The 57,671-nt window shown below is 50.6% G+C and carries 51 protein-coding genes, 1 tRNA gene, 2 rRNA genes and 1 pseudogene (2 of these 55 running past the window's edge); 27 read left to right on the top strand and 28 right to left on the bottom strand.

Going from position 1 to position 57,671, the window contains the following annotated elements; genetic code table 11:
* Together mnmE and SK39_RS11685 are read left to right on the top strand one after the other, a co-directional pair.
* A protein-coding gene (mnmE, locus tag SK39_RS11690) for a tRNA uridine-5-carboxymethylaminomethyl(34) synthesis GTPase MnmE (RefSeq protein ID WP_003844431.1) crosses the window boundary here: on the top strand, positions 1–1,221 show its 3' portion. The gene continues 144 nt to the left of window position 1, outside the view; the window shows 1,221 of its 1,365 coding nt (coding positions 145–1,365); the start codon falls outside the window, past its left edge; the stop codon is at positions 1,219–1,221.
* A 320-nt stretch (positions 1,222–1,541) separates the two neighbouring features.
* The gene (locus SK39_RS11685; protein ID WP_071701124.1) at positions 1,542–2,762 is read left to right on the top strand and encodes a tyrosine-type recombinase/integrase; all 1,221 of its coding nucleotides are present in this window, start codon (positions 1,542–1,544) and stop codon (positions 2,760–2,762) included.
* Positions 2,763–2,785: 23 nt separating this feature from the next.
* Here the strand turns inward: SK39_RS11685 and SK39_RS11680 are convergent, their stop codons facing one another.
* Positions 2,786–3,676 (bottom strand): WYL domain-containing protein, encoded by an 891-nt coding sequence (locus SK39_RS11680; RefSeq protein ID WP_048217028.1) that lies wholly within the window; start codon positions 3,674–3,676, stop codon positions 2,786–2,788.
* 494 nt (positions 3,677–4,170) lie between these two features.
* On the opposite strand from SK39_RS11680, the gene SK39_RS27845 reads away from it, so the two are divergent.
* The 9 genes from SK39_RS27845 to SK39_RS11645 all read left to right on the top strand — a co-directional run bounded on the left by SK39_RS27845 (position 4,171) and on the right by SK39_RS11645 (position 11,494).
* On the top strand, positions 4,171–4,434 hold the full coding sequence (locus SK39_RS27845) for a DUF1883 domain-containing protein (protein WP_071701123.1): 264 nt from the start codon (positions 4,171–4,173) through the stop codon (positions 4,432–4,434).
* Positions 4,435–4,473: 39 nt separating this feature from the next.
* A complete protein-coding gene (locus tag SK39_RS11675; protein ID WP_048217027.1) occupies positions 4,474–5,130 on the top strand; it encodes a hypothetical protein in 657 nt (218 codons plus the stop codon).
* Positions 5,131–5,765: 635 nt separating this feature from the next.
* Positions 5,766–6,284 (top strand): hypothetical protein, encoded by a 519-nt coding sequence (locus tag SK39_RS11670; protein WP_048217026.1) that lies wholly within the window; start codon positions 5,766–5,768, stop codon positions 6,282–6,284.
* 307 nt (positions 6,285–6,591) lie between these two features.
* The gene (locus SK39_RS27840; protein WP_001664763.1) at positions 6,592–6,720 is read left to right on the top strand and encodes a hypothetical protein; all 129 of its coding nucleotides are present in this window, start codon (positions 6,592–6,594) and stop codon (positions 6,718–6,720) included.
* Between the two features lie 397 nt (positions 6,721–7,117).
* Positions 7,118–7,993, top strand: a complete 876-nt coding sequence (locus SK39_RS11665; protein WP_048217025.1) for an integrase domain-containing protein — start codon at positions 7,118–7,120, stop codon at positions 7,991–7,993.
* A gap of 134 nt (positions 7,994–8,127) precedes the next feature.
* Positions 8,128–8,973, top strand: a complete 846-nt coding sequence (locus tag SK39_RS11660) for a toprim domain-containing protein (RefSeq protein WP_231592894.1) — start codon at positions 8,128–8,130, stop codon at positions 8,971–8,973.
* Between the two features lie 2 nt (positions 8,974–8,975).
* Positions 8,976–10,028 (top strand): helicase RepA family protein, encoded by a 1,053-nt coding sequence (locus SK39_RS11655; protein ID WP_048217023.1) that lies wholly within the window; start codon positions 8,976–8,978, stop codon positions 10,026–10,028.
* Positions 10,029–10,515: 487 nt separating this feature from the next.
* Complete coding sequence (locus SK39_RS11650) at positions 10,516–10,902, top strand: hypothetical protein (RefSeq protein ID WP_048217022.1); 387 nt, start codon at positions 10,516–10,518, stop codon at positions 10,900–10,902.
* A 4-nt stretch (positions 10,903–10,906) separates the two neighbouring features.
* Complete coding sequence (locus SK39_RS11645) at positions 10,907–11,494, top strand: hypothetical protein (RefSeq protein WP_048217021.1); 588 nt, start codon at positions 10,907–10,909, stop codon at positions 11,492–11,494.
* A 55-nt stretch (positions 11,495–11,549) separates the two neighbouring features.
* Here the strand turns inward: SK39_RS11645 and SK39_RS11640 are convergent, their stop codons facing one another.
* Both SK39_RS11640 and SK39_RS27835 read right to left on the bottom strand, forming a co-directional pair.
* Positions 11,550–11,753 (bottom strand): hypothetical protein, encoded by a 204-nt coding sequence (locus SK39_RS11640; RefSeq protein WP_047065768.1) that lies wholly within the window; start codon positions 11,751–11,753, stop codon positions 11,550–11,552.
* Positions 11,754–11,836: 83 nt separating this feature from the next.
* Positions 11,837–11,956, bottom strand: a pseudogene (locus SK39_RS27835) (ash family protein); the annotation flags it as partial.
* A 578-nt stretch (positions 11,957–12,534) separates the two neighbouring features.
* Here SK39_RS27835 and SK39_RS11630 point away from each other — a divergent pair.
* The 4 genes from SK39_RS11630 to SK39_RS11615 all read left to right on the top strand — a co-directional run bounded on the left by SK39_RS11630 (position 12,535) and on the right by SK39_RS11615 (position 16,154).
* The gene (locus tag SK39_RS11630; RefSeq protein ID WP_048217019.1) at positions 12,535–13,704 is read left to right on the top strand and encodes an MFS transporter; all 1,170 of its coding nucleotides are present in this window, start codon (positions 12,535–12,537) and stop codon (positions 13,702–13,704) included.
* Entirely contained in the window at positions 13,685–14,644 is a 960-nt protein-coding gene (yidZ, locus tag SK39_RS11625) for an HTH-type transcriptional regulator YidZ (RefSeq protein WP_048217018.1), read from the top strand. The genes SK39_RS11630 and yidZ overlap by 20 nt, the downstream gene beginning before the upstream one ends.
* A 166-nt stretch (positions 14,645–14,810) precedes the next feature.
* Positions 14,811–15,557: a 4'-phosphopantetheinyl transferase family protein gene (locus tag SK39_RS11620; protein ID WP_048217017.1), complete on the top strand. Its 747-nt coding sequence runs from the start codon at positions 14,811–14,813 to the stop codon at positions 15,555–15,557.
* 30 nt (positions 15,558–15,587) lie between these two features.
* Entirely contained in the window at positions 15,588–16,154 is a 567-nt protein-coding gene (locus SK39_RS11615) for an NADPH-dependent FMN reductase (protein ID WP_003023832.1), read from the top strand.
* Positions 16,155–16,208: 54 nt separating this feature from the next.
* On the opposite strand, the gene adeP is transcribed toward SK39_RS11615, so the two are convergent.
* Positions 16,209–17,546: an adenine permease AdeP gene (adeP, locus tag SK39_RS11610; protein ID WP_003840586.1), complete on the bottom strand. Its 1,338-nt coding sequence runs from the start codon at positions 17,544–17,546 to the stop codon at positions 16,209–16,211.
* 167 nt (positions 17,547–17,713) lie between these two features.
* Between adeP and yieH the strand changes: the two genes are divergently transcribed.
* On the top strand, positions 17,714–18,379 hold the full coding sequence (gene yieH, locus SK39_RS11605; RefSeq protein ID WP_016151219.1) for a 6-phosphogluconate phosphatase: 666 nt from the start codon (positions 17,714–17,716) through the stop codon (positions 18,377–18,379).
* Between the two features lie 84 nt (positions 18,380–18,463).
* Here yieH and phoU read toward each other — a convergent pair whose 3' ends face one another.
* The 20 genes from phoU to asnC form a co-directional block, all read right to left on the bottom strand.
* Positions 18,464–19,189 carry a phosphate signaling complex protein PhoU gene (gene phoU, locus SK39_RS11600; RefSeq protein ID WP_003023824.1) on the bottom strand — a complete coding sequence of 242 codons (726 nt, stop codon included), beginning with the start codon at positions 19,187–19,189 and terminating at the stop codon, positions 18,464–18,466.
* 14 nt (positions 19,190–19,203) lie between these two features.
* Positions 19,204–19,977, bottom strand: coding sequence for a phosphate ABC transporter ATP-binding protein PstB (gene pstB / locus SK39_RS11595; RefSeq protein ID WP_003023821.1), 774 nt, complete (start codon positions 19,975–19,977; stop codon positions 19,204–19,206).
* Between the two features lie 46 nt (positions 19,978–20,023).
* A complete protein-coding gene (gene pstA / locus SK39_RS11590) occupies positions 20,024–20,914 on the bottom strand; it encodes a phosphate ABC transporter permease PstA (protein WP_003023819.1) in 891 nt (296 codons plus the stop codon).
* Positions 20,914–21,873 carry a phosphate ABC transporter permease PstC gene (pstC, locus tag SK39_RS11585; protein WP_003023817.1) on the bottom strand — a complete coding sequence of 320 codons (960 nt, stop codon included), beginning with the start codon at positions 21,871–21,873 and terminating at the stop codon, positions 20,914–20,916. The genes pstA and pstC overlap by 1 nt, the downstream gene beginning before the upstream one ends.
* A gap of 144 nt (positions 21,874–22,017) precedes the next feature.
* Positions 22,018–23,058, bottom strand: a complete 1,041-nt coding sequence (gene pstS, locus SK39_RS11580) for a phosphate ABC transporter substrate-binding protein PstS (RefSeq protein ID WP_003023814.1) — start codon at positions 23,056–23,058, stop codon at positions 22,018–22,020.
* Between the two features lie 334 nt (positions 23,059–23,392).
* Positions 23,393–25,222, bottom strand: a complete 1,830-nt coding sequence (gene glmS / locus SK39_RS11575) for a glutamine--fructose-6-phosphate transaminase (isomerizing) (protein ID WP_003023813.1) — start codon at positions 25,220–25,222, stop codon at positions 23,393–23,395.
* Positions 25,223–25,446: 224 nt separating this feature from the next.
* Positions 25,447–26,817 (bottom strand): bifunctional UDP-N-acetylglucosamine diphosphorylase/glucosamine-1-phosphate N-acetyltransferase GlmU, encoded by a 1,371-nt coding sequence (gene glmU, locus SK39_RS11570; RefSeq protein WP_048217016.1) that lies wholly within the window; start codon positions 26,815–26,817, stop codon positions 25,447–25,449.
* A 648-nt stretch (positions 26,818–27,465) separates the two neighbouring features.
* On the bottom strand, positions 27,466–27,885 hold the full coding sequence (locus tag SK39_RS11565; RefSeq protein ID WP_003023809.1) for a F0F1 ATP synthase subunit epsilon: 420 nt from the start codon (positions 27,883–27,885) through the stop codon (positions 27,466–27,468).
* A 20-nt stretch (positions 27,886–27,905) separates the two neighbouring features.
* Complete coding sequence (atpD, locus tag SK39_RS11560) at positions 27,906–29,288, bottom strand: F0F1 ATP synthase subunit beta (protein WP_003023806.1); 1,383 nt, start codon at positions 29,286–29,288, stop codon at positions 27,906–27,908.
* 26 nt (positions 29,289–29,314) lie between these two features.
* Complete coding sequence (atpG, locus tag SK39_RS11555) at positions 29,315–30,178, bottom strand: F0F1 ATP synthase subunit gamma (protein WP_003023804.1); 864 nt, start codon at positions 30,176–30,178, stop codon at positions 29,315–29,317.
* 50 nt (positions 30,179–30,228) lie between these two features.
* Complete coding sequence (gene atpA, locus SK39_RS11550; protein WP_003023802.1) at positions 30,229–31,770, bottom strand: F0F1 ATP synthase subunit alpha; 1,542 nt, start codon at positions 31,768–31,770, stop codon at positions 30,229–30,231.
* A 12-nt stretch (positions 31,771–31,782) separates the two neighbouring features.
* Positions 31,783–32,316: a F0F1 ATP synthase subunit delta gene (atpH, locus tag SK39_RS11545; protein WP_003023799.1), complete on the bottom strand. Its 534-nt coding sequence runs from the start codon at positions 32,314–32,316 to the stop codon at positions 31,783–31,785.
* A 14-nt stretch (positions 32,317–32,330) separates the two neighbouring features.
* On the bottom strand, positions 32,331–32,801 hold the full coding sequence (atpF, locus tag SK39_RS11540) for a F0F1 ATP synthase subunit B (RefSeq protein ID WP_003023796.1): 471 nt from the start codon (positions 32,799–32,801) through the stop codon (positions 32,331–32,333).
* A 59-nt stretch (positions 32,802–32,860) separates the two neighbouring features.
* The gene (gene atpE / locus SK39_RS11535) at positions 32,861–33,100 is read right to left on the bottom strand and encodes a F0F1 ATP synthase subunit C (protein ID WP_003023794.1); all 240 of its coding nucleotides are present in this window, start codon (positions 33,098–33,100) and stop codon (positions 32,861–32,863) included.
* Positions 33,101–33,146: 46 nt separating this feature from the next.
* The gene (gene atpB / locus SK39_RS11530) at positions 33,147–33,962 is read right to left on the bottom strand and encodes a F0F1 ATP synthase subunit A (RefSeq protein ID WP_003023792.1); all 816 of its coding nucleotides are present in this window, start codon (positions 33,960–33,962) and stop codon (positions 33,147–33,149) included.
* Positions 33,963–33,969: 7 nt separating this feature from the next.
* Positions 33,970–34,350: a F0F1 ATP synthase subunit I gene (atpI, locus tag SK39_RS11525; RefSeq protein ID WP_003023790.1), complete on the bottom strand. Its 381-nt coding sequence runs from the start codon at positions 34,348–34,350 to the stop codon at positions 33,970–33,972.
* Between the two features lie 614 nt (positions 34,351–34,964).
* Positions 34,965–35,588, bottom strand: coding sequence for a 16S rRNA (guanine(527)-N(7))-methyltransferase RsmG (rsmG, locus tag SK39_RS11520; protein WP_003023788.1), 624 nt, complete (start codon positions 35,586–35,588; stop codon positions 34,965–34,967).
* 101 nt (positions 35,589–35,689) lie between these two features.
* The gene (gene mnmG / locus SK39_RS11515; protein WP_003023784.1) at positions 35,690–37,579 is read right to left on the bottom strand and encodes a tRNA uridine-5-carboxymethylaminomethyl(34) synthesis enzyme MnmG; all 1,890 of its coding nucleotides are present in this window, start codon (positions 37,577–37,579) and stop codon (positions 35,690–35,692) included.
* Positions 37,580–37,951: 372 nt separating this feature from the next.
* Positions 37,952–38,401 (bottom strand): FMN-binding protein MioC, encoded by a 450-nt coding sequence (gene mioC, locus SK39_RS11510; RefSeq protein ID WP_032937104.1) that lies wholly within the window; start codon positions 38,399–38,401, stop codon positions 37,952–37,954.
* An 88-nt stretch (positions 38,402–38,489) separates the two neighbouring features.
* Complete coding sequence (asnC, locus tag SK39_RS11505) at positions 38,490–38,948, bottom strand: transcriptional regulator AsnC (RefSeq protein WP_003023780.1); 459 nt, start codon at positions 38,946–38,948, stop codon at positions 38,490–38,492.
* Between the two features lie 151 nt (positions 38,949–39,099).
* Here asnC and asnA point away from each other — a divergent pair, with 151 nt between their 5' ends.
* Positions 39,100–40,092 carry an aspartate--ammonia ligase gene (asnA, locus tag SK39_RS11500; protein WP_003827009.1) on the top strand — a complete coding sequence of 331 codons (993 nt, stop codon included), beginning with the start codon at positions 39,100–39,102 and terminating at the stop codon, positions 40,090–40,092.
* A 3-nt stretch (positions 40,093–40,095) separates the two neighbouring features.
* On the opposite strand, the gene viaA is transcribed toward asnA, so the two are convergent.
* Positions 40,096–41,547: an ATPase RavA stimulator ViaA gene (gene viaA / locus SK39_RS11495; RefSeq protein ID WP_003023773.1), complete on the bottom strand. Its 1,452-nt coding sequence runs from the start codon at positions 41,545–41,547 to the stop codon at positions 40,096–40,098.
* On the bottom strand, positions 41,541–43,037 hold the full coding sequence (gene ravA / locus SK39_RS11490; RefSeq protein WP_048217015.1) for an ATPase RavA: 1,497 nt from the start codon (positions 43,035–43,037) through the stop codon (positions 41,541–41,543). Before ravA ends, viaA begins: the two co-directional genes overlap by 7 nt.
* Before the next feature lie 329 nt (positions 43,038–43,366).
* Between ravA and kup the strand changes: the two genes are divergently transcribed.
* From kup to rbsR, 7 genes are all read left to right on the top strand, one after another.
* Positions 43,367–45,235 carry a low affinity potassium transporter Kup gene (gene kup / locus SK39_RS11485; RefSeq protein ID WP_003023768.1) on the top strand — a complete coding sequence of 623 codons (1,869 nt, stop codon included), beginning with the start codon at positions 43,367–43,369 and terminating at the stop codon, positions 45,233–45,235.
* Between the two features lie 192 nt (positions 45,236–45,427).
* Positions 45,428–45,847, top strand: a complete 420-nt coding sequence (rbsD, locus tag SK39_RS11480; RefSeq protein ID WP_003023766.1) for a D-ribose pyranase — start codon at positions 45,428–45,430, stop codon at positions 45,845–45,847.
* 7 nt (positions 45,848–45,854) lie between these two features.
* A complete protein-coding gene (rbsA, locus tag SK39_RS11475) occupies positions 45,855–47,360 on the top strand; it encodes a ribose ABC transporter ATP-binding protein RbsA (RefSeq protein WP_003023764.1) in 1,506 nt (501 codons plus the stop codon).
* Positions 47,361–47,365: 5 nt separating this feature from the next.
* Positions 47,366–48,331, top strand: a complete 966-nt coding sequence (rbsC, locus tag SK39_RS11470) for a ribose ABC transporter permease (RefSeq protein ID WP_003023762.1) — start codon at positions 47,366–47,368, stop codon at positions 48,329–48,331.
* 24 nt (positions 48,332–48,355) lie between these two features.
* Positions 48,356–49,246: a ribose ABC transporter substrate-binding protein RbsB gene (rbsB, locus tag SK39_RS11465; RefSeq protein WP_003023760.1), complete on the top strand. Its 891-nt coding sequence runs from the start codon at positions 48,356–48,358 to the stop codon at positions 49,244–49,246.
* Between the two features lie 141 nt (positions 49,247–49,387).
* Positions 49,388–50,317: a ribokinase gene (gene rbsK, locus SK39_RS11460; protein ID WP_003023758.1), complete on the top strand. Its 930-nt coding sequence runs from the start codon at positions 49,388–49,390 to the stop codon at positions 50,315–50,317.
* 3 nt (positions 50,318–50,320) lie between these two features.
* Complete coding sequence (rbsR, locus tag SK39_RS11455; RefSeq protein WP_003023757.1) at positions 50,321–51,313, top strand: ribose operon transcriptional repressor RbsR; 993 nt, start codon at positions 50,321–50,323, stop codon at positions 51,311–51,313.
* Here rbsR and mdtD read toward each other — a convergent pair.
* Positions 51,279–52,706 (bottom strand): multidrug transporter subunit MdtD, encoded by a 1,428-nt coding sequence (gene mdtD, locus SK39_RS11450; RefSeq protein ID WP_044700499.1) that lies wholly within the window; start codon positions 52,704–52,706, stop codon positions 51,279–51,281. The two genes, rbsR and mdtD, sit on opposite strands and share 35 nt — an antisense overlap.
* A gap of 1 nt (position 52,707) precedes the next feature.
* On the bottom strand, positions 52,708–53,412 hold the full coding sequence (locus tag SK39_RS11445) for a FadR/GntR family transcriptional regulator (RefSeq protein WP_003023753.1): 705 nt from the start codon (positions 53,410–53,412) through the stop codon (positions 52,708–52,710).
* Between the two features lie 478 nt (positions 53,413–53,890).
* On the opposite strand from SK39_RS11445, the gene SK39_RS11435 reads away from it, so the two are divergent.
* The 3 genes from SK39_RS11435 to SK39_RS11425 all read left to right on the top strand — a co-directional run.
* Positions 53,891–55,432 (top strand): 16S ribosomal RNA (locus tag SK39_RS11435).
* An 85-nt stretch (positions 55,433–55,517) separates the two neighbouring features.
* Positions 55,518–55,593: transfer RNA gene (locus SK39_RS11430), tRNA-Glu, on the top strand.
* Between the two features lie 212 nt (positions 55,594–55,805).
* Positions 55,806–57,671, top strand: a 23S ribosomal RNA gene (locus SK39_RS11425); it runs 1,041 nt beyond the window's last position.
* Together the 16S and 23S rRNA genes with 1 tRNA gene alongside form the textbook arrangement of a ribosomal RNA operon.

The following is a 57,671-nucleotide window of genomic DNA, read 5'->3' as shown; positions in this document are numbered from 1 at the left end:
CTGCCGTTTAAAGACGCGGATGGCAGCACGCTGGATCAGGGGATTGCCCTGTGGTTCCCCGGCCCGAACTCCTTTACCGGCGAAGACGTTTTAGAGCTTCAGGGTCACGGAGGTCCGGTGATTCTTGACCTGCTGCTCAAACGTATTCTGACCATTCCCGGGCTGCGCATTGCCAGACCGGGTGAATTCTCCGAGCGCGCGTTTCTCAATGATAAGCTCGATTTAGCCCAGGCAGAGGCGATTGCCGACCTGATCGATGCCAGCTCGGAGCAAGCCGCTCGCTCGGCGCTGAACTCGTTGCAGGGTGCATTTTCCGCACGGGTAAATCATCTTGTGGAAGCACTCACTCACCTGCGCATCTATGTCGAAGCGGCGATCGACTTCCCGGATGAAGAAATCGACTTCCTGTCTGACGGCAAGATTGAAGCGCAGCTCAATAGCGTTATCAGCGATCTTGATGCCGTACGTGCCGAAGCGCGTCAGGGTAGCCTGCTGCGCGAAGGGATGAAGGTAGTCATTGCCGGTCGCCCTAACGCCGGGAAATCGAGCCTGCTGAACGCGCTGGCAGGCCGTGAGGCGGCTATTGTGACCGACATTGCGGGGACGACTCGCGACGTACTGCGTGAGCATATTCATATCGACGGTATGCCGCTGCACATCATCGATACTGCCGGTTTGCGCGATGCCAGTGATGAAGTTGAACGCATCGGTATCGAACGTGCCTGGCAGGAAATCGAACAAGCCGACCGTGTGCTGTTTATGGTGGATGGCACCACCACCGACGCCGTGGACCCAGCTGACATCTGGCCAGACTTTATTGCCCGTCTGCCAGCCAAACTGCCGATTACCGTGGTGCGTAACAAAGCGGATATTACCGGTGAGACGCTGGGCCTTAGCGAAGTAAATGGCCACTCACTGGTTCGTCTCTCCGCACGTACCGGTGAAGGTGTTGACGTACTGCGTAACCATCTCAAACAGAGCATGGGCTTTGAAACCAATATGGAAGGTGGCTTCCTGGCGCGTCGTCGTCACCTGCAGGCACTGGCAGAAGCGGCGGAGCATCTTGAGCAGGGTAAAGCCCAACTTCTCGGCGCATGGGCCGGAGAATTGCTGGCAGAGGAGCTACGTCTGGCGCAGCAGAACCTCAGTGAGATCACCGGGGAATTTACCTCCGACGATCTGCTGGGACGAATTTTCTCCAGTTTCTGTATCGGTAAGTAAGTTTTAGTCCATCCTCGTCCGTGAACATTCACTAACCCGCATTAACTGCCTGTTAATGCGGGTTTTTACTTTCCGTACTCGTCCATAGTCGTGCGGGTTCATCCGCGATTTTTGTGTCCTGAATTGTGCCCATCTTTAAATTCCCCGTGTGTCATTGTTTATTTTTTGAGCTAAAAATCACATCAAATGGACACAAAAAACGGTATAAAAAACGCTCAAATCTGCCTTCTCATGGACACTGTGAAAAAGAAGGCGTTAATAATCCAATATTAAACAATCTATTAGAAAGGATGCTCATGGACACACTGTAGAGGTGAGATATGGCACTTTCAGATACCAAACTACGCACACTTACTCCCAGAAACCGCCCCTGGCAACTTGCCGATCATGACGGGCTGGTGATTGAAGTTCTTCCCACCGGACGAAAAATCTGGCGTTTCCGCTACCGCTTTGACAACAAATCGCAAAAGATCACGCTGGGCGAATACCCGGCTTTCTCACTTGCAGAAGCGCGTCTTTGGCGTGAAAAGTGTCGCTCAATGGTGGCTCATGGCATCAATCCGGCTCAGAAAAAGCAGGAAGAAAAGCTTAAACAGAAAGACCCAACGACAGTCAAAACATTCGCCAAACGCTGGCTGACCGATATCGTTGAAAAAAGTAACCGCGATCCGCGCAACATTACTCGCATTATCGAGAAGGACATCATTCCCATCATCGGGAAGCTGGAACTCGAAGAACTCACAACTGCCCACATTCAGGTCGTGCTCGACCGCATCAAACAACGAGGTTCGGATCACGTCGCGCTACTGACGCGAAACGTGCTTAAACGCATGCTGGCCTATGCGATTTCCAGGGGAATCATATTCAACAACCCGGCAGCCGCTATCGAGGCCCGTTATATCGCACAAGCAACAAGCCGTGACGTGGCGCTAACCGCAGAAGAGATCGGCATCCTGCTACGGGGGATCTACACCTCTAACATGAACCGACGCCACAAGCTGGCTTTGCACCTGCTGATCATCTGCATGGTGCGTAAATCGGAGATGATTGAAGCGACATGGAGTGAAGTTAACTTCAACGCGCTGGAATGGCGTATACCCGGCGAAAGAATGAAGATGGATAACCCGCATATTGTTCCGCTGTCAAAACAGGCGCTGGCGATGTTCGAAGAGTTAAAATTTCTGGCCGGAGATTCTCCATACGTCTTCCCCAGCCGAAACGACCACCGACGCCCAATCTCCAAAACAACACTTAACTGTGCGGTGCGTACACTGGATCTGAACGTCAGGGATTTTGTTATTCATGACTTCCGGCGTACTGCCAGCACATTGCTCCATGAGCAAGGCTACAACTCAGACTGGGTGGAGAAATGCCTGGCGCATAAGATCGGCGGCGTTCGCGGTGTCTACAACCGTGCAGAGTACCTGAACCAGCGCCGGGAGATGCTTCAGTCCTGGGCTGATTTTGTTGATGCGCAGATTGAGGAGGGGCGGAAGGTGGTTATCGGGAAGTTTGGGAAGGCTTATGAAACAAATAATTAAGCCCGCGTCACGGGCTTAATTATTTAAATCGCTCCGATTTGTTTTAGCATATCGTGATTTTTTAATTTAAAAACATAGCCTTCTTCTAAATCTCCATTACCTTTATAATTAAACCCAAGCTGATTTAATATAATCCAAACAAAAGCAGCTCTGACACTCATTAATATTTTATTGTCCGCAGTTATTATGCCATAATCTCTTTTTATTTTATTTTTTATCTCAGGAGATAGATCATTATTGATCTCCAACTCCACTGGCACTACTTTATTCCATAGATCATCAAAATCCAATCCAAAGACTCTATCATAACCATCTTCAGTTTCTTTAACGGATATGATTCTCGAGAAGTTAAAATTCTTATACTTTATTACCCCGCCTGTATTTTCGTGATAAGCCCTGAATATCCAATTTATCCCATCAAATAAGAGGCTTAGAGGTATCAATATCCTCTTATCATAATCATCACTCGTAGCTGAATTGTATTCGCATATTATTTTTTTCTTTTGGTACATTGCTCTTGTTACTTTAGATACCACATCAACTGAAATCGGTGATGAATTAACACCTACATTTTCACTGATTAAAAAACCACAGTCTTTTATTATTTTATTTTTATCAAAACCTGAGCTAAGCATGTCTAAGGCATCTTCCGCCCTAAAATTGAAGAAGTGTGAGAAAGAATCCTTATTTAAAATAAAGAGTTTTGACTTATTATCATAAGTCATATTTTCAGGCATGGTATCTTTATAATCAGATATTATTCTAGTTGCTGTTATTTCAGAAACCTTAAATTCATCAATAATATCCTTTCGCGAAAGAGATCCAGTAAAAAAAATCTTAAAATCAATAAATGCCATTCTTACGGCACGCTCTTGACTTTCCCCAAGAATAAAAGGGAATTTAACTTTATCCATACCAACCTCACTTCATAAACTAATTGTTTATAAATTCTAGCATGAAGACCGCATAGTCGCTACCAAAATGATAACTACCATTTTGATAGCCATTGCTTAGCATAATGCTATGCGAAAGTTGACATGTTAGATTTTATTGGTTATGTTTGACTCAAGTACACGGATGGTTCCTGTACTTAACACTAAATGGAGGCCCTATGGCTACTAATCCCCCAAAAGATAACAGTCGTATCGGTATGGTTCGACAACGCTCTCAAACCTTTAACCCAGTAACTCAGACATGGGTTAAGCGAGACGCGAAAACCGGACTTTTTATGGATGTAAAATCGGATGGGACTCCGTGGAAGGGAGTTCGGAAAGAAAAATAAGGCAGCACTGAAAATTTCAGTGCTGCCTTATCTGTCTGAGTACACTACACTTTTCGCCGAGCTTGGTGCACTCAAATTGAAATAGAGGGGGTCATTGACCCCCTACAGTTGGAGTATACAACTATTATGCAATTTACACACTATGATTTACGCCAACTAAAGAGCGGGCAAGTTGTAGAAGTAAACCTAGCGGGGAATGCCGCTAATGTAATGCTGATGGATAACAATAATTTTTTAAAGTATCGGAGCGGTAGAGCTTCCAACTATTATGGTGGACATGTTACGTCATCAGTCACAAGATTGAGAGTTCCATCCAGTGGTCACTGGCACATAGCGATAGATTTAGGCGGTTATGCTGGGACAGTTAGATCTAGCGTAAATGTATATTAACGAAGGACGGAGCTTAGTTTTGCTGAGCTCCTTTTTAATATGAAAGCACTTGTTATTTTTGGTAGTAAAGCTCGCCATGATAGCGAACCAGACTCAGATGTCGATTTGCTCGGCGTTTATGATGGTGACTCCGTCATACCAAAAGCGATTGATAATGTTCATTTATTTTTATATCCAGAAAAACATATATCTCACTTAATGAAATCGGGTGATCTCTTTGCACTTCACTTAGTTAAGGAATCAGTGACCATATATGGAAATGATATAATTGATAATTTATTCTCTCAATTCACATATAAAAATAATTATGTTGATGAAATTTGCACTGCAAGAGAGTTAGCTATGAGTATAATTAACTCTTACCAGGATATTAAGGATACAAAAATAGCTAATAAGAAATTATCATGGTGTGTCAGAACATCAATTATTGCTTTATCCGCCAATAACAGAGAACCAGTTTTCTCCAAAAAGAGAATGTCTGAATATATCGTAATTAATGGGATTACAAGTAAGGATATAGAGATTATGATTAACTTTAAAAAATTCTCATCTAAATTATCATCTAATTATATTTTAAAGGTTATTGAATTTTTTTCTTTCTTTAATCATTACACTGGCAATGTCAATAAAGATTTTATTTTTTCAAACATGAAAAAAATCAATACAGGTAATTCTGAAACTCTTTATACAAAGTAATCAAATTCATCTGATAGCATTAAAGAGTTTATTTTTATAATATGCACTCTGTTGTATGAAAAATATCGTCTATTTTTTCATTAACTTCTACGCCCTTCCCTCAGAAAATCAAGCGTTGAGATATGATCTAGATGGGTCAGAACAATCTGTCAGCCCTCCGACTAATTAGCATAATCTTGAGGCTCTGATGATGACTTTTTCACCACTTTTACCTGTGCATTTAAACATCACTTTAACATTGGCATCTTCTGATAGAGTTGATATTGATTTGAACTACCCGGCGGGTAATTTCCTTGAAAATCAAGCCTGAAAGATCAGTAAAAAAGCTATGTGCGCTCTTTAGGAATAGGGTAGAATAGGTAGTTCTGATGATCGTGAGGTTGTCAGAAAAAACGAGGCAGCTATCAGATCTTCGGCCTAGGAAACTTAGGATTCTGATAGCTGCCGGTGACTCAGTTCGCGAAAACTGAATCTTACCTGATCAACAAACGCCCAATTTGGGCGTTTGTCAAGTGGTGCTGCATTATGTAGTAACTTGGTACCAACTTGCCAGGTATTTTTCATAGTTTTTTGATGAGCGAAAGCTCATGCGGACATGTCACCTGTAACTAATCCTTTATAAACAGGTGTTATTTATGCAAAAAGTGACCGATTTGTATCCTCCCGAAATTGCTCGCCATAAACTTGAAAATCACTTTACCGACAATATTGTTATTCTGGATTTAATCCAGAAAATGAACAAAACCAGCCTATGCACTTTTGCTGCGCTTTGTGAAGGTAACGTAGTGACGACCTCTGGTTATAACATTATGGCCGATCTGTGCGTAAATCGTGCATCAGCCGTTGCACATTCCCTTAAACAAAAGTGTCTGCCAATATCTGCTAAGACCATTTTGACTAAAGCAGATGTGGGTGGTGCAGTAAAACAGGCTGCTTTTTTCATTGATAGTGTCGATCTTGAAAAACTTAAATCAGAGCCGGAAAAGGTGATTAAAGAGTGCGAGCGAAATCTGAATAGCCAGAAACGTACCAATGCTCAGAAGGAAATGAGCAGATTGTACAAAGAATTTGGCGAAGCAGGTGTTTTAACGCTCCTACGTAATGTTGTCGGTGCAAACGATATACCACCTTCTGAAGAACAACAGGCTAGTTAGTGCCAATACTCTAATAGTTTAATTATATAGCCCTCTCAAAGGGGGCTATATCACGTATTTTTCAAACCATACTGCATTCCCCTTACTTTCTGAGTATTGCTTATGCCCCCTAACGCATACCGTTATTATATTGATATTTGAATTATTTTTTTGGATACCATTTTATATTAATGAGTAATTTTTCAAATTCCAAAAACAGTTTCCCGCAGCTTTCCCCCCTCCCCCAGATCTACCCTATCCCCAACTCATAGCAGTACCCCTAAAAGCTTCCTGTTCTAAGACGAACTGCGACCTGTAAGAAGCGCCTTTGGCGGTCAGCCCCCCGGTCAACCAGGGAACGAAGCGTGGTCTGAAACTGACCTCCTGTCTCGATACAGGTGACCACACCCTTTATCGCTACCCTGTTGCAAGCGTAGCGACAGACAGAACGCTGTAGAGAAGTCGGACGGCATTGCCGAAGGCTTTGCGTCCGTACTTCCTGCTGAATGTGCAAAACGCGGCGTCACTTTTAAGAGCGTAAGCGAGTGAAAGTGACGCCAGCGCGCAGATCAGCTTCAACCCAGCTACTGCCTGCAAATCCACTGCAACAAACAGGCTGACACTCAAACAGATGTCAGAAATTCACTTACCAGGAGGAGAAACCAGCACTACCGAACCGATACCGGAGGACAGGTCATTTTACCTGTGGGGATATACCTGCCTGAGCAGGCGGCTGCATTCGTGCATCACCGTACCCCGTCATACCTCATCCGCGCATTCTCCGGCGCACCGGTATCGTTCAGCACAGCACGCTGTGCCCAACCGCGCGTCGGAGAATTGAGTGGAGAATAGCTATGTCGAAACTTACAAAACGCATGGAAAAACTCGCCCTGCTGGCTGGCGGCAGTTTTAAAACAGTCCATGATCGCCTCCGCATCGCCGGGCGTTTAAGCCAGCATCTGCACAAGCTGAATATCCAGATTCAGGATCTCCAGCATCTGAAATCGTCACATATAGAAAGCTACGTGATGGCGCGACGGGAAGCAGGCATTACACCACGCACGCTACAAAACGAGATGGCTGCCCTGCGCACCATCCTTGCTCAGTCTGGACGTCAAAAATTTGCCCAATCGGAGCGCATCAGCAATAAAGCGCTCGGGCTGGGTAACGCCAGCCGGGCAGGAACGCATCTGCCATTAACCTCAGAACGCTGGTTGTCGGCGCTGTCTGCTTTTCATGAAAAGGATGAAGGGCTGGCTCTGACGCTGGAGCTTGCCAGAGCAATGGGTTTGCGTTCACAGGAAGCGGTGCAGTGTTGTCAGTCTCTGAAGACATGGGCCGCTGCGTTAGAGCGTGGAGAAAATCGATTGCAGGTGGTTTTTGGCACCAAAGGATCACGTTCCCGTCAGACGGTGGTGCTCGAACCTGAAAGGCTACGCAGCATCCTGAACCAGGCTATCCCCCTGATGACACAACGCGGAGGACGTTTGCTCAATAAACCCGATCTGCGCGCCGCAATGAATTACTGGCGTGCCAGCGCAGTTCGCGCAGGGCTGACTGGCCCCTATGCACCACACAGTCTGCGCTATTCATGGGCGCAGGAGGCGATGGCGCACTACCTGGGACTGGGGCTGAGTATAAAGGAAGCCAGGGCGATGGTTGCGATGGATCTTGGTCATGGCGATGGTCGAGGGCGCTACATCCAGCAGGTGTATGGGAGGCAATCATGAGCTATTACGTTTCTGCCGTCTCCGATCGGGCACGCAATAACTGGCCGAAAATATTTGAACAACTTGGCATTTTCATTCCACCAAATCATCGGCATGGCCCGTGTCCCTGTTGTGGGGGTAAGGATCGCTTCAGGATGGATGATCTGGAGGGGCGCGGCACATGGTTCTGCAATCAGTGCGGCGCAGGTGACGGACTGGATCTGGTTTCCCGCTTCTTCGGTTGCGCACTGGTTGCGGCCGCCGGAATGGTGCAGGACATGGATCCTGTACCGCTGGTTCCGCCAGCCAGGGAAAAATCACAGGCTTTGAATATGGAATCGCGTATTAAGACGCTGCTTCGTCATTGCGAATCCGGAGAAGCGCCGTATCTGACAACGCGAGGCTGGCGACGAGCCCAGTGGCTTCTGACTGAGCGTAGTAGCCGGACAATCTGCGGCGTGCATTTCGGGGCGGGTACGCTGGTATTGCCAATTCGAAATACAGGCGCGCAGCTGACAGGTGCACAGTTCATTCATCCTGGAGGGAAAAAGTACCTGCTGCCCGGTAGCCATCTGAAGGATTGTTTTTGCCCGGTACATCAGGCGAGCCGCAACGGTAGACCGGAACCCTGGGTACCGGGCAGCAAACCACCGGAAGGCATCATCATTACCGAAGGATATGCAACCGCACTTGCGGTCTCATGCCTTCATCATTTTCCGGTCGTTGCTGCCCTGTCGGCGCACAACCTGAAAAATGTGGCCATCGCTTTCCGGGCGCAGTGGCCTGAATGCCACCTTATCCTGGCTGGCGATAATGATTGCAGTCAGGAAAAAAATACCGGGTTGCTGAATGCAACCGCCGCTGCCGAAGTAGTGAAGGGCTGTGTGGTTCTCCCTGCAGACACCACATTGAGCGACTGGGATGAATTTTACCGTCACTACGGTGAATCCATTTCCCGGATTGTGTTTAACCAGCAGCTTCCTGCAAATCTCAGGTCGTAGTCATGACAGCATCAGACCGTACTCTTACCACCTCCCTTCCGCTGCGCCGGGGCTCGGAAGGGTTTAACACCAGTCAGGATTATCTGGTTAAAGGACTTATTCCCACCGGGGCGCTGTGCAGTATTTACGGCCCCGGAGGCTCTTTTAAATCCTTTCTGGCGGTATCGCTGGCGTGCCATATTGCCAGCGGTACGTCATGGGGCGGAAGGCGAGTCAATCAAGGGGCTGTGCTGTTTATCGCCGGAGAAGGAGGAACCGGTGTATCGCGGCGGATCCGCGCCTGGGAACTCAGCGTTAATGACGAGATGGCGCTCGATAACCTGTTTCGCGTCGACTGCCCGATCTTTCCAGCCGCTCCGGGAAGCATCGAACAGGTGATCCTGGCGACGCAGGACATTAAGAACATGACCGGAATGCCGGTACGGCTGATCATCCTCGATACGCTGGCCCGCTGTTTTGGTAACTCCGATGAAAACACCGCGCGGGATATGGGCGCATTCATCCAGGGTTGCGACGCCATTCGGTATCATACGCGCGCAGCAATTATGATCGTTCATCACTCGGGTAAGGATCAAGAACGGGGCGCACGCGGTTCAAGTGCTTTTCAGGCCGCGCTGGATGCCGAGTTTAATGTCAGGCGCGAGGGACGTCGCAACGCTATCACCCTGAGTTGTACAAAGATGAAAGATGCGGAGATGCCGGAGGTCACCGCCTACGATCTTGAGGAAGTTGTTATCTATACCGATAGCGATGGCGAACCAGTGACCTCACTGGTGCTGAATGACGAGCCCCGGCAACCTGACGATGACTTACTGAGTAGTGGCATACCACCCGGTGTTCCTCATATCACCCGCAACCATACGGCGCTATGGCGCTGTATTAACCAACGCATCAGCCAGAATAAGCCCTGTACTCGCGCGCTCTTGCGCGACGATCTGCGCGCAAAGGGAATTAACGTCGAGAAGAAATTTTCGCGCTGGCTGGAGAAGCTGCTGCGCGAGCAACTGATTGTGCTCGATGGAGAACAGATCCGGCTCCCGGATACGGGGGAATGATAGTGGAACTCGGAATATGTGGGGGATACATTGGCAGGTACTCGACTCCCCCCACATTATTCACCTTTAACAGAGAAAGATGGGGGATGCCCTTCCGACCCGCGCTATTGCTGTGCACATGGAATTCACCTCAGAGAATATGGGGAGCCAGCCAGGAAAAAGCAGGTGGGGGAATCAACCACAACATCTGTCCCTGATGCTGTGGTCGCTGTAAGAATTACTGAGGTAATTTCTCGTCTCTAAGCCGTCTCACTCCATTCCTTTCAAACATTATGCAAAGAAAAATATAAAATACTACACTAAACAAAACTTAATATATTCCATCCTTCTAACTAACATTACTAACAGTAAGTTAGACTAATTTAATAATTTTCAACTATAAAGAATAATAGCCGCCCCTGATGAGTATTTAATTAAAAAACAATCTCTATGATGACTCACTGCGATAAAGATGCTAAAATGCAATAAATTATCATTATTGGGTAATATGATGCAGATAGATATAGAGGATAGAAACCTATTAGGTTTTAACCAACCAGCAAAAGATGAATTAAAAAAATCAGCAACCGATTTCATCGATGAATTAATTAAAGAATCAAACAGAATCGAATCTTCCCGCAATCCTTCCTCTGGAAACCCACAGATTACAAGCGGGATGGTAACTGATGCAACGGTTTTTGTTAGGAGAGGATTGATTCAGCCTAAGAAAAAAATACGTGTAAAAGTATTACGTGTAATATCTGCTATTGTTTCCTTACTTGTAGGTATTATTTATGATGCAACAAAACTGCAAGATAAAACTTATATGTTGATTTTTATTGTTGTAGTTGCTATTACGATCATCTCTGTCACTATCTCAACTATAATGGAGTGATATCGTGAAAGACGACTCTTCAAAAATTAACAACTCGTTCGAAAAAAGTTTATATGAAATTGGAGAAAGAAGCTCTTCATACAGTAAACTACAGCAAATACTATTAATTTATGCCGTATTCGGATGTATTATCGGTGTAATAGCATTTGTATATTTCATCATAATAAAATTCCAAATAGATCTAACTCAGCAGGAAAGAATTCTTTTATTAGTTTCTGGCAGTGGATTTTCTCTATCACTTATCTCACTTGTTATTTTATTTTTCCGCCGCCAGCAATATAAAACAAAAACTGAACGAAATAGATATATTAATGCCATCGGGGAGTTTTTATTTCAATGGGGAAGATTTGAAAGAATTGGAAAAAATAAACTTGAACAAAAAAACATGGATTTCAATAAAGTATCTATAAAATCAATAATATATAGCTTATTGGAAACATCCTTAATAACAGAGGATGATATAATTATCCTTGAGGAATGCTTACGTTCACGGAATGCTCTAGTCCATGCAGAACAACCTTTTATAACAGAAGATTTAATAAGAATGACAAATGCCATATCTGAAATAAATAATAGACTAGCTAATAGTTAAACATTCATTCACGGCATTATCATTAAATGATAATGCCGTGAATCGTTATTATTATCTATACAGGCAGTTTCTCATCCCTCAGTCGCCTAACCTCATCTTCTTCAAAAGCATCTCTTAACAGTTGTAGCTGGTCGGCAAGGATGAGAAGCAACGCATAATTCGGGCCGATATCGTCAGGATGCTCGAGCATCACATGCACCAGGACTCGCGAGCGATCGACCAATTCTCTGGCTGAGGGTTGTTCTACGGTGATTTTCATAGACACCTCCGGCGGAGGCTGGTGCAATGGGAAATTCAGGGACAGGACACATACGCAGCGCTCCGCTTCGTGATAAGCAGGTTAACGCCACCACCGGAGACGCCAGGCTCACTGGTGGTGACCCAGACAGGGTTGGCGTACCGGTTATCACGACCCGGCGCTTCTTTCGAAGCCCCTGCCTGAGCCACCATTGAAGGGGCGAGCGCAGGCCGCGCCAGTAGCACTGCAAACATCGCTACCGACACTCGTGATAATTCGGAACGCCAATTCCGGTTGCGGTTTTGCCGCAACGTGGGGACTATAGCGCAAGTCAGTACGCAAAAACTATGCTTATCGCCTCATAACAGAGGGCTATGCGCGCTGCATAAAATCGTCCGCTCAGTTATTCAGGAGGCTCGATTCATTGGCAAAAGCTATTGCCATTACGGGAACATCTGAATAAAAGCTGAACTCCCCTAAGTCCTCATAGGGTGATGGTTTTAACCGTGGTTCCACCAGCTATTTGGTTTTTGTGTCCTTGAATGTGCCCATAGCCATGTTTTCAAGGCAACGTATCGCTGATAGATTAACGAGTTAGCCCGATTTTCCAGCTTCTGTATTGTTGTGTTGCCCGGTGGCGCCATGCTTGCCGGGCCTACAGGCCCTGTAGGCCGGATAAGGCGTTTACACCGCCATCCGGCAACAACAATTTCCCATGCGGAAATCACTGTTGTCCAAATGGCAACTCGTGCAGTTGACTCTCTGACCGTATGCTTAGCGCCACATTTCTCATGAGGTCGCTATGACACGCTTTCTAATCTGCAGTTTCGCCCTGGTTCTTCTTTATCCTGCCGGTATTGATATGTATCTGGTGGGGCTGCCCCGTATTGCGGCCGATCTACAGGCCAGCGAGGCGCAACTGCATATCGCGTTTTCGGTTTATCTGGCGGGAATGGCGACGGCGATGCTTTTCGCCGGAAAAGTTGCCGACCAGTCAGGACGTAAACCAGTCGCTATTGTCGGTGCACTCATCTTTATTTTCGCCTCTGCGCTGTGTTCATTTGCCGAGAGCGGTACGCCGTTCCTGGTAGGCCGCTTTATTCAGGGTGTGGGCGCCGGCTGCTGCTATGTGGTGGCTTTCGCTATTCTGCGCGATACGCTCGACGATCGTCGCCGGGCGAAGGTACTGTCGTTGTTGAACGGTATTACCTGTATCGTGCCGGTGCTGGCTCCGGTGATGGGGCATCTGATCATGCTCAAATACCCGTGGCAGAGCCTGTTCTACACAATGATGGGAATGGGTGTGGCTGTTTGCCTGCTGTCGGTGTTTGTCCTGCGAGAATCGCGCCCAGCAACGCTTATGGCGACGATGGAAAAGAACCACACAACCGAATCACTGGTAAACCGCTTTTTCTTAAGCCGTCTGGCCATTACCACCCTCAGCGTGTCGGTGATCCTGACCTTTGTGAATACGTCTCCGGTGCTGCTGATGGAAGTGATGGGCTTCGACCGCGGCGAGTACGCCACTACCATGGCCATGACCGCTGGCATCAGTATGGCGGTCTCTTTCTCTACGCCATTCGCCCTGAGCGTGTTTAAGCCTCGCGTTATGATGCTGACCTCGCAGGTGCTGTTTCTGTGTGCTGGCGTGGTGTTAACCCTTGCTACTTCACACGCGGTAACGTTGTTCGGGTTAACCTTAATCTGCGCCGGATTCTCGGTCGGTTTCGGTGTTGCGATGAGCCAGGCGCTGGGACCGTTCTCGCTGCGCGCGGGCGTCGCCAGCTCGGCATTAGGTATTGCACAGGTTTGCGGTTCCTCGCTGTGGATTTGGCTGGCGGCTGTTCTTGGCCTTGATGCGCTGAATATGCTGATCGGGATTCTGATTGGCTGTAGCATAGTGAGTATCATGCTGATTATCACTGTTGCACCTAACCGGTCCGCACCAACTCATGAAGAAATCCCTCAGTAGTCTCGATCTTAATTTATTGCTCTGCCTGCAGTTGTTGATGCAGGAACGCAGCGTCACTAAAACCGCTAAACGGATGAACGTCACTCCGTCGGCGGTCAGTAAGTCGCTGTCGAAGCTGCGGGCCTGGTTTGACGATCCCTTGTTTGTGAACACCCCGCTGGGGCTATCGCCGACGCCGCTGATGGTCAACATGGAGCAGAGCCTGGCTGAATGGATGCAGATGGGCAATCAGCTGCTCGATAAGCCGCACCATGAATCGCCGCGCGGGCTGAAGTTTGATCTGGTGGCCGAAACGCCGCTGGTGATGATCATGTTCAACGCGCTCTCCCGGCAGATTTACCAGCGCTATCCTCAGGCGACGATCAAAATACGCAACTGGGACTATGATTCGCTGGATGCCATTATTCGCGGTGAAGTGGATATTGGCTTTACCGGACGCGAAAGTCATCCGCGTTCGCGAGAACTGCTGAGTTTGTTGCCATTGTCGATCGACCATGAAGTGCTGTTTTCCGATCTGCCCTGCGTCTGGCTACGTGAAGATCATCCCGCACTGCAGGAAGAGTGGAATCTGGACACCTTTCTGCGCTATCCGCACATCAGCATTAGCTGGGAGCAAAGCGATACCTGGGCGCTGGATGAAGTCCTGCAAGAAATGGGGCGCGCACGCAATATCGCGTTATGTCTGCCTGGTTTTGAACAATCGCTGTTTATGGCTGCGCAGCCGGATCACGCGCTGATTGCCACCGCACCGGTTTATTGCCAGCGTTATAACCAACTCCACCAGCTTCCACTCGTTGCGCGGCCGATGCCATTTGATACGGCGCAACTGGAAAAAATGCGCGTACCGTTTACTCTTCTTTGGCATAAACGCAACAGCCACAATCCTAAGATCGTCTGGCTAAAAGACACGATCAAGGCGCTTTATCGCGATATATCCTGACGATCCGTCATTTTGGTGTTTCAAAATCGACCATTCAGGCAACAGAAATGTAAATATCGCGTAATGTATCCCATTTCCGCTTACTTTTTGGGCAGCAAAGCCTGCCCGGAAGCCGTGTAAATGTTACTCTGGTGATAATCACGGACCATTAATCACGGAGCGAAAAATGGCGACACATTTTGCCAGAGGGATTCTTACGGAGGGACACCTGGTATCAGCTCGCCTCCCTTCTCCATGCCATATCGAAGCAAGAGATCTGCCCGCTCATCGCCGGACACGTTTCCTGGCCTCCCGAAGTCTTCTCGCCGAACTGATGTTCATGCTTTACGGCACCAGCACGTTGCCTGAGATTGTTACTGAGGCGAAAGGTAAGCCCGTTTTTCGCGATAAGAATCTACCGGGATTTTCGATCTCTTATGCCGGGAATATCGTCGGCGTTGTGCTAACGACTGAAGGAACGTGCGGCCTGGATATGGAACTTCAGCGGGCAACCCGCGGGTTTAACAATCCAAATTCAGCGGAAATGTGGCGCTTCTCCAGTAACGAAAACCTGTGGATCAATAATCAAAACGACCCCAATGAAGCACGCGCGCAGCTCATTACATTGCGCCAGAGCGTACTCAAACTCACCGGCGATGTATGCAATGACGATCCGCGCGAACTCCAGCTTTTACCCGGCGCAGGACGCCTGAAATGTGCCCATGTTGCGCAGATTGAAGCCATTTGCGACGCGGAAGATGTGCTGGTGTGGTCGGTTGCGGTTTCGCCAGCCATTGAAAAACTCAAGGTTTGGGAGTTTGATGGTCAGCAGGACTGGAAAAGTTTGCCTGATATCCAGACTCGCGCCAATGAGCCAACGGGTCGTCTGATCCGGTTCTCTCAATTATGCGCAGCGAAAAGCCATACGCTTTGATTTAACCTTTATGATGAAACAGGAGTCACCATGTCTGAAACATTGAATGTTGTTACGTTACTGGGAAGTCTGCGCAAAGGTTCGTTTAATGGAATGGTTGCCCGTACACTGCCCAAGATTGCTCCCGCAGGAATGGAAGTGAGCGCGTTACCGTCGATTGGTGATATCCCACTGTACGATGCCGATCTCCAGCAGGAAGAAGGTTTTCCGGCCAGCGTAGAAGCACTGGCTGAGCAAATCAGAAAGGCTGACGGTGTCGTCATCGTCACACCTGAATATAACTATTCTGTTCCGGGCGGACTGAAGAACGCCATCGACTGGCTGTCTCGCCTGCCCGATCAGCCATTATCCGGCAAACCGGTGCTGATCCAGACCAGCTCCATGGGTGCCATTGGCGGCGCGCGCTGCCAGTACCATCTGCGTCAAATCCTGGTGTTCCTCGACGCCATGGTAATGAACAAGCCGGAATTTATGGGCGGGGTCATTCAAAACAAGGTGGATCCGCAGACGGGTGAAGTGATTGACCAAAGCACGCTGGACCATCTGACCGGCCAGTTGACCGCATTTGGCGACTACATCCAACGCGTGAAAGCCTAAAAGAAAAAGCCCGCCAGCAACGATGCCTGGCGGGCAGTTGTCCAGACCGATATTTTAGTGCGCGTCGATAAACACAATCTTCAGCACAAACAGCAGCGCGACAACGATGACGCACGGGCTGAGATCGCGGAAACGTCCAGTACCGATTTTCATCACGCAGTAAGAGATAAAGCCCAGCGCAATACCTTCGGTAATTGAGAAGCTAAACGGCATCATCACGGCGGTAATAAACGCCGGAACCGCTTCAGTCAGGTCTTCCCACTTCACGCGCGACAGGCTTGATGTCATCAGGACACCAACGTAAATCAGCGCACCTGCTGCTGCATAGCCCGGTACCATTCCCGCCAGCGGCGACAGGAAGATAACCAGCAGGAACAGCAGGCCAACGACGACTGCAGTCAGGCCGGTACGGCCACCAACCGACACCCCGGAAGAGGATTCAATATAGGCGGTAACGGAAGAAGTCCCGATAAACGCCCCGGTAACCGACGACACGCTATCCACATACAGCGCCTGCTTCATGCGTGGGAACTTGCCCTTCGCGTCCGCCAGACCGGCTTTATCCGTCACGCCAATCAGCGTACCGGAGGAGTCAAACAGGTTGACCAGCATGAACGAGAAAATCACCCCCGCCAGGCCAATGTTAAACGAACCGGCCAGATCGACATGTCCGATAACGGACATCACGCTCGGCGGCGCAGAAACGATACCGTTGTAATGGACATCGCCCAGCATCCAGCCCAGCAGCGTGGTTACAATGATGGAAATCAGCACCGCCGCATGAATATTACGTGACGCCAGAATCGCGATGATAAAGAAGCCCAGAATACCGAGAAGTACGCTGTGGGACGTCAGGTTACCGATAGACACCAGCGTGTCTTTGTTGGCGACGATAACACCTGCGTTTTTCAGCCCCATCATGCCGATGAACAGACCGATACCACTGGTGATCCCCACTCGCAGGCTCACCGGGATATTGGCAATCATCCAGTAACGTACGCGGAAAATGGTCAGCAGCAGCAGACCTACCGCGCCCCAGAAGATAGCCCCCATACCGATCTGCCATGACAGGCCCATCGCGCCGACGACCACGAAAGCGAAAAATGCATTCAGGCCCATAGCAGGCGCAAGTGCGACCGGCAGGTTAGCAAATAGCCCCATCAGGATGCTACCAAAGGCAGCAATAAGGCAGGTGGTAACAAAGACGGCGCTGGTATCCATGCCAGCCACGCCAAGAATTTGCGGGTTAACAAAAACGATATACACCATCGTCAGGAAGGTGGTTAAACCGGCGATCACTTCGGTCCGTGCCGTCGTGCCATGTTCGCGCAGTTTGAACACGCGTTCCAGCATCCCCTGGCCAGAAGCCTGGGTTGTGTGTTGTTGACTCATTATCAATTTCCGAACAAGGAGGGAAAATTCGTCGCTATCCTATACCAAAATGCGACAATAGGGTTGGGTTATGAGCAACTTTTTTCATTGATTTTGCTTATACGGCAACGATTGCGTCGCCCAATAATGCATTACGAAAACGTTAAACTTGTTAAAACGGAAATGACATGTCCCAGATAGAAGCCGTATTTTTTGACTGTGACGGTACCCTTGTCGACAGTGAAGTGATTTGTTCTCGCGCGTATGTCAGCATGTTCCAGGCGTTTGGCATTACGCTCGATCTTGAAGAAATTTTCAAACGCTTCAAGGGGGTAAAGCTGTACGAGATCATCGACATTATCAACGAAGAGCACGGTGTCGAACTGGCAAAAGCCGATTTAGAACCGGTTTACCGCGCTGAGGTCGCACGTCTGTTCGATACCGAGCTGGAAGTCATTGCTGGTGCGAACACGCTGCTGGACAGCATGGCTGTGCCAATGTGCGTGGTGTCTAACGGTCCGGTCAGCAAAATGCAGCATTCGCTGGGTAAGCTGGGCATGTTGCACCATTTTCCTGATTTACTGTTCAGCGGCTACGATATCCAACGCTGGAAGCCCGATCCGGCCCTAATGTTCCATGCGGCAAAAGCAATGGACGTTAATGTTGAGAACTGCATTCTGGTTGATGATTCCAGCGCAGGCGCGCAGGCGGGGATTGCGGCGGGGATGGAAGTGTTCTACTTCTGCGCCGATCCGCATAACAAACCGATCGATCATCCAAAAGTCACGACCTTTACCGATCTGACACAGTTGCCGGAATTGTGGAAGGCGCGGGGTTGGGATATTACCCGGTAATTTTTTGTAGGCCCGGTAAGCTTGCGCCACCGGGCAATTGCCGGATGGCGCTAACGCTTATCCGGCCTACTTTCTACGTTTTTATCACTCTTTAGGATCTTTGCCCGCCAGCAGCTTATCCAGCTCATCGCCGCCCACGTGACGGAAGTCTTGTCCCTTCACGAAATAGAAGATGTATTCGCAGATATTCTGGCAGCGGTCACCGATACGTTCGATGGAACGTGCGCAGAACAGCGCGGTCAGCACGCTTGGAATGGTACGTGGGTCTTCCATCATATAAGTCATCAGCTGACGCACGATGCCTTCATACTCCTGGTCGACTTTCTTATCTTCGCGATAAATACGTACCGCTTCGTCGAGATCCATACGCGCAAACGCATCCAACACGTCGTGCAGCATCTGCACAGTGTGACGACCCAGCGACTCCAGACTTACCAGCAGCGGCTGGTGCTGTTGCGAGAACTTCTCCAGCGCGGTGCGGCAAATTTTATCTGCCACGTCACCAATACGTTCCAGCTCAGCGATGGTTTTGATAATCGCCATCACCAGACGCAGGTCGCTCGCTGTCGGTTGACGCTTGGCGATGATACGCACGCAGGCTTCGTCGATCGCCACCTCCATCATGTTGACGTTCTTATCGCCTTCAATGACGCGCTTCGCCAGCTCGCTGTCCTGGTTGTGCATCGCCGTGATTGCATCAGAAAGCTGCTGCTCGACCATGCCGCCCATGGTCATCACCTGGGTACGGATGCTTTCCAGCTCTGCATTGAACTGGCCGGAAATATGTTTATTAAGGTTAAGGTTATCCACAACAAGCTCCTGAATCAGCCGTAACGACCGGTGATGTAATCTTCAGTTTGTTTCTTCGCGGGCTTGGTGAACAGATCGTCCGTGTTACTGAACTCAATCAACTCGCCCAGGTACATAAATGCCGTGTGATCGGAACAACGCGCAGCCTGCTGCATGTTGTGGGTAACGATAACGACGGTGTAATCCTCTTTCAGCTCAGTGATCAGCTCTTCGATACGCCCGGTAGAAATAGGGTCGAGCGCTGAACATGGCTCATCAAGCAGAAGCACTTCCGGGCGAATGGCGATGCCACGCGCAATACACAGTCGCTGCTGCTGACCACCCGAGAGAGAGTACCCGCTCTGGTGTAATTTATCTTTGGTTTCATTCCACAATGCGGCCTTGGTCAATGCCCACTGCACGCGTTCGTCCATATCCGCACGCGAGAGTTTCTCAAACAGACGTACGCCAAAAGCGATGTTGTCGTAGATGGACATCGGGAACGGCGTGGGCTTCTGGAATACCATGCCTACTTTGGCACGCAGCAGAGCGATATCCTGGGTATTGGTGAGAATATTGTCGCCATCCAGCAGAATTTCACCTTCCGCACGTTGCTCCGGGTACAGTTCAAACATTTTGTTGAACGTACGCAGCAGCGTCGATTTACCACAGCCAGAAGGCCCGATAAACGCCGTTACCTGGTTTTTAGCAATATCCAGGTTGATGTTCTTCAGGGCATGGAATTTGCCATAGTAGAAGTTCAAATCACGAACCTGAATTTTACCTGGGGCAGTATCAACCATACTCATTTCAATCTTTTCCTCATCCGGCGCCGCATCAGCCACGCCGTAAAAATTAACCGTGTTTCTTCTTCGCGAAAATGACGCGCGCCAGAATGTTCAGCAGCAGTACGCACAGGGTAATAATCAGTACCCCGGCCCAGGCCAGTTGCTGCCACTCAGCAAACGGGCTCATCGCAAACTTAAAGATAGTGACCGGCAGGTTGGCGATAGGCTGCATCATGTCGGTGCTCCAGAACTGGTTGGAGAGCGACGTAAACAGCAGCGGAGCCGTTTCACCTGCGATACGAGCAATTGCTAACAGAACACCTGTAATGATGCCCGAGACAGACGCCTTCAGGGTGATCGCAGAAATCATCTTCCATTTCGGCGTACCCAGTGCATAGGCGGCTTCACGCAGGCTATCTGGCACCAGCTTGAGCATGTTCTCTGTGGTACGAATAACAATAGGCACCTGCAGCAGCGCCAGCGCGATCACGCCCGCCCAGCCGGAGAAATGCTCCATTTTTGCTACCACGATGGTGTAAACGAACAGACCGACCACGATGGATGGCGCAGAAAGCAGAATGTCATTGATAAAGCGGATGACCTCAGCCAGCCAGGACTTACGCCCATACTCCGCCAGGTAGATACCCGCCATAATGCCGAGCGGGGTACCAAACACGGTCGCCCACAGAATCAACAGACCGCTACCGGCCAGGGCGTTCGCCAGACCACCACCCGCAGTATTCGGCGGCGGCGTCATTTCGGTGAACAGCGCCAGCGACATACCGTCAATACCGCGGGTGATCGTGGACATCAGGATCCAAATGAGCCAGAACAGACCGAACGCCATGGTCGCCATAGAGAGCGTCAGCGCGATGCGGTTTTTCAGACGACGACGCGCCTGCATTTTACGGCGGGATTCCGCAAGCTGAGCGGTGTTTTGCATTTCAAGCGTAGCCATTAGCGTGCCCCCTCGTTCTTCGCAAGGCGCATGATCATGAACTTAGACGCAGCCAGCACGATGAAGGTGATCACAAACAGAATCAGACCCAGCTCCATCAACGCTGCAACGTGCAGCCCAGATTCCGCTTCGGCAAATTCATTCGCCAGCGCAGAGGTAATACTGTTGCCCGGCATGTACAGCGAGGCACTGTCGAGCTGGTAGGTGTTACCGATGATAAAGGTCACCGCCATGGTTTCACCCAGCGCACGCCCCAGACCCAGCATCACGCCGCCGATCACGCCATTTTTGGTGAACGGCAGGACGATGCGCCAGATAACTTCCCAGGTGGTACAGCCGATGCCGTAGGCTGACTCTTTCATCAGTACCGGCGTTTGTTCGAACACATCACGCATAACCGCCGCAATGTACGGGATGATCATGATGGCGAGGATCACGCCAGCCGCCAGAATACCGATACCAAAAGCCGGGCCGGAGAACAGTGCGCCAACAAACGGAATGTTGGAAAGGATGTTTCCGACCGGCTCCTGGAAATAAGTCGCAAACAGCGGGGCAAAGATAAACAGCCCCCACATGCCGTACACGATACTCGGAATTGCCGCCAGCAGTTCAATAGCGATGCCCAGCGGGCGACGCAGCCAGCCAGGTGCAAGTTCAGTCAGGAACAGCGCAATGCCGAAACTCACCGGAACGGCAATCAGCAGTGCAATAAGTGAGGTAACCAGCGTACCGTAAATCGGTACTAAAGCACCGTAGATATCGTTCGGCGCATCCCAGTCTTTGGTCCACAGAAAGGAGAAACCAAATTTCTGAATGCTTGGCCAGGAGGAGATAACCAGAGAGACAATAATGCCACCCAACATCAATAGCACAATCAGCGCAGCCAGTCTTACCAGCGCGCTGAAGATCATGTCACCCTTTTTACCCGGTGGGTTAAAAGCAGGCTTGGTTGCAGCCATAAATCACTCTTTAAGTTAAACGCGTTTACGAAGTTGCCCATGCCGGATGGCGCTACGCTTATCCGGCCTACAAAGCGGGCCTACAGTCGAAACCGTAGGGCGGATAAGCGTAGCGCCATCCGCCAACTCGTTAAAGATATTCTATTAGTACAGCGCTTTACCGCTGCTGTCTTTCACGTTGGTCTTCCATGCAGCACGAACCTGCTCAACCACGCTGTCCGGCAGGCTGGCGTAATCCAGGTCGTTAGCCTGTTTACCGCCATTTTTGTACGCCCAGTCGAAGAACTTCAGCACTTCTGCGCTCTGCTCTGGTTTCTTCGACTCTTTATGGACCAGGATGAAGGTGGTGGAAGTGATTGGCCACGCGTCGTCACCTTTCTGGTTAGTCAGATCCTGAGCGAAAGTTTTGCTCCAGTCAGCGCCTTTTGCGGCGTTAGCAAAGCTCTCTTCTGTCGGGCTTACCGGTTTGCCATCAGCAGAGACCAGCTTGGTGTACGCCAGGTTGTTCTGCTTAGCGTAAGCGTACTCAACGTAACCGATAGAACCCGGCAGACGCTGTACGAACGCAGCGATACCGTCGTTACCTTTACCGCCCAGACCGGTCGGCCAGTTCACAGTAGAGCCGGAGCCAATTTTAGATTTCCACTCTTCGTTTACTTTTGCCAGGTAGCTGGTGAAAACGAAGGAAGTACCGGAACCGTCAGCGCGACGCACAACGGCGATATTCTGTGAAGGCAGCTTCAGACCCGGGTTCAGTTTGGTGATGGCTTCATCATCCCACTTTTTAATTTTACCGAGGTAGATGTCACCCAGCGTTTTACCGTCCAGCACCAGCTCGCCGGATTTCAGGCCCGGGATATTCACAGCCAGCACTACGCCACCGATCACGGTCGGGAACTGGAACAGACCTTCTTGCGCCAGTTTTTCGTCAGACAGCGGTGCATCAGAAGCGCCGAAATCAACGGTATTGGCCGTAATTTGTTTTACACCACCGGAGGAGCCGATACCCTGGTAGTTTACTTTGCTACCGGTCTCTTTCTGATAGGTATCTGCCCATTTGGCATACACTGGCGCAGGGAAGGTTGCACCTGCACCTGTCAGGCTCGCTGCTGCAAACGCAGAGAACGCGCTCATGGATAAGGTCGCGGCGACAACAGTTGCGACAGTGGTACGCATAACTTTCATAATGTCTCCTGCACGGTTTTCGTAAATCGTTGTTTGAGTTGCTACTGTGAGCAAAATAGGACAAACAGGTGACAGTTAAATGTACGAAATATGACAGTTTTATGACAACGAAAAATACGGGAAATTTTTTATCTAAAAATACATTTAAAACAAAAAGTTAGTCACAATCATAACAATAATATTTCGTTAGAATTTTCTTTTTATGACACTGAAAACAGTAGTTGAAGATGACGGTTTGTCACATAAAACAGGCGGGATAATTGATTAAAAACAGAACAAGTTTAAAAAAATGCCCCGCTTGTAGCAGGGCATTTCCAGTTCAGTTAAGCACGGATTACTCTACGGTAACTGACTTCGCCAGGTTACGCGGCTGATCGACGTCGGTGCCTTTAATCAGTGCCACATGATACGCCAGCAGCTGCAGCGGAACGGTGTAGAAGATCGGTGCAATCACCTCTTCCACATGCGGCATCTCGATGATGTGCATGTTTTCGCTGCTGGTAAAGCCAGCATCCTGGTCAGCAAAGACGTACAGCTGACCGCCACGGGCGCGAACTTCTTCAATGTTGGATTTCAGTTTTTCCAACAATTCGTTGTTCGGCGCAACCACGATAACCGGCATATCGGCATCAATCAGCGCCAGCGGACCGTGTTTCAGTTCACCTGCGGCATAAGCTTCAGCGTGAATATACGAGATCTCTTTCAGCTTCAGCGCGCCTTCCAGCGCAATTGGATACTGATCGCCACGGCCAAGGAACAGCGCATGATGTTTGTCAGAGAAACCTTCTGCCAGAGCGGCAATGCGTTTGTCCTGAGACAACATCTGCTCAATACGACTCGGCAGCGCCTGCAGACCGTGAACGATCTCCTGCTCAATAGACGCATCAAGGCCTTTCAGACGGGACAGTTTCGCCACCAGCATCAGCAGAACGGTCAGCTGAGTGGTAAATGCCTTCGTGGAGGCCACACCGATTTCGGTACCGGCATTGGTCATCATCGCCAGGTCGGATTCGCGCACCAGAGAAGATCCTGGTACGTTACAGATAGCCAGCGATCCCAGATAGCCCAACTCTTTAGATAAGCGCAGGCCCGCCAGGGTATCCGCCGTTTCACCAGACTGAGAAAGGGTAATCATCAGGCTGTTACGGCGCACGGCGGATTTGCGATAGCGGAATTCGGAAGCGATTTCGACATCACAAGGAATACCCGCCAGCGATTCAAACCAGTAGCGGGACACCATACCGGAGTTGTAAGACGTACCGCAGGCGATAATCTGGATATGCTCAACCTGAGACAGCAACTCGTTGGCACGCGACCCCAGCTCGCTTAAATCCACTTCACCGTGGCTAATGCGCCCGGTCAGCGTATTTTTAATCGCGTTCGGCTGTTCGTAGATCTCTTTCTGCATGTAGTGGCGATAAATACCTTTTTCGCCCGCGTCATACTGCAGATTCGATTCGATATCCTGACGTTTCACTTCTGCGCCAGACTTGTCGAAAATAGAGACAGAACGACGAGTCACTTCCGCGATGTCACCCTCTTCCAGGAAGATGAAGCGACGGGTTACCGGCAGCAGCGCCAGCTGATCGGAAGCGATGAAGTTTTCGCCCATACCCAGACCAATCACCAGCGGGCTACCAGAACGGGCCGCCAGCAGGGTTTCCGGATTACGGGTATCCATGATCACCGTGCCGTAGGCACCACGTAGTTGGGGAATAGTACGCAGCACGGCTTCACGCAGCGTACCACCCTGTTCCAGTTCCCAGTGCACCAGGTGAGCAATCACTTCGGTGTCGGTTTCAGAAACAAAGGTATAGCCACGCGTTTTCAACAGCTCACGCAGTGGTTCATGGTTTTCAATGATGCCGTTATGCACCACAACAATGTGTTCAGAAACATGAGGATGCGCGTTCGCTTCTGAAGGTTCACCGTGTGTCGCCCAACGGGTATGAGCGATACCTGTACCACCATGCAACGGATGTTCTTCCGCAGCAGCAGTCAGCATCTGCACTTTACCCAGACGACGCAGACGGGTCATGTTACCTTCAGCATCGACGACGGCCAGACCAGCAGAGTCATAACCACGATATTCCAGACGACGTAAACCTTCGAGAAGGATTTCAGCTACATCACGCTGCGCGATAGCGCCAACAATTCCACACATATTTTTTGATTCCGAATTTAGGCATTATGCCTGTCGTTGTCGCTGACCTGTATTTGCCCTTTCCGGGCGCCCCGAGCCTTGTAGAGAGTGGGGTTATTTTTATGGTACTGCTTGTTGAGCGGAGGATTATGTTATCCCCTCATCTCTTGTCTGCCTGATGGCGCTTACGCTTATCAGGCCTACAGAACGTCACCGCACGTAGGCCGCCATCCGGAAAAAATCACTTACTTCTTCTTCACCGGACGCTGCCAGCCCTGTTTATGGACCTGAGGTACACGGCTTAATACCAGTTCGTTATCGGCGACATTACGCGTTACGGTGGTTCCAGCGGCGATGGTCGCACCGTTACCCACGGTGACAGGCGCCACCAGCTGAGTATCAGAACCCACAAACACATCATCACCAATAATGGTTTTAAACTTATTGGCGCCATCGTAATTGCAGGTAATCGTACCCGCGCCGATGTTCACGTTATCGCCAATTTCCGCATCACCCAGGTAGGTCAAATGACCGGCTTTGGAGCCTTTACCCAGACGCGCTTTTTTCATTTCGACAAAGTTACCCACGTGCGCGCCTTCCTGCAGCTCAGCACCCGGGCGCAGACGTGCGAATGGACCAATGGTGCAAGCGGCTTCCAGATGCGCATCTTCCACCACACTATATGGACTAAGCTCGCAACCCTCACCAATCACGCTGTTTTTGATGATGCAGCCGGCGCCAATCTTGACGCGATCCCCAACGGTTACGTTACCTTCAATGATAACGTTAGTATCAATTTCAACATCGCGCCCATGAATAAGCGTACCGCGAAGATCAAAACGTGCCGGATCGCGCAGCATCACGCCTGCCAGCAGCAGTTTTTCTGCCTGCTCGGACTGATAAACACGTTCCAGACGGGATAGCTGAAGACGGTTATTCACCCCTTCAGTTTCGCTAATGCGTGCCGGATGTACTGCAGCAATTTCACGTCCTTCCTGATACGCCATCGCGATGATATCGGTGATGTAGTATTCACCCTGCACGTTGTTGTTGGTCAGTTTAGACAGCCAACGCTTCATGTCAGCACCGTTGGCAATCAGGATACCAGTGTTTATTTCCTGGATTTGACGCTGCTCGTCGGTGGCATCTTTATGCTCAACGATACCCGTGACATTGCCGTTATCGCGGGTAATTCGGCCATAACCGGTTGGGTCATCAAGTTTTACCGTTAGCAAGCCAATCCCGCCCTGCGGTTTGGCTTCACGCAGGCGACGTAAGGTATCGGTAGAGATCAGCGGCACATCGCCATAGAGCATTAAAATGTCTTCATCATCACCAAAGAATGGCGCCGCCTGCTGCATTGCATGGCCGGTACCCAACTGTTCCGCCTGCAGAACCCAGTTCAGATTGCCATCTTTCAGCGTCTGCTTGAGCAAATCACCACCGTGCCCGTAGACCAGATGTACGTGAGTCGCACCTAATTCATTAGCAGCATCAATGACATGCTGAACCATCGGTTTTCCTGCGAGGGTATGCAGCACTTTAGGGAGATCGGAATACATACGCGTGCCTTTGCCTGCGGCAAGGATCACGACGCTCATAGCATTATTCAACATACACATCCTGACTGTAATTTGAGAACGAATTTATACCGTTTCACATTGAAAATACTACATTTTTTTCAGCGTGAAATGGACCGAAGATAAAACGTTCAACAGGGGTAATTCCCCATCTGATAACTCACTATTTTCGTCTAAATCAGTATCTTTTGTCTGCCAAAAACCTGGGGGCTGCTCTTATTAAAGCCTTAGGTTAATGTTTTTGCTATTTTTTCACCGCATGAATAAAGAGTTACACATGCAAAGCCCGATTTTATTTATGTGATTCAGTGAGAAACCGAAAATGCGTACGCGAAATAAAAAGTTGAGGGAGAAGAGTAGGGGAGGGGATTTATAACAACAAGTGGCGCTGACTGATAAACCATATCAAGCATCGCGCCACAGGACAGGCAGGTAAAGTCTAAAAGCTCATATTGCTGAACATGGCGATGATTTTATTGAGTAATTTCATGTTGGCATCTCTTTTTATCTGATTTTATTATGTGACACACATCACATAAAAAGAGTCTACGCCGCATTTTTTAGCCAATCAATATTTTTATGATCTAAATCACAAAACAGCTTTCAATTTAAATGTTCTTGCAGCAAAAGCAAAAAAAAGCCAGCCTGGAAACCAGACTGGCCTTTATGCTTTTCAAGCCGGTGTTACATCGCTTTTTTGGTCAACTCGATAACGCGCAGTTTCGCGATCGCTTTGGCCAGTTCCGCAGATGCCTGAGCGTAATCCACGTCACCATGAGAGCTCTTGATGTGCTCTTCAGCCTTACGCTTCGCTTCCAGGGCTCTCGCTTCATCGAGATCCTGTCCGCGAATCGCGGTATCAGCCAGAACGGTCACGCTGCCAGGCTGCACTTCGAGAATGCCGCCGGACAGGTAGATAAACTCTTCATGACCGAACTGTTTAACGATGCGGATCATACCAGGCTTAATGGCGGTGAGCAGCGGTGCGTGACCCGGGAAAATACCCAGTTCACCTTCACTACCCGTTACCTGGATTTTCTCGACCAGACCAGAGAACATTTGTTGCTCTGCGCTGACGACGTCCAGGTGGTAAGTCATTGCCATATCACCCTCCGATTAAGGCGTTAAAGTTTTTTGGCTTTTTCCACGGCTTCGTCGATAGAACCAACCATGTAGAACGCCTGCTCTGGCAGGTGGTCGTATTCGCCTTCCATGATGCCTTTAAAGCCACGGATGGTGTCTTTCAGGGAAACGTATTTGCCCGGAGAACCGGTGAATACTTCCGCAACGAAGAACGGCTGGGACAGGAAGCGCTGAATCTTACGTGCGCGTGCTACCACCAGTTTATCTTCTTCAGACAGTTCATCCATACCCAGGATGGCGATGATGTCTTTCAGTTCCTGATAACGCTGCAGCAGGGACTGTACGCCACGCGCGGTGTCGTAGTGTTCCTGACCAACAACCAGCGGATCCAGCTGACGGCTGGTGGAGTCCAGCGGGTCAACTGCCGGGTAGATACCCAGAGATGCGATCTGACGGCTCAGTACCACGGTTGCATCCAAGTGAGCAAAGGTGGTTGCTGGGGATGGGTCAGTCAAGTCATCCGCTGGTACGTATACCGCCTGAACGGAGGTGATAGAACCGGTTTTGGTGGAGGTGATACGTTCCTGCAGAACACCCATCTCTTCCGCCAGGGTCGGCTGGTAGCCTACCGCTGATGGCATACGACCCAGCAGTGCAGATACTTCTGTACCGGCCAGGGTGTAACGATAGATGTTATCAACGAACAGCAGAACGTCACGACCTTCGTCACGGAACTTCTCAGCCATGGTCAGACCGGTCAGCGCAACACGCAGACGGTTTCCCGGCGGCTCGTTCATCTGGCCATATACCAGGGATACTTTGTCCAGAACGTTGGAGTCGGTCATTTCGTGGTAGAAGTCGTTACCCTCACGAGTACGTTCACCTACGCCCGCAAACACGGAGTAACCGGAGTGTTCGATCGCGATGTTACGGATCAGCTCCATCATGTTTACGGTTTTACCTACACCCGCACCACCGAACAGACCAACTTTACCGCCCTTAGCGAACGGACACATCAGGTCGATAACTTTGATACCGGTTTCCAGCAGTTCCTGAGAGCTTGACAGCTCTTCGTAGGAAGGTGCTGCACGGTGGATAGCCCAACGCTCTTCTTCACCGATATCGCCTTTCATGTCGATCGGGTGACCCAGAACGTTCATGATACGACCCAGCGTTGCTTTACCTACCGGGACTTCGATCGGGTGCTCGAGGTCTTTAACTTCCAGACCACGACGCAGACCGTCAGAAGAACCCATTGCGATGGTACGTACGATACCGCCGCCGAGCTGCTGCTGAACTTCCAGCACCAGGCTCTCTTTACCATTCATAACCTCAAGAGCATCGTACACGCGCGGTACGGCATCCTGAGGGAATTCGACGTCAACCACGGCGCCGATTACCTGGACAATTTTTCCAGTAGCCATCTTGAATCCTCTACGAATTAACCTGGTTATACCGCGGATGCACCACCGACGATTTCGGTGAGTTCCTGAGTAATGCTGGCCTGACGAGCTTTGTTGTATACCAACTGCAGCTCTTTAATCAGGCTGCCGCCATTGTCGGTCGCGGCTTTCATCGCCACCATACGTGCGGCCTGCTCGCTGGCCAGGTTTTCTACCACGCCCTGATAAACCTGAGACTCGACATAACGACGCAGCAGGGTATCCAGCAGCGCTTTCGGGTCTGGCTCATACAGGTAATCCCAGGATTTACGCTTCAATTCATCATCATCTGATGCCGGCAGAGGCAGCAGTTGGGTGATGGTTGGCGTCTGAGACATGGTGTTAATAAATTTGTTGCTGACAACGTACAGTCTGTCCAGGCGACCTTCATCGTAGGCCTGCAGCATCACTTTAACCGGACCGATCAGTTCGGACAGGGAAGGGTTATCCCCCATACCGGTTACCTGAGCAATCACATTACCGCCAACGGAGTTAAAGAAAGACACGCCCTTAGAGCCGATCATTGCGATATCGCACTGAACGCCTTTATCGGACCATGTTTTCATATCCGCCAGCAGCTTTTTGAACAGGTTAATGTTCAAGCCACCGCACAGACCACGGTCGGTCGACACCACCAGGTAGCCCACGCGTTTAACGTCGCGTTCTTCCAGGTAAGGGTGCTTATATTCCAGATTACCATTCGCAAGGTGACCAATCACTTTGCGCATGGTCTCTGCATAAGGACGGCTGGCCGCCATGCGATCCTGCGATTTACGCATTTTGGAAGCGGCGACCATCTCCATCGCTTTAGTGATCTTCTGCGTGTTCTGGACGCTTGCGATCTTACTACGTATCTCTTTTGCGCCGGCCATGAGCTTCTCCTCAATGCCTTGCGGTCCACCCTAAAGCAGACCGCCAGACGTTACCAGGACTGGGTTGCCTTGAAGGAATCGAGGATAGCTTTCAGCTTGCCTTCGATTTCATCGTTATAGCCACCGGACTGGTTGATCTCTTGCATCAGCGGAGCGTGGTCACGGTCAACGTAAGCCAGCAGAGCGGCTTCGAAGCTACCGATTTTCGCCAGTTCCACATCTTCGAGGTAACCGCGTTCAGCCGCGAACAGCACCACACCCTGCTGTGCAACAGACATTGGCGCATACTGTTTCTGCTTCAGCAATTCAGTTACTTTCTGACCGTGGCTCAGCTGCTTACGAGTAGCTTCATCCAGGTCGGAAGCGAACTGAGAAAACGCTGCCAGTTCACGATACTGCGCCAGCGCGGTACGAATACCACCGGACAGTTTCTTGATGATCTTGGTCTGCGCTGCACCACCAACACGAGATACGGAGATACCCGGGTTAACTGCCGGACGAATACCGGAGTTAAACAGGTTGGTTTCCAGGAAGATCTGACCATCGGTAATAGAAATTACGTTGGTCGGAACGAACGCAGAAACGTCACCCGCCTGGGTTTCGATAATCGGCAGAGCGGTCAGGGAGCCGGTTTTACCTTTAACTTCACCATTGGTGAACTTCTCAACGTATTCCGCGTTTACGCGGGATGCGCGTTCCAGCAGACGGGAGTGGAGGTAAAATACGTCGCCCGGGAATGCTTCACGTCCTGGTGGACGACGCAGCAACAGGGAAACCTGACGGTAAGCAACAGCCTGTTTAGACAGGTCATCGTAAACGATCAGTGCATCTTCACCGCGGTCACGGAAGTATTCGCCCATTGCGCAACCGGCATATGGTGCCAGGTATTGCAGTGCAGCAGATTCAGACGCGGTCGCCACAACAACGATGGTGTTGGACAGTGCGCCGTGTTCTTCCAGTTTACGAACCACGTTAGAAATGGTGGACGCTTTCTGGCCGATAGCCACGTACACACATTTGATGCCGGAATCACGCTGGTTGATGATGGCATCGATTGCCATCGCGGTTTTACCTGTCTGACGGTCACCGATGATCAGCTCACGCTGGCCACGACCGATTGGGATCATGGCATCAACAGATTTATAACCGGTCTGTACTGGCTGGTCGACGGACTGACGTTCGATTACGCCCGGTGCGATAACTTCGATTGGCGAGAAGCCATCGTTATCAACCGGACCTTTACCGTCAATCGGGGAACCCAGAGTGTTCACCACACGACCCAGCAGGCCACGGCCAACCGGAACTTCCAGAATACGACCCGTACACTTAACCTTCATGCCTTCGGCGAGGTCAGCGTATGGACCCATCACAACTGCACCTACGGAGTCGCGCTCCAGGTTCAGTGCGATAGCGTAACGGTTACCCGGCAGGGAAATCATCTCACCCTGCATACAATCGGCCAGGCCGTGAATGCGGATAACACCGTCACTTACAGAAACAATAGTACCTTCGTTGTGAGCTTCGCTCACAACATTGAACTGAGCAATGCGCTGCTTGATCAGTTCGCTGATTTCGGTGGAATTCAGTTGCATGCTCCAGTCCCCTTAAGACTGCAAGACGTCTGCAAGGCGTTCAAGACGGCCGCGTACGCTGCCATCAATGACCATATCACCCGCTCGGATGATTACGCCTGCCATTACAGACTTATCGATTTTGCAATTCAGCTTAACTTTGCGTGACAGACGTTTTTCCATCGCTGCGCTAATCTTCTTAAGCTGTTCATCACTCAGTGCATTGGCAGAAGTAACTTCTACCTCAGAGATAGCCTCACTGGCTGCACGCAGGTGAATAAACTGCTCAAGAACATCCGGGAGCGCATTCAGACGGTTATTTTCAGCCATTACCCGAATCAGGTTTTGACCGCTTTCGTCCAGTTGCTCACCGCATACGGCGATAAACGACTCAGCGAGCGTTTCCGGCGCCAGCGCGCCAGAGAGAAGCTCTGCCATTTGTTCGTTTTTTGTCACCTCAGCGGCAAACATCAGCATATCCTGCCAACGGTCAACGCTTTGGTGCTCAACGGCAAAGTCAAAAGCTGCTTTGGCGTAGGGGCGAGCTACCGTAACAAATTCAGACATCAGCCCCTCCCTCCTTACAGTTCAGCGACAAGTTTGTCCACGATGTCGCTATTAGCAGCTTCATCCACGGAACGTTCGATGATCTTCTCGGCGCCAGCAACAGCCAGGATAGCAACTTGCTTACGCAGCTCTTCGCGAGCACGTTTACGCTCGGCTTCAATTTCCGCCTGCGCCTGTGCCACGATTTTAGTACGTTCCTGCTCTGCTTCAGTTTTAGCTTCGTCCAGGATCTGAGCACGGCGTTTGTTCGCCTGCTCGATGATTACCTGAGCTTCCGCCTTCGCTTTTTTCAGCTGGTCGGTCGCGCTGGCCTTTGCAAGGTCAAGATCCTTATGTGCTCGTTCTGCAGAAGCAAGGCCGTCAGCAATTTCTTTTTGACGTTTTTCGATGGCAGCCATTAAAGGCGGCCATACGTACTTCATGCAGAACAGAACGAACAGGACAAACGCGATGGCCTGGCCGAGGATTGTTGCGTTAAGATTCACAGCACAATGCCTCTATCTAGTTAACGTTCTGATATTGCTCTTAATTCAAGCAACGCTTACTACGCGACAGCAAACATCACGTACAGACCCAGACCTACAGCGATCATTGGGATTGCATCCACCAGACCCATAACGATAAAGAACTGAGTACGCAGCAGAGGAATCAGATCCGGTTGACGCGCTGCGCCTTCCAGGAATTTACCCCCGAGGATGCCGATACCGATCGCAGCACCGATTGCCGCCAGACCCATCATCACAGCGGCAGCAATGTACAGCAGATCCATATTCAGGTTTTCCATGACAGTCTCCAGTTTGTTTCAGTTAAAACGTAGTAGTGTTGGTAAATTAATGCTCTTCAGATGCCATCGACAGATAGACAATCGTCAGAACCATAAATATGAAGGCTTGCAGCGTGATAATCAGTATGTGGAAAATGGCCCACGGCACATTCAGGATCCACTGTGACCACCACGGCAACAGACCAGCAATCAGAATGAAAATCAGCTCACCAGCGTACATGTTACCGAACAGTCGCAGACCAAGTGAGATTGGTTTGGACAGCAGGCTTACCCCTTCAAGGATTAAGTTGACAGGGATGAACGCCCAGTGATTGAACGGCTGCAGCGTCAACTCTTTCGCGAAGCCACCGATGCCTTTCATTTTGATGCTGTAGAACAGAATGAGGATAAATACGCCCAGCGCCATCGACAGGGTGATGTTCACGTCAGCAGACGGAACCACACGCAGAGCCGGTAGGCCGAAGATATGCTCACCGATGTACGGCAGCAGGTCGATAGGCAGCAAATCCATCAAGTTCATCAGGAATACCCAGACGAAAATCGTCAGGGCCAGCGGAGCAATCAGCTTGCTTTTGCCATGGTACATGTCTTTCACGCTACCATGCACAAAGCCGATTACCAGCTCAATCGCAGTCTGAAATTTACCTGGTACGCCGCTGGTCGCCTTTTTGGCTACGCTACGGAACATAAGCAGGAACAACAGACCCAGAACCACCGAGAAGAAAATGGAGTCAATATTGAGCGTCCAGAAGGTGGCTGGGGGGTTGTGCGGATCCACCAGCGAGAATGTACGTAGGTCCAACTGAAGGTTATTCAGATGGTGTCCTATGTAATCCTGCGGCGTCATATTTTCTGAAGCCATGATGCCTTTACCCTTTGTTGTTAATTACAGCCGGCGCCAGTATCTGAACCACCAGCACCAAAACCCACGTAACGATCAGCGGCATGAATACCGCTTTCAAAACAGCCAACGCCACCACCAACAACACCAGCATAGCTAATACCTTGAAGGCTTCGCCGAAAGCGAACGTCCAGGCTACTCGGCCTTTAGCTGGTGTATGTGCCTGGTGACGCCAGGCAAATATCATAAACAACACATTAGGCAGTAACACTGCCAATCCACCGCACAATGCGGAGATGCCCCAGAAAGGGTCTTTGAGGCTAAATAGCAGTCCACTTGCTATTACCGCCAGAAACTGTGTGAGCAAAAGCTTACGAGCAACGTTTCGACTCAAGAGCGACATAGACATCACGTTTTTACTCCTGCTCCCTTCGAGGTATGCCGCGTGTCGTATAAAACGTTCTTTATGGCTTAGAGTCAAGCATCAAAAAGCGGTCAAATTATACGGTGCGCCTTCTCGATTTCAAACAATAAGTAGCTAAAAAGTGAATAAATGTTTAAATATTTTTCGCTACGCCACATTTATCACTTTTATGCAAACTGTGAACGATCATGCAAAACTGCAAAAGCCGCGTAAACACTGGCTGCAAAGCGTGCACCAGATCACATATTAAGCATATTCGCCCCGGCACTATTTATTTACTTGGCAAATGATGCCATTTCAACTTTTTGATATTTAAGCCTAAAATTCGTTACTGTTTTAAAAATAGCGAATAACAACAAAAAAACCACCCATTGACATTTATAATAAAAAATTAACACGAGCGGTGATTCTTTGATTCTATTTTTAGCAGGCTGATATTTTCACAGCTGACTTGTTTCACTTTTAACAAAAAACGGTACGTTATAGTTATGATGCAAAACCGTAAGGCATTAGTGAAATGTAACGACATTTAACCACACTATTCCTTATGACTTTTAACACCCGAAGAACCGTTTTTTTTCTATTTTTTTTGATAAAAATTAAATTTTGTTTGGCTTAATAACCACCAGATGACGTTCACCATCCAGTTGCGGAACGCGTAATTTTTCGACCGACTCGACGCTGAATTCTGCAGGCAACGAGGCAATTTCATCTTCAGGCAACTGCCCTTTTAGCGCATAAAAACGCCCTTCCTGACCAGGCAAATGATGGCACCAGCTCACCATATCATTGAGTGACGCGAAAGCACGGCTAATCACCCCATCAAACGGCGGCTCCGAAGGGAATTCTTCAACGCGACTTTGCACTGGAGTGATGTTAGTAAGCGCAAGCTCATGCTGCACCTGGCGCAAGAAACGAACGCGTTTTCCCAGGCTATCCAGCAGTGTGAAATGCGCTTCAGGACGTACGATGGAGAGAGGGATTCCCGGTAGGCCCGGACCAGTGCCGACATCGATAAAACGCTCGCCCTTCAGGTACGGCGCGACGACAATGCTGTCCAGAATATGGCGCACCAGCATTTCGTTGGGATCACGCACCGACGTCAGGTTGTACGCTTTGTTCCATTTATGCAGCATATCGACATACGCAATCAGCTGATTTTTCTGGTGATCGGTAAGAGAAATACCGGCATCAGCCAGCAGACGAGAGAGTTTGTTGAGCACGGTCGTTACCTGTAAATAATCTATTGCCCGACGCGCTGTCGCTTATCGGGCCGACAAATTTGTAGGGCGGGCAAACGAAGCGCTCCCGCCAAAAAGTGATATCAAGCGCTGCGACGCAGCATACCTTGTTTTTTCAGCCATACCAGCAGAATGGAGATGGCGGCAGGTGTTACGCCGGAAATACGCGATGCCTGACCGATCGATACCGGTTTGTGATCGTTCAGTTTGGCAATGACCTCATTCGACAAGCCGGAGACCTGACGATAATCCAGCGTTGCAGGCAACAGGGTGTTCTCATTACGCTGTTGTCTCTCGATCTCTTCCTGCTGACGGGCGATATATCCTTCGTATTTCACCTGAATTTCAACCTGTTCTGCGGCCTGAGCATCATCAAGCGCAGGTGCAAACGCAGATAAAGAGGTCAACTGAGCATAGGTCATATCCGGGCGACGCAGCAGATCTTCACCGCTCGCTTCACGTGACAGAGGTGTCGCCAGGTGAGCATTCACTTCTGCAGCGGACTCCGCTAACGGATTCACCCAGGTTGATTTGAGACGCTGGCGTTCTTGTTCAATACGCTCCAGCTTCTCGTTGAAGCGAGCCCAACGCTCATCGTCCACCAGTCCCAGCTCACGGCCAATTTCGGTCAGACGCAGGTCGGCGTTATCTTCGCGCAGCATCAAACGGTATTCCGCGCGTGAGGTGAACATGCGGTACGGTTCTTTGGTGCCCAGCGTACACAGATCGTCCACCAGCACACCAAGATAAGCCTGATCGCGGCGCGGCGCCCAGCCGTCTTTGTCAGCAGATAAGCGTGCGGCGTTCAGACCAGCCAGCATCCCTTGCGCGGCAGCTTCTTCATAACCGGTCGTACCGTTGATCTGACCAGCAAAGAACAGACCCTGGATGAATTTGCTTTCCAGAGTAGGTTTCAGGTCGCGCGGATCGAAGAAATCATACTCAATCGCGTAGCCAGGACGGACGATTCTGGCATTTTCCATCCCCTGCATGGAACGGACAATTTGCATCTGCACATCGAACGGCAGGCTGGTGGAGATGCCATTCGGGTAAATTTCGTTAGACGTCAGTCCTTCCGGTTCGAGGAAGATCTGATGTTGGTTACGATCGGCAAAGCGCATCACTTTGTCTTCGATCGACGGGCAATACCGTGGGCCGATACCTTCGATCACGCCTGCGTACATCGGGCTACGATCGAGGTTATTACGGATCACATCATGGGTTTTTTCATTGGTATGCGTGATGTAACACGGCATCTGGCGCGGATGTTGAGAAGCATCGCCCAGGAATGAGAAGACCGGCATCGGGTTATCGCTGTTTTGCTGGCCGAGCACGCTGAAATCAATCGTGCGCGCATCGATTCGCGGCGGTGTACCGGTTTTCAGGCGACTGACGCGCAGCGGCAGTTCACGCAGACGACGTGACAGCGGAATAGACGGCGGATCGCCAGCGCGGCCGCCGCTGTAGTTGTCCAGACCAATATGAATTTTGCCGTCGAGGAAAGTCCCCACGGTTAACACGACCGCTTTGGCACGGAACTTCAGTCCCATTTGGGTTACCGCGCCCACGACACGATCGTTTTCAACAATCAGATCTTCAACCGCCTGTTGGAAGATCATCAGGTTAGGTTGATTCTCCAGCGCGGTACGTACTGCCTGGCGATAGAGCACACGATCGGCCTGAGCGCGAGTAGCACGAACGGCAGGCCCTTTGCTGGCGTTTAGTATCCTAAACTGGATACCCGCATGGTCGATCGCTTTTGCCATCAACCCACCAAGCGCATCCACTTCTTTTACCAGGTGTCCCTTCCCAATACCGCCGATCGCCGGGTTGCAGCTCATCTGTCCCAGAGTGTCGATATTGTGTGTCAAAAGCAGAGTCTGTTGACCCATTCGCGCCGCGGCCATTGCGGCCTCGGTGCCTGCATGACCCCCGCCAATGATGATGACGTCAAAAGGATCCTGATAAAACATGGTGATTGCCTCGCATAACGCGGTGTGAAAATGGATTGAAGCCCGGGCCGTGGATTCTACTCAACTTTAGTCGATGGAGAAAGACCTGGGATCCTGGGTATTAAAAAGAAGATCTTTTTATTTAGAGATCTGTTTTATTGTGATCTCTTATTAGGATCGCACCTTTCTGTGGATAAGGGCGATCCTTTAAGTAAGATCAATAGGTTGCTGAGGATCATTAGCTGTGAATGATCGGTGATCCTGGTCCGTATAAGCTGGGATCAGAATGAAGGGTTATACACAACTCAAAAACTGAACAACGGTTGTTCTTGGGATAACTACCGGTTGATCCAAGCTTTTAACCAGAGTTATCCACATAAAAAAGTACGATCTTTACAAATCTCTGAGCAACGGATGCCACGATCCCAGCCAAATTTCAGCCGGATCTTCCGGAATTTCATGTTCCAGTACGTTGATCCTGAGCGTTTCGCCGATCTGTTTTGCCCCACAGGCCTTCAATTCGGCTTCCAGCTTGTCGATTGCGCCGCAAAAGGTGTCATATTCACGACTGCCGATCCCGATTGCACCAAAGTGCACTTGTGACAGGTCCGGTTTCTGCTCGCGTAAGGCATCATATAAAGGCTGCAGGTTGTCAGGAATGTCTCCTGCTCCGTGTGTGGAGCTGATAATCAGCCAGATCCCGTCAGTCGGAACCTCTTCAAGCATTGGCCCATGCAGTATTTCGCTGGAAAAACCGGCGTCGTCCAGCTTTTCAGCCAGATGCTCTGCTACATATTCCGCACTGCCAAGCGTACTACCGCTGATAAGAGTGATGTCTGCCATGATCGCCCACCTTTATAAAGAGGGCGTATTGTACGCTGTGTGCGAGCTGGGATCTACCTGTGGAAAAATAGGGGATTAAAAAAACCGATCATGGCTTGATGGTACGCATAATCGGGTTCTGCAAGACGATCAGGGTTTCAGTGGACTGAATTTCGTCAATTGTTTGGATCTTGTTGATAAGTACCTGCTGCAACGCGTCGATCGATTTGCACATTACCTTAATAAAGATGCTGTAGTGCCCGGTGGTGTAATACGCTTCGGTCACTTCATCGAGGCTTTCCAGTCTTGCAAGTGCTGACGGATAGTCTTTCGCACTTTTCAGAATGATGCCGATAAAGCAGCCGACGTCGTAGCCCAATTGTTTGGGACTAACATCAATCCGCGCGCCAGTAATAATCCCGGCCTGCTTCATCTTTTCTACGCGAACGTGAATTGTTCCTGGGCTGACGCCGAACTGTTTGGCTAATTCTGCGTAGGCTGTACGGGCATTTTCCATCAGGGCATCAAGAATGCCGCGGTCCAGATTGTCGATCTGATAATTTTCCATAGGTTTTTCTTATGTAGATTAATGATTCCCTCTATTTTAGACGTTAATTTTAACGAATCAAAATCAAAGTCGGCTTTTTGTTTGTTGATTATTGAATATTACCTCCATTCTGTTGCTTAATCATAGGCAACAGGACACAGGAGTACACATAATGAAAACCGCTTACATTGCCAAACAACGTCAAATTAGCTTCGTAAAATCTCATTTTTCTCGCCAGCTGGAAGAGCGTTTAGGTCTGATCGAAGTTCAGGCTCCGATCCTCAGCCGCGTTGGAGATGGTACGCAGGATAACTTGTCGGGCTGTGAAAAAGCGGTGCAGGTGAAGGTTAAAGCATTGCCAGACGCTCAATTCGAAGTGGTTCATTCACTGGCGAAGTGGAAGCGTCAAACGTTAGGACAACACGACTTTAGCGCAGGCGAGGGGCTGTACACGCATATGAAAGCCCTGCGTCCCGATGAAGATCGCCTCTCCCCGCTGCACTCAGTGTACGTTGACCAGTGGGACTGGGAGCGCGTGATGGGCGACGGTGAGCGTCAATTCTCAACTCTGAAAAGCACGGTAGAGGCTATCTGGGCGGGAATTAAGGCCACCGAAGCTGCGGTTAGCAAAGAGTTTGGTCTGGCACCGTTCCTGCCAGAGCAGATCCACTTTGTTCATAGCCAGGAGCTGTTATCTCGTTATCCGGATCTTGACGCAAAAGGTCGTGAACGTGCGATCGCTAAAGAGCTGGGCGCGGTATTCCTGGTGGGGATCGGCGGTAAACTCAGTGACGGTCACCGTCATGATGTACGCGCGCCGGATTATGATGACTGGAGTTCAGCGTCTGAGCTGGGTCATGCCGGTCTGAACGGTGATATTCTGGTCTGGAACCCGGTTCTGGAAGATGCGTTTGAGCTGTCTTCTATGGGGATCCGTGTGGATGCTGACGCTCTGAAACACCAGCTGTCTTTGACCGGTGATGAAGATCGCCTGAGTCTGGAATGGCACCAGGCGCTGCTGCGTGGTGAAATGCCGCAGACGATTGGTGGGGGGATTGGGCAGTCGCGTCTGACCATGCTGTTGCTGCAATTACCGCACATTGGCCAGGTTCAGTGTGGCGTATGGCCGGCCCAGGTACGTGAAAGCGTCGCTTCTCTGCTGTAACAATTAACGCCGCCAGCGTCTGAGCAGGCGGCTTCGCATCCCGGTATCAAAGCGCCAGATATGATCGAAAATGCGCATGATGCCGGGTTTGCCATGTGCTGACATCGCTACCGCATGAAAACGGTGCTGGTGCACCCGCTGTAATTCCCCCACTTTGCTGACGACTTCATCGGGCAATCGCTGAGCGATAAAATCTGAGATAACCACCGCATCGGCATCAAACCATTCCCGACCCTGCATGCGTTCAATAATGGCGCGAAAACAACTGGCAATATCAGTACCGCCACGAAAGCGCTGACTTAAAAAGCGGATCGCCTGTTCGATGCCCTCCGGACCGGAAAGCTCATAGCGCACCACTTCTGTTGAAAACAGCATAATGAAACAGCGCCGGTTATCGGCAAGGGCGACGCGCATTAGCGCCAGGCAAAAGGCTTTCGCACACTGCTCATTAAACCCGCCCATCGATCCTGATGTATCAACGCAGACGATAAAAGGTCCGCGCGGCTGCTCGTCAAAATCCTGATGCACCACCGGACGTTCTGTTACCTTCTCACGCCATGCTTCGCCGTGCAGGCGGTAGGTCAGCAGTTGCTTTTCCACCAGCCGTCGGTAGAACTCATATTCCAGTTCGGTTATGCCCAACGTGGCCAGTTCTGGCGGTAGCAGGCGCAGGATATCGTCACTTTGCTGGATGCCATCCACCTGCTCCGGGACGGTTGCCGGTTCGCGCACCAGGGTACGGAAGGTTTCCATTGGCGCATCTTTACGCGGCACGGATTTCGCCTCTCTGGAACGACCTAACTGCTCGGCCAGCCGCTGGAGTTCGGGTTGTTGCGTCAGAAATTCGCCGTATTTCACCATCAACTGATAATCACCGCGCTTGATTTGGCCCGCGCTCATATCCCACAACCGGCCTGCAGCGTTATCATTTTCCGCCAGAACGGGTTCCAGTTGTCCGCTAAGGGTCATCCGTTCCTGTACTTCACTGAGCAAATGCTCGCGCTCTTCTTCCAGCAGTTGCTGATTCAGCGTTGTGGTTTGCACCACCAGGCTCAGGCGCCAGCGCTGGAGAAAAAGCGTATGTAGGGCGGGCGTAAAGGTGCTGTTGTCATTGACCAGTTGCTGCGCTTGCCCAGCCCAGGGCGAATGGAGTCGGTGCAATAGCGATAATATTTGCGGTAGTTGAACGATAAACTGTGCATGAGAGAGGAGCTGGCTTTGTTGATAACAAATGACTTCTTCTGCCAACTCCGGCGGCACATGGGTATCTTTGAGGCGGCTACGCAAAGATTCGCGCCAGCGGGGAATATCGTCAGTGATCGCTTTTTTAAGGCGAGGAAATTTTTTAAAAAATACCACCATCTTTGGGGAAGCCAACAGGGCGACGATCATCTCTTCGATCATCGCCTCTTCGCTGACTGCCAGCATTATGTTGAGTGTATCAAGGGTCAGCATTGTTGCGCCTGGCGGATTTGCGCCCCGACATCCTGCAGGCTGGCCTCAATGCGGCCTAACCAGTCGCTATGAATAAACAGGCATTTTTGCTGTTCGCTGAATGCGCTGTGCTGCTGATGCCACTCGTTATCGAGCGCTTCAAGCTCCTGTTTTATCTCTGCGGGCATACTCTCTTGCGAAGCCCCCGGCATCGCCAGGCGAGAACCCTGTAAACTGACATCGCGCACAACCAGATGCTGTGCACTATCGACTTCCATATTCAGCGTTTGGGCAAAGCCGATCCCGTTTAATTTTCCGCGGATTTCACCGCCTTTTGTTAGCCACAGTTCCAGCGCACTGCGTTCGAAAGCAATATGGATAACTTCCATATCATGCAGCTTTAATGGCTTTTGTAGCAGTAATGTCACGACTGAGGACGTAGCTTCCGGTGGTAAATCATAATGAGGACGACGACTGAACATGCCACCCTGACGGATTACCGTGAACGCCGTTTTGTCGCTTTGTTGCTGCTGGAGTTGAATGCGGCGCTGCACAATACTGCCCAGGCGCGTCAGCATGGCTTGCTGCTGCCAGGCGTGTCCGGTCATCAATATTTCAAGCTGCTGTTGCATCAGATTCAGGCTTTGCGCGTCGTACCACAGACAATCTTTCAGCAGGATCAGGTCGATAGGTACTACCGCATCACGTCCGCTAAAGAAAGCGCTGGCCTGGAGTAAGCGGATCGCTTTTTTCCAGCGACGATCGGACACGTAGGGGGCATTCGGTAGCGTGTCCAACTGCTGGCGTAGGGTGAAAATAAGCTCAAACACGCGATCGGGAAGCTTGATGGCGCCAATGTCTTTTTGCCACTGGTGATACTCTTCATCCGTCACCTGCAATGATGCGGGGACCGGGTTGTCGCTTTCATCCTGCTGACTTAGCAGCATGGAGCGGAAATTGGCCTTGTCCTGAACTTTATCCAGCCACAGACGAATCAGCATACGGTCGTACAGCGCTTCCAGGCTGCTGTCGGCTTCAGGCAGTTCGTTGGAAGCGGCCACCAGCAGACGCATCGGAATTTTTTCTTCATACGCGCCGTTGCGAAAGTGACGTTCGTTAATGGCGGTCAGCAGGGTGTTAAGAATTGCCGGGCCTGCTTTCCAGATTTCATCGAGAAAAACGATTTCAGCTTCAGGAAGATAGCCCGCCGTTAAGCGTTCATAGCGACCTTCGTCTTTAAGGGCCTGAATGGACAGCGGGCCGAAAACTTCTTCCGGCGTAGAGAAGCGCGTCATCAGGTATTCAAAAGCGCGTGCATTTTGGAAGGCAAACTTCAGTCGGCGGGCAATTAAGCTCTTTGCGATCCCCGGGGGCCCTAATAAGAAAACGCTCTCGCCGCTGAGTGCTGCCAGCAGACACAGACGAATGGCGTGGCTACGTTCAAAAAGTCCCTTTTCCAGCGCATTGCTCAGACGGGAAATTCTTTCCGCTAATAAATGTGGGTGAGCCATAATGAAGTGGCGTCCTTTCGCCAAATGTACTGCATAAACTGCGAGTATAGATGCTTCACACCATTGCAGTAATAGACTGAAGGTGCGCTTATTTTTCTTTGAGCCAGATTAATCTGGTCTCATTTAGGGGTACGATTTTGTGATTAATCGTGCATACTGTGCGCCTTTTTGTGGGCCAAGGGACGACGCACACATTTCTTATATATACACCAAATCAATCAAGCTGCACCAAGGCGGCAATGGAGTTTTCTCCTGGGATGGGGGGAATAACGAATGCAGCCCACACGGAGTGGCTTGAAAGATGATGTGTATAAACGAAAGACGAGTCTATGAGCACTGATAATAAACAATCATTGTCTGCGATTACCCTTGCAGCCATTGGGGTTGTCTACGGTGATATTGGTACCAGCCCACTTTATACGCTTCGTGAATGTTTGTCCGGCCAGTTTGGTTTTGGCGTTGAACGTGATGCCGTATTTGGTTTTCTCTCGCTGATTTTCTGGCTGCTGATCTTTGTTGTCTCCATTAAATACCTGACGTTTGTCATGCGCGCAGATAACGCCGGAGAAGGCGGGATCCTGACGCTGATGTCATTGGCCGGGCGCAATACCTCGGCGCGAACAACCTCCATGCTGGTCATTATGGGATTGATAGGCGGCAGCTTCTTCTATGGTGAAGTGGTGATTACGCCAGCCATTTCGGTGATGTCTGCGATTGAAGGTCTGGAGATTATTGCCCCGCAACTGGATACCTGGATTGTTCCGCTCTCGATAATCGTACTGACCCTGTTGTTTTTGATTCAAAAACACGGTACCGGCATGGTCGGTAAGCTGTTTGCGCCGATTATGCTGCTGTGGTTCCTGACGCTGGCGGTTTTAGGCGTACGCAGTATTATTGGCAATCCGGAAGTACTGCAGGCGCTAAATCCGTATTGGGCGGTGCATTTCTTCCTCGAATTCAAAACGTTGTCTTTTATTGCGCTGGGTGCGGTGGTGTTGTCGATTACCGGTGTTGAAGCGCTGTATGCGGATATGGGCCACTTCGGTAAGTTGCCGATTCGCCTGGCATGGTTCTCTGTGGTGTTGCCTTCACTGGTACTGAACTATTTTGGTCAGGGGGCGCTATTGTTAAAGCATCCTGAAGCGATCAAAAACCCGTTCTTCCTGTTGGCGCCAGACTGGGCGTTGATCCCGCTACTGATCCTCGCTGCGCTGGCGACGGTAATCGCTTCGCAGGCGGTTATCTCCGGTGTCTTCTCGCTGACGCGTCAGGCCGTGCGTTTGGGATATTTATCGCCAATGCGCATTATCCATACCTCGGAAATGGAGTCGGGCCAGATCTACATTCCTTTCGTTAACTGGATGCTCTATTTTGCGGTGGTTATCGTGATTGTGAGTTTTGAACACTCCAGTAATCTGGCCGCGGCGTACGGGATTGCGGTGACGGGGACGATGGTGCTGACCTCTATTTTGTCGACCACCGTGGCGCGCAAAAATTGGCACTGGAATAAATACTTCGTCTTCCTGATCCTGGTGGCATTCTTGTGCGTCGATGTTCCGCTGTTCTCCGCGAACCTCGATAAACTGATTTCCGGCGGTTGGCTGCCTCTGACGCTGGGTCTGGTGATGTTCACCATCATGACCACCTGGAAAAGTGAACGCTTCCGTCTGCTGCGTCGCATGCATGAGCACGGTAACTCTCTGGAGGCGATGATTGCTTCTCTGGAGAAATCGCCACCGGTACGCGTGCCGGGAACGGCTGTATATATGTCCCGCGCACTGAACGTCATCCCGTTTGCGCTTCTGCATAACCTCAAACATAACAAGGTGCTGCATGAGCGCGTTATTCTGCTGACGCTGCGCACGGAAGATGCGCCCTATGTTCACAACGTGCGTAGGGTGCAGATTGAGCAGTTATCGCCCACCTTCTGGCGCGTGGTTGCCAGTTACGGTTGGCGAGAAACGCCGAACGTGGAGGAAGTGTTCCATCGCTGCGGTCTGGAAGGCTTAAGCTGCCGGATGATGGAAACCTCCTTCTTCATGTCGCACGAGTCGCTGATTGTCGGCAAACGACCATGGTACTTGCGTCTGCGCGGTAAGCTGTATCTGCTGTTACAGCGCAATGCGCTGCGTGCGCCGGACCAGTTTGAAATCCCACCGAACCGGGTTATTGAGCTCGGTACTCAGGTCGAGATTTAATCTCATCAACGCCCTCTTTCATCGTGAAAGGAGGCGTTTTGTTTTGCCCCTCCCAGTTTTCATTTCATCTAATGATAATCCTTGCGAAACGTTTCGATAGCGATCACATTTTTGTAACGTCGCGGTGGTTTTCTGTCCACTCTTCGCACTACACTTATCTCCAGCGAAACGTTTCGCTAGTGGGGAAAGAAAATGAAGAAAGGCACGGTACTCAACTCTGAAATTTCATCGGTGATCTCCCGTCTGGGGCATACCGATACGCTGGTGGTGTGTGATGCAGGTTTACCCATCCCGAACAGCACAACGCGTATCGATATGGCATTAACCCAGGGCGTACCTTCTTTTATGCAGGTACTGGATGTGGTCACACGTGAAATGCAGGTCGAGGCAGCCATTCTCGCGTCGGAAATTAAACAACATAATCCGCAACTCCACGAAACGTTGCTCAGCCACATTGAGCAACTGCAACAACACCAGGGAAACACCATAGAAATTCGTTACACCACGCATGAACAATTCAAAAAACAAACCGCAGACAGTCAGGCGGTAATTCGCAGCGGAGAGTGTTCTCCGTATGCGAATATTATTCTCTGTGCTGGCGTCACGTTCTGAGGCCATCATGAACGCATTACTGCAACTCAAAGGGATCGATAAAGCGTTCCCGGGCGTAAAAGCGCTATCCGGCGCCGCGCTGAATGTATACCCAGGCCGCGTAATGGCGCTGGTGGGCGAAAACGGCGCGGGTAAATCCACCATGATGAAGGTGCTGACCGGAATCTACACCCGTGATGCCGGTTCCTTATTGTGGCTGGGGAAAGAGACCACCTTTAACGGCCCGAAATCCTCCCAGGAAGCCGGAATCGGTATCATCCACCAGGAGCTGAACCTGATCCCGCAACTCACTATCGCTGAAAACATTTTTCTCGGTCGTGAGTTTGTGAATCGCTTTGGCAAAATTGACTGGAAGAAGATGTACGCCGAAGCCGATCTGCTGCTCGCCAAACTCAATCTGCGCTTTAAAAGCGACAGGCTGGTCGGTGAGCTGTCGATTGGCGATCAGCAGATGGTCGAAATTGCCAAAGTGCTGAGCTTTGAATCGAAGGTCATCATTATGGATGAACCGACGGATGCCCTCACCGACACCGAAACAGAATCCCTGTTCCGCGTCATCCGCGAACTGAAATCCCAGGGTCGCGGCATTGTCTATATTTCTCACCGCATGAAAGAGATCTTCGAGATTTGCGACGACGTAACCGTCTTCCGCGATGGGCAGTTTATTGCCGAGCGTGAAGTCGCATCGCTTACCGAAGACTCGCTGATTGAAATGATGGTGGGACGTAAGTTGGAAGATCAGTACCCGCGCCTGGAAAAAGCGCCGGGTGATATTCGCCTGAAGGTCGATAATCTGTGCGGTCCTGGCGTAAATGATGTGTCATTCACGCTGCGTAAAGGTGAGATCCTTGGCGTATCGGGGCTGATGGGGGCTGGGCGTACCGAGCTGATGAAAGTGTTGTACGGCGCATTGCCGCGTACCAGCGGCTACGTCACGCTTGATGGCCATGAAGTGGTTACCCGTTCGCCGCAGGATGGACTGGCTAACGGCATCGTCTATATTTCTGAAGACCGTAAACGCGATGGTTTAGTGCTCGGCATGTCGGTGAAAGAGAATATGTCACTGACCGCGCTGCGCTATTTCAGCCGTGCAGGCGGAAGCCTTAAACATAAAGATGAGCAGCAGGCGGTGGGTGATTTTATTCGCCTGTTCAATGTTAAAACGCCATCGATGGAACAGGCTATCGGCCTTCTTTCCGGCGGTAACCAGCAGAAAGTGGCGATTGCGCGCGGTCTGATGACCCGGCCAAAAGTGCTGATCCTTGATGAACCAACGCGCGGCGTTGACGTTGGGGCGAAAAAAGAAATCTATCAGCTTATCAACCAGTTTAAGGCTGATGGGCTGAGTATCATTCTGGTCTCTTCTGAGATGCCAGAAGTATTGGGCATGAGCGATCGAATTATCGTTATGCATGAAGGGCATCTCGGCGGTGAATTCACTCGCGAGCAGGCCACTCAGGAAGTATTAATGGCTGCCGCTGTGGGCAAGCTTAATCGCGTGAATCAGGAGTAAAAAAGATGACTACCCAGGCTGTTTCTGGTCGCCGTTATTTCACTAAAGCATGGCTTCTGGAGCAAAAGTCGCTCATCGCTCTGTTAGTGCTGATCGCGATTGTTTCCACCATGAGCCCTAACTTTTTTACCGTTAATAACCTGTTCAACATTCTTCAGCAAACGTCGGTGAACGCCATCATGGCGGTTGGCATGACGCTGGTTATCCTGACGTCGGGTATCGATCTGTCCGTCGGTTCCTTGCTGGCGCTTACCGGTGCGGTTGCGGCTTCGATTGTAGGGATTGAAGTCAATGCGCTGGTGGCTGTTGCTGCGGCCCTGGCGCTCGGCGCTGCCATTGGCGCGGTAACCGGGGTGATTGTCGCGAAAGGTCGCGTGCAGGCGTTTATCGCGACTCTGGTTATGATGCTGCTGCTGCGCGGTGTGACCATGGTCTACACCAACGGCAGTCCGGTAAACACCGGGTTTACTGACAATGCCGATCTGTTTGGCTGGTTCGGGATTGGTCGTCCGTTAGGCGTCCCTACGCCGGTGTGGATCATGGGGATTGTCTTCCTCGCGGCGTGGTACATGCTGCACCACACGCGTCTGGGGCGTTATATCTACGCGCTGGGCGGTAACGAAGCGGCAACGCGTCTGTCCGGTATCAGCGTCAGTAAAATCAAAATTATCGTTTACTCACTGTGCGGTCTGCTGGCATCGCTGGCGGGCATCATTGAAGTAGCACGCCTCTCCTCTGCGCAACCAACGGCAGGCACTGGCTATGAGCTGGATGCTATCGCAGCGGTAGTATTAGGCGGTACTAGCCTGGCGGGTGGTAAAGGACGAATTGTTGGGACGCTGATCGGCGCATTGATTCTTGGTTTCCTCAATAATGGGTTGAATTTGTTAGGTGTATCCTCCTATTACCAGATGATCGTCAAAGCGGTGGTGATTTTGCTGGCGGTACTGGTAGACAACAAAAAGCAGTAACAACGATTACAGGACATCTTAAATATGAATATGAAAAAACTGGCTACCCTGGTTTCTGCTGTTGCGCTGAGCGCCACCGTGAGCGCGAATGCGATGGCTAAAGATACTATTGCGCTGGTGGTCTCCACCCTCAATAACCCGTTCTTTGTTTCTCTGAAGGATGGGGCGCAAAAAGAGGCGGATAAGCTGGGTTATAACCTGGTGATTCTGGACTCGCAGAACAACCCGGCGAAAGAGCTGGCTAACGTTCAGGACTTAACGGTTCGTGGAACTAAAATTCTGCTGATCAACCCAACCGACTCTGATGCCGTTGGTAATGCTGTGAAGATGGCTAACCAGGCAAAAATTCCGGTTATTACCCTTGACCGTGTTGCCTCCAAAGGCGAAGTGGTAAGCCACATTGCGTCTGATAACGTGTTGGGCGGCAAAATTGCGGGTGATTACATCGCGAAGAAAGCAGGTGAAGGCGCGAAAGTTATCGAACTGCAGGGGATTGCCGGAACTTCAGCGGCGCGTGAGCGTGGCGAAGGTTTCCAGCAGGCCGTTGCGGCACACAAATTTAACGTACTGGCCAGCCAGCCGGCAGACTTCGACCGCACTAAAGGTTTGAACGTCATGCAGAACCTGCTGACCGCGCATCCTGATGTGCAGGCCGTATTTGCTCAGAACGATGAAATGGCGCTGGGTGCGCTGCGCGCACTGCAAACCGCGGGTAAATCTGATGTGATGGTGGTTGGATTTGACGGCACTCCAGATGGCGAAAAAGCAGTAAATGATGGCAAACTGGCTGCGACCATTGCTCAGTTGCCGGATCAGATCGGCGCGAAAGGCGTTGAGACTGCGGATAAAGTCCTGAAAGGCGAGAAGGTTCAGGCTAAATATCCGGTTGACCTGAAGCTGGTCATCAAGCAGTAATACCGATTCAGGTCGCTCGCGGCCTGATGGAGACATAAATACGCCATCCCCGTATCTGGTTTTGGGGATGAAAGCGTAAAAAGAAAAGCAGGGCACGCGCCACCCTAACCCGGTGGCGCACTTTGACTTGGAACACCAAATATGAAAACCGCAGGCAACCTCGTTGTTCTTGGCAGTATCAATGCCGATCACATCCTTAACCTTAACTCTTTCCCGACACCTGGTGAAACCGTAACCGGTAGTCATTATCAGGTCGCATTTGGCGGTAAAGGCGCGAATCAGGCTGTTGCTGCGGGTCGTAGTGGCGCGAATATCGCATTCATTGCCTGTACGGGCGATGATGATATTGGCGAAAGTGTGCGTAAACAGTTAGCCAAAGACAACATTGATATTGCGCCGATTAGCGTAATTTCGGGGGAATCGACCGGTGTTGCGTTGATTTTTGTGAATGGTGAAGGTGAGAACGTTATCGGCATTCATGCTGGAGCTAACGCAGCGCTTTCGCCAGCGCTGGTGGAAGCACAGCATGAGCGTATTGCGCAGGCGTCCGCTTTACTGATGCAGCTAGAGTCGCCGATCGAAAGCGTTCTGGCTGCGGCAAAGATTGCACATCAAAATAAGACCATGGTCGCCCTAAACCCGGCTCCGGCACGTGAACTTTCTGACGAGCTGTTGGCGCTGGTAGATATTATTACCCCGAATGAAACCGAGGCTGAAAAGCTGACGGGGATCCGGGTTGAAAATGATGAAGACGCGGCCAAAGCGGCGCAGGCATTGCATGCTAAAGGAATCCATACTGTACTGATTACCTTAGGGAGTCGCGGTGTGTGGGCCAGCGTGAATGGCGAAGGTCAGCGAGTACCCGGTTTTAAAGTGGAAGCCGTTGATACTATTGCCGCCGGAGACACCTTTAATGGCGCGTTAATTACAGCGTTACTGGAAGAGACTCCACTGCCTGAAGCGATCCGTTTTGCGCATGCCGCTGCGGCGATTGCGGTTACCCGTAAAGGCGCACAGCCTTCCGTTCCGTGGCGCGAAGAAATAGAAGCGTTTTTAAGTCAACAGAGGTAACGCTTGGCTACAATGAAGGACGTCGCCCGCCTGGCGGGTGTTTCCACGTCGACGGTTTCTCACGTCATTAATAAAGATCGCTTTGTCAGTGAGTCTGTCACTGACAAAGTTGAAGCTGCGATTAAAGCGCTTAACTACGCTCCCTCCGCGCTGGCGCGTAGCCTCAAGTTAAACCAGACCCGCACAATTGGCATGTTAATCACTGCCAGTACCAATCCCTTCTATTCTGAGCTGGTGCGCGGCGTTGAACGTAGCTGTTTTGAGCGCGGCTACAGCCTGGTGCTGTGCAATACCGAAGGCGATGAACAGCGCATGAACCGTAATCTGGAAACGCTAATGCAAAAACGCGTGGATGGCTTGCTGCTGCTCTGCACGGAAACACATCAGCCTTCCAGAGAGATAATGCAGCGTTATCCTTCTATACCGACCGTGATGATGGACTGGTCGCCCTTTGATGGTGAAAGCGATCTGATTCAGGATAACTCCCTGCTGGGCGGGGATTTAGCCACGCAACATCTTATCGAAAAAGGTTTTACGCGCATTGCCTGCATCACCGGGCCGCTGGATAAAACCCCGGCGCGTTTGCGTCTGGAAGGATATCGGGCGGCAATGAAGCGGGCGGGCTTGCCTGTCCCGGAAGGCTACGAGATTACCGGTGACTTTGAGTTTGGTGGCGGCTTTGAAGCTATGCAAACGTTGCTGTCGCATAAACAGCGACCGCAGGCCGTTTTTACCGGCAATGATGCAATGGCGGTTGGCGCGTATCAGGCTCTGTACCAGTCGGGATTGCGCATTCCGCAGGATATGGCGGTGGTGGGTTATGATGATATCGAGCTGGCGCGCTATATGACGCCTCCGCTGACGACCATACATCAACCAAAAGATGAATTGGGCGAACTGGCCATCGATGTATTAATCCATCGGATGGCCCAGCCCGCATTACAACAACAGCGTTTGCAGCTTACTCCTGTTTTGATGGAGCGGGGGTCGGTTTAGGTTTGTGCCGATCTTTGATCAGGTTACGCCCATCTTTGGCTTTTAGCAGCATGAACATCAGCGCGGATATTACCGTGATAGCGCCCATCGTCATAAAGGTGTAGTGGAACTGCTCGACCGTATTGGTTCCTTCCATACCTTCATAGATACGCAGAACAGCGGCGCTGATGGCAACCCCTAAACTGATTGATAACTGCTGAGTAACGGCCAATACGCTGTTGCCGCTGCTGGCGTTTTCATCGGTCAGATCCGCCAGAGTGATAGTATTCATTGAGGTAAACTGGGTGGACATCGCCATACCTAAAATGAACAGCGGCAGGATCAGCATCCAGACCGGCATGGCAGGAGATTGCAAAGCGAACTGCGCAATCATCAGGCCGATAAAAACCGTAACACCCACCAATGTGGTCCTGTAGCCGAGTTTGCGCAGAACCTGCGTCACCATGGATTTTGCCAGAATTGAACCCAACGCCGTTGGCGCCATCATACAACCGGCTATCAGAGCCGGATATCCAAAGCCTACCTGCAACATCAGCGGCATTAAGAAGGGCACGCAGCCTGTGCCCAGGCGAGTGGCGAGGTTGCCGGCGATCCCAACAGAAAAGGTTCGTGTCTTAAATATCGGAAGAGATATAAGTGGCGTTGGGTGACGACGAGCATGGCGAATATAGGCGAGTAGTAACAACACACTGACAAGAATAATACCGAGTGCGACCCAGGTAGCGACAAGCTTCTCGCCGAACAATTCAACGCCGCTGGAAAACAACACCAGGCTCAAACCAAACAGAAAGAAACCGGTCATATCAAAACCGCGGCGTGGGGTGGTGAAGTTCGGCATATATTTGCGAGCGTAGAAGATACCGGCAATGCCAATTGGAATATTAATCAGGAAGATCCAGTGCCAACTGGCCCATGTAACCAGTACACCGCCCAATACCGGACCTAAAATCGGCCCCACAAGTCCAGGCATGGTGACGAAGTTAAGCACGGGAAGCAGTTCACTACGAGGGTAGGCACGCAATAACGCCAGACGGGCAACGGGCATCATCATGGCGCCACCGATCCCCTGAATGACACGGAAAATCACCAGCTCGCTTAGGGAGCTGGACAGCGCACAGGCCAGCGATCCCAACGTAAACAGGCTAACAGCAATCATAAAGACGCGTCGGGTACCAAATCGGTCTGCCAACCAACCACTTACCGGGATCAGCATCGCGACCGTCAGGGTATAGCTGATAATGGCCGACTGCATGGCGAGCGGAGAGCGGTTAAGACTATGTGCTATTGCGGGTAGGGCGGTATTGAGGATAGTGGCGTCTAGTGCCTGCATAAAAAAGGCCATGGCTGCTATCCACGGTAGCCCGGCCATACTACGTGATTTCTTTTCTGACATATTATTTATCCGGTAGCACGTTCGGTGCTATCAGCAATGCCTGACAAGCAGCAAAGGCGCGATCGCCATCGTTATCATCTATTGCATCGACAATGGCCTGGTGCAAATCCAGTTTCACCACATCGTTATAGGTAATAGAGGTAAAGTAGGTCTGGTAAACCGAATGGAACAGAGATGCAAAGGAAATAAGGAACGGATTCGCACTCATTTCATAGATGTGTTCATGCCAGGCGATATCAACCTCAATCCAGCGTTCGCGTCTGAAGTTTCTTTTCAGCTCGACCATCTCTTCCATCAGCGTGTTGAGGTGCGCTTTCTGTTCAGCCGTACCAATGGTCGCCGCCAGTAAACACGCCTGAGGCTCCAGGCTGATACGCATCACCAGAAAATGTTTAATGACCTGCGGGAAATTATCTTCCGTCATCCACCAGGTGAGCAGCTCCTGGTCGAGGAAGTTCCAGTTTGCTTGCGGCATGACGCGTGTGCCGATACGTGGGCGTGGTAATACCATACCTTTTGCCGTTAACGTTTTTACCGCCTCTCTTACCGCGGTGCGACTCACACCAAACTGATCGCCCAGCTCTATTTCGCCAGGCAATATAGCGCCCGGCGCGTATTCACCTTTTAATATTCGCTGAGCCAGCTTTTCGGCCAGAACGTAGGACAAGTTTTTCTGTGCGGCTAGCTGTTGGGCATTTAACGGCATGAATGTTCTTCCTTACTCTTTTTCTTATTCATTAGTATGCCACCTGGAAGTGTGATTGCGGCTGCAAAAACGGCAATTTGCTTATTTTATGGCATGTTAATGGTTGTTTTGGTGAAAAAACACGCACTCAGAAAGTTATTTTAAATTTCCCCTTGTCAGCCTGAAATAACTCCCTATAATGCGCCTCCACTGACACGGAACAACGGATTATAAGCCGCCGGGTCAGCGGGGTTCCACTGAGAACTCCGGCGAAGAAAGCGAAATTAAATGCTTGACTTCGCAGCGGGATGGCGTAATATGCACACCCCGCGCCGCTGAGAAAAAGCGAAGCGGCACTGCTCTTTAACAATTTATCAGACAATCTGTGTGGGCACTCGAAGATACGGATTCTTAACGTCGCAAGACGAAAAATGAATACCAAGTCTCTGAGTGAACATACGTAATTCATTACGAAGTTTAATTCATGAGCATCAAACTTAAATTGAAGAGTTTGATCATGGCTCAGATTGAACGCTGGCGGCAGGCCTAACACATGCAAGTCGAACGGTAGCACAGAGGAGCTTGCTCCTTGGGTGACGAGTGGCGGACGGGTGAGTAATGTCTGGGAAACTGCCCGATGGAGGGGGATAACTACTGGAAACGGTAGCTAATACCGCATAACGTCGCAAGACCAAAGAGGGGGACCTTCGGGCCTCTTGCCATCGGATGTGCCCAGATGGGATTAGCTAGTAGGTGGGGTAACGGCTCACCTAGGCGACGATCCCTAGCTGGTCTGAGAGGATGACCAGCCACACTGGAACTGAGACACGGTCCAGACTCCTACGGGAGGCAGCAGTGGGGAATATTGCACAATGGGCGCAAGCCTGATGCAGCCATGCCGCGTGTATGAAGAAGGCCTTCGGGTTGTAAAGTACTTTCAGCGAGGAGGAAGGCGTTGTGGTTAATAACCGCAGCGATTGACGTTACTCGCAGAAGAAGCACCGGCTAACTCCGTGCCAGCAGCCGCGGTAATACGGAGGGTGCAAGCGTTAATCGGAATTACTGGGCGTAAAGCGCACGCAGGCGGTCTGTCAAGTCGGATGTGAAATCCCCGGGCTCAACCTGGGAACTGCATCCGAAACTGGCAGGCTAGAGTCTTGTAGAGGGGGGTAGAATTCCAGGTGTAGCGGTGAAATGCGTAGAGATCTGGAGGAATACCGGTGGCGAAGGCGGCCCCCTGGACAAAGACTGACGCTCAGGTGCGAAAGCGTGGGGAGCAAACAGGATTAGATACCCTGGTAGTCCACGCCGTAAACGATGTCGACTTGGAGGTTGTGCCCTTGAGGCGTGGCTTCCGGAGCTAACGCGTTAAGTCGACCGCCTGGGGAGTACGGCCGCAAGGTTAAAACTCAAATGAATTGACGGGGGCCCGCACAAGCGGTGGAGCATGTGGTTTAATTCGATGCAACGCGAAGAACCTTACCTACTCTTGACATCCAGAGAACTTAGCAGAGATGCTTTGGTGCCTTCGGGAACTCTGAGACAGGTGCTGCATGGCTGTCGTCAGCTCGTGTTGTGAAATGTTGGGTTAAGTCCCGCAACGAGCGCAACCCTTATCCTTTGTTGCCAGCGGTCCGGCCGGGAACTCAAAGGAGACTGCCAGTGATAAACTGGAGGAAGGTGGGGATGACGTCAAGTCATCATGGCCCTTACGAGTAGGGCTACACACGTGCTACAATGGCATATACAAAGAGAAGCGACCTCGCGAGAGCAAGCGGACCTCATAAAGTATGTCGTAGTCCGGATTGGAGTCTGCAACTCGACTCCATGAAGTCGGAATCGCTAGTAATCGTGGATCAGAATGCCACGGTGAATACGTTCCCGGGCCTTGTACACACCGCCCGTCACACCATGGGAGTGGGTTGCAAAAGAAGTAGGTAGCTTAACCTTCGGGAGGGCGCTTACCACTTTGTGATTCATGACTGGGGTGAAGTCGTAACAAGGTAACCGTAGGGGAACCTGCGGTTGGATCACCTCCTTACCTTAAAGAAACGTTCTTTGTAGTGCTCACACAGATTGTCTGATGAAAAGTAAATAGCAAGGCGTCTTGCGATTGAGACTTCAGTGTCCCCTTCGTCTAGAGGCCCAGGACACCGCCCTTTCACGGCGGTAACAGGGGTTCGAATCCCCTAGGGGACGCCACTTGCTGGTATGTGTGAGTGAAAGTCGCCGACCTCAATATCTCAAAACTTACCTTCGGGTGACGTTTGAGATATTTGCTCTTTAAAAATCTGGATCAAGCTGAAAATTGAAACGACACACTGTGTCTGTTCTCCGTAAATAAGAACAGATAAGCGGTGTGTTCGAGTCTCTCAAATTTTCGCAATCAGAAGTGAAACATCTTCGGGTTGTGAGGTTAAGCGACTAAGCGTACACGGTGGATGCCCTGGCAGTCAGAGGCGATGAAGGACGTGCTAATCTGCGATAAGCGTCGGTAAGGTGATATGAACCGTTATAACCGGCGATTTCCGAATGGGGAAACCCAGTGTGTTTCGACACACTATCATTACGTGAATACATAGCGTAATGAAGCGAACCGGGGGAACTGAAACATCTAAGTACCCCGAGGAAAAGAAATCAACCGAGATTCCCCCAGTAGCGGCGAGCGAACGGGGAGCAGCCCAGAGTCTGAATCAGCTTGTGTGTTAGTGGAACGGTCTGGAAAGTCCGACGGTACAGGGTGATAGTCCCGTACACCAAAATGCACAGGTTGTGAACTCGAAGAGTAGGGCGGGACACGTGGTATCCTGTCTGAATATGGGGGGACCATCCTCCAAGGCTAAATACTCCTGACTGACCGATAGTGAACCAGTACCGTGAGGGAAAGGCGAAAAGAACCCCGGCGAGGGGAGTGAAAAAGAACCTGAAACCGTGTACGTACAAGCAGTGGGAGCCTCTTTATGGGGTGACTGCGTACCTTTTGTATAATGGGTCAGCGACTTATATTCTGTAGCAAGGTTAACCGTATAGGGGAGCCGAAGGGAAACCGAGTCTTAACTGGGCGTTAAGTTGCAGGGTATAGACCCGAAACCCGGTGATCTAGCCATGGGCAGGTTGAAGGTTGGGTAACACTAACTGGAGGACCGAACCGACTAATGTTGAAAAATTAGCGGATGACTTGTGGCTGGGGGTGAAAGGCCAATCAAACCGGGAGATAGCTGGTTCTCCCCGAAAGCTATTTAGGTAGCGCCTCGTGAATTCATCTTCGGGGGTAGAGCACTGTTTCGGCTAGGGGGTCATCCCGACTTACCAACCCGATGCAAACTGCGAATACCGAAGAATGTTATCACGGGAGACACACGGCGGGTGCTAACGTCCGTCGTGAAGAGGGAAACAACCCAGACCGCCAGCTAAGGTCCCAAAGTCATGGTTAAGTGGGAAACGATGTGGGAAGGCACAGACAGCCAGGATGTTGGCTTAGAAGCAGCCATCATTTAAAGAAAGCGTAATAGCTCACTGGTCGAGTCGGCCTGCGCGGAAGATGTAACGGGGCTAAACCATGCACCGAAGCTGCGGCAGCGACACTATGTGTTGTTGGGTAGGGGAGCGTTCTGTAAGCCGTTGAAGGTGGCCTGTGAGGGTTGCTGGAGGTATCAGAAGTGCGAATGCTGACATAAGTAACGATAATGCGGGTGAAAAACCCGCACGCCGGAAGACCAAGGGTTCCTGTCCAACGTTAATCGGGGCAGGGTGAGTCGACCCCTAAGGCGAGGCCGAAAGGCGTAGTCGATGGGAAACAGGTTAATATTCCTGTACTTGGTGTTACTGCGAAGGGGGGACGGAGAAGGCTATGTTAGCCGGGCGACGGTTGTCCCGGTTTAAGCATGTAGGCGGAGGTTCCAGGTAAATCCGGTACCTTTTTAACGCTGAGGTGTGATGACGAGGCACTACGGTGCTGAAGTAACAAATGCCCTGCTTCCAGGAAAAGCCTCTAAGCATCAGGTAACACGAAATCGTACCCCAAACCGACACAGGTGGTCAGGTAGAGAATACCAAGGCGCTTGAGAGAACTCGGGTGAAGGAACTAGGCAAAATGGTGCCGTAACTTCGGGAGAAGGCACGCTGATATGTAGGTGAAGTGGTTTACCCATGGAGCTGAAATCAGTCGAAGATACCAGCTGGCTGCAACTGTTTATTAAAAACACAGCACTGTGCAAACACGAAAGTGGACGTATACGGTGTGACGCCTGCCCGGTGCCGGAAGGTTAATTGATGGGGTT

This window comes from Citrobacter sp. BIDMC107, assembly GCF_001037575.1.
Lineage (GTDB): Bacteria > Pseudomonadota > Gammaproteobacteria > Enterobacterales > Enterobacteriaceae > Citrobacter > Citrobacter freundii.
The sequence above is the reverse complement of the archived record's forward strand: the minus strand, read 5'-3'. Positions and strand labels throughout refer to the sequence as shown.

Bases quoted from the DNA above. Each gene is read 5' to 3' on its own strand.
- SK39_RS11685 (WP_071701124.1), top strand. From the start codon at position 1,542: ATGGCACTTTCAGATACCAAACTACGCACACTTACTCCCAGAAACCGC.
- SK39_RS11680 (WP_048217028.1), bottom strand. From the start codon at position 3,676: ATGGATAAAGTTAAATTCCCTTTTATTCTTGGGGAAAGTCAAGAGCGT.
- SK39_RS27845 (WP_071701123.1), top strand. From the start codon at position 4,171: ATGCAATTTACACACTATGATTTACGCCAACTAAAGAGCGGGCAAGTT.
- SK39_RS11675 (WP_048217027.1), top strand. From the start codon at position 4,474: ATGAAAGCACTTGTTATTTTTGGTAGTAAAGCTCGCCATGATAGCGAA.
- SK39_RS11670 (WP_048217026.1), top strand. From the start codon at position 5,766: ATGCAAAAAGTGACCGATTTGTATCCTCCCGAAATTGCTCGCCATAAA.
- SK39_RS11665 (WP_048217025.1), top strand. From the start codon at position 7,118: ATGTCGAAACTTACAAAACGCATGGAAAAACTCGCCCTGCTGGCTGGC.
- SK39_RS11660 (WP_231592894.1), top strand. From the start codon at position 8,128: ATGGATGATCTGGAGGGGCGCGGCACATGGTTCTGCAATCAGTGCGGC.
- SK39_RS11655 (WP_048217023.1), top strand. From the start codon at position 8,976: ATGACAGCATCAGACCGTACTCTTACCACCTCCCTTCCGCTGCGCCGG.
- SK39_RS11650 (WP_048217022.1), top strand. From the start codon at position 10,516: ATGATGCAGATAGATATAGAGGATAGAAACCTATTAGGTTTTAACCAA.
- SK39_RS11640 (WP_047065768.1), bottom strand. From the start codon at position 11,753: ATGAAAATCACCGTAGAACAACCCTCAGCCAGAGAATTGGTCGATCGC.
- SK39_RS11630 (WP_048217019.1), top strand. From the start codon at position 12,535: ATGACACGCTTTCTAATCTGCAGTTTCGCCCTGGTTCTTCTTTATCCT.
- yidZ (WP_048217018.1), top strand. From the start codon at position 13,685: ATGAAGAAATCCCTCAGTAGTCTCGATCTTAATTTATTGCTCTGCCTG.
- SK39_RS11620 (WP_048217017.1), top strand. From the start codon at position 14,811: ATGGCGACACATTTTGCCAGAGGGATTCTTACGGAGGGACACCTGGTA.
- SK39_RS11615 (WP_003023832.1), top strand. From the start codon at position 15,588: ATGTCTGAAACATTGAATGTTGTTACGTTACTGGGAAGTCTGCGCAAA.
- adeP (WP_003840586.1), bottom strand. From the start codon at position 17,546: ATGAGTCAACAACACACAACCCAGGCTTCTGGCCAGGGGATGCTGGAA.
- yieH (WP_016151219.1), top strand. From the start codon at position 17,714: ATGTCCCAGATAGAAGCCGTATTTTTTGACTGTGACGGTACCCTTGTC.
- pstB (WP_003023821.1), bottom strand. From the start codon at position 19,977: ATGAGTATGGTTGATACTGCCCCAGGTAAAATTCAGGTTCGTGATTTG.
- pstA (WP_003023819.1), bottom strand. From the start codon at position 20,914: ATGGCTACGCTTGAAATGCAAAACACCGCTCAGCTTGCGGAATCCCGC.
- pstC (WP_003023817.1), bottom strand. From the start codon at position 21,873: ATGGCTGCAACCAAGCCTGCTTTTAACCCACCGGGTAAAAAGGGTGAC.
- pstS (WP_003023814.1), bottom strand. From the start codon at position 23,058: ATGAAAGTTATGCGTACCACTGTCGCAACTGTTGTCGCCGCGACCTTA.
- glmS (WP_003023813.1), bottom strand. From the start codon at position 25,222: ATGTGTGGAATTGTTGGCGCTATCGCGCAGCGTGATGTAGCTGAAATC.
- glmU (WP_048217016.1), bottom strand. From the start codon at position 26,817: ATGTTGAATAATGCTATGAGCGTCGTGATCCTTGCCGCAGGCAAAGGC.
- SK39_RS11565 (WP_003023809.1), bottom strand. From the start codon at position 27,885: ATGGCAATGACTTACCACCTGGACGTCGTCAGCGCAGAGCAACAAATG.
- atpD (WP_003023806.1), bottom strand. From the start codon at position 29,288: ATGGCTACTGGAAAAATTGTCCAGGTAATCGGCGCCGTGGTTGACGTC.
- atpG (WP_003023804.1), bottom strand. From the start codon at position 30,178: ATGGCCGGCGCAAAAGAGATACGTAGTAAGATCGCAAGCGTCCAGAAC.
- atpA (WP_003023802.1), bottom strand. From the start codon at position 31,770: ATGCAACTGAATTCCACCGAAATCAGCGAACTGATCAAGCAGCGCATT.
- atpH (WP_003023799.1), bottom strand. From the start codon at position 32,316: ATGTCTGAATTTGTTACGGTAGCTCGCCCCTACGCCAAAGCAGCTTTT.
- atpE (WP_003023794.1), bottom strand. From the start codon at position 33,100: ATGGAAAACCTGAATATGGATCTGCTGTACATTGCTGCCGCTGTGATG.
- atpB (WP_003023792.1), bottom strand. From the start codon at position 33,962: ATGGCTTCAGAAAATATGACGCCGCAGGATTACATAGGACACCATCTG.
- atpI (WP_003023790.1), bottom strand. From the start codon at position 34,350: ATGTCTATGTCGCTCTTGAGTCGAAACGTTGCTCGTAAGCTTTTGCTC.
- mnmG (WP_003023784.1), bottom strand. From the start codon at position 37,579: ATGTTTTATCAGGATCCTTTTGACGTCATCATCATTGGCGGGGGTCAT.
- mioC (WP_032937104.1), bottom strand. From the start codon at position 38,401: ATGGCAGACATCACTCTTATCAGCGGTAGTACGCTTGGCAGTGCGGAA.
- asnC (WP_003023780.1), bottom strand. From the start codon at position 38,948: ATGGAAAATTATCAGATCGACAATCTGGACCGCGGCATTCTTGATGCC.
- asnA (WP_003827009.1), top strand. From the start codon at position 39,100: ATGAAAACCGCTTACATTGCCAAACAACGTCAAATTAGCTTCGTAAAA.
- viaA (WP_003023773.1), bottom strand. From the start codon at position 41,547: ATGCTGACCCTTGATACACTCAACATAATGCTGGCAGTCAGCGAAGAG.
- ravA (WP_048217015.1), bottom strand. From the start codon at position 43,037: ATGGCTCACCCACATTTATTAGCGGAAAGAATTTCCCGTCTGAGCAAT.
- kup (WP_003023768.1), top strand. From the start codon at position 43,367: ATGAGCACTGATAATAAACAATCATTGTCTGCGATTACCCTTGCAGCC.
- rbsD (WP_003023766.1), top strand. From the start codon at position 45,428: ATGAAGAAAGGCACGGTACTCAACTCTGAAATTTCATCGGTGATCTCC.
- rbsA (WP_003023764.1), top strand. From the start codon at position 45,855: ATGAACGCATTACTGCAACTCAAAGGGATCGATAAAGCGTTCCCGGGC.
- rbsC (WP_003023762.1), top strand. From the start codon at position 47,366: ATGACTACCCAGGCTGTTTCTGGTCGCCGTTATTTCACTAAAGCATGG.
- rbsB (WP_003023760.1), top strand. From the start codon at position 48,356: ATGAATATGAAAAAACTGGCTACCCTGGTTTCTGCTGTTGCGCTGAGC.
- rbsK (WP_003023758.1), top strand. From the start codon at position 49,388: ATGAAAACCGCAGGCAACCTCGTTGTTCTTGGCAGTATCAATGCCGAT.
- mdtD (WP_044700499.1), bottom strand. From the start codon at position 52,706: ATGTCAGAAAAGAAATCACGTAGTATGGCCGGGCTACCGTGGATAGCA.
- SK39_RS11445 (WP_003023753.1), bottom strand. From the start codon at position 53,412: ATGCCGTTAAATGCCCAACAGCTAGCCGCACAGAAAAACTTGTCCTAC.